General features: G+C 67.4%; 41 protein-coding genes and 1 pseudogene (2 of these 42 running past the window's edge). 19 read left to right on the top strand and 23 right to left on the bottom strand.

The genetic code is table 11. The annotated features are described in order from the left end of the window. The 3 genes from AB3M34_RS01025 to AB3M34_RS01015 form a co-directional block, all read right to left on the bottom strand. Positions 1-4,468, bottom strand: the 5' portion of a protein-coding gene (locus AB3M34_RS01025) for a choice-of-anchor D domain-containing protein (RefSeq protein ID WP_370617222.1). It extends 3,800 nt beyond the left edge of the window; only the first 4,468 of its 8,268 coding nucleotides appear in the window; the start codon lies at positions 4,466-4,468; the stop codon falls past the left edge of the window. Positions 4,469-4,788: 320 nt separating this feature from the next. Next, entirely contained in the window at positions 4,789-6,315 is a 1,527-nt protein-coding gene (locus AB3M34_RS01020; protein WP_370617221.1) for an MFS transporter, read from the bottom strand. Next, positions 6,312-7,196, bottom strand: a complete 885-nt coding sequence (locus AB3M34_RS01015) for an NAD(P)H-binding protein (RefSeq protein ID WP_370617220.1) — start codon at positions 7,194-7,196, stop codon at positions 6,312-6,314. Before AB3M34_RS01015 ends, AB3M34_RS01020 begins: the two co-directional genes overlap by 4 nt. 81 nt (positions 7,197-7,277) lie before the next feature. Between AB3M34_RS01015 and AB3M34_RS01010 the strand changes: the two genes are divergently transcribed. After that, a complete protein-coding gene (locus tag AB3M34_RS01010; protein WP_370617219.1) occupies positions 7,278-8,213 on the top strand; it encodes an AraC family transcriptional regulator in 936 nt (311 codons plus the stop codon). A 35-nt stretch (positions 8,214-8,248) separates the two neighbouring features. On the opposite strand, the gene AB3M34_RS01005 is transcribed toward AB3M34_RS01010, so the two are convergent. Next, positions 8,249-9,271, bottom strand: a complete 1,023-nt coding sequence (locus tag AB3M34_RS01005; protein ID WP_370617218.1) for an LLM class flavin-dependent oxidoreductase — start codon at positions 9,269-9,271, stop codon at positions 8,249-8,251. Between the two features lie 67 nt (positions 9,272-9,338). Here AB3M34_RS01005 and ygiD point away from each other — a divergent pair, with 67 nt between their 5' ends. Beyond that, complete coding sequence (gene ygiD, locus AB3M34_RS01000; RefSeq protein ID WP_370617217.1) at positions 9,339-10,211, top strand: 4,5-DOPA dioxygenase extradiol; 873 nt, start codon at positions 9,339-9,341, stop codon at positions 10,209-10,211. A 113-nt stretch (positions 10,212-10,324) separates the two neighbouring features. Here the strand turns inward: ygiD and AB3M34_RS00995 are convergent, their stop codons facing one another. Next, entirely contained in the window at positions 10,325-11,767 is a 1,443-nt protein-coding gene (locus AB3M34_RS00995) for an MFS transporter (RefSeq protein ID WP_370617216.1), read from the bottom strand. Between the two features lie 292 nt (positions 11,768-12,059). Further along, positions 12,060-13,268, bottom strand: a complete 1,209-nt coding sequence (locus AB3M34_RS00990; RefSeq protein WP_370617215.1) for an arginine deiminase — start codon at positions 13,266-13,268, stop codon at positions 12,060-12,062. Between the two features lie 22 nt (positions 13,269-13,290). On the opposite strand from AB3M34_RS00990, the gene AB3M34_RS00985 reads away from it, so the two are divergent. Beyond that, a complete protein-coding gene (locus tag AB3M34_RS00985; protein ID WP_370617214.1) occupies positions 13,291-13,689 on the top strand; it encodes a DUF4446 family protein in 399 nt (132 codons plus the stop codon). Between the two features lie 9 nt (positions 13,690-13,698). Here the strand turns inward: AB3M34_RS00985 and AB3M34_RS00980 are convergent, their stop codons facing one another. Next, positions 13,699-14,814: a phosphatase PAP2 family protein gene (locus AB3M34_RS00980; RefSeq protein WP_370617213.1), complete on the bottom strand. Its 1,116-nt coding sequence runs from the start codon at positions 14,812-14,814 to the stop codon at positions 13,699-13,701. Between the two features lie 101 nt (positions 14,815-14,915). Here AB3M34_RS00980 and AB3M34_RS00975 point away from each other — a divergent pair, with 101 nt between their 5' ends. Further along, on the top strand, positions 14,916-15,575 hold the full coding sequence (locus AB3M34_RS00975) for a hypothetical protein (RefSeq protein WP_370617212.1): 660 nt from the start codon (positions 14,916-14,918) through the stop codon (positions 15,573-15,575). Here the strand turns inward: AB3M34_RS00975 and AB3M34_RS00970 are convergent. Next, a complete protein-coding gene (locus tag AB3M34_RS00970) occupies positions 15,541-16,179 on the bottom strand; it encodes a LysE family translocator (protein WP_370617211.1) in 639 nt (212 codons plus the stop codon). The two genes, AB3M34_RS00975 and AB3M34_RS00970, sit on opposite strands and share 35 nt — an antisense overlap. Before the next feature lie 191 nt (positions 16,180-16,370). Between AB3M34_RS00970 and AB3M34_RS00965 the strand changes: the two genes are divergently transcribed. Further along, the gene (locus tag AB3M34_RS00965) at positions 16,371-16,718 is read left to right on the top strand and encodes an iron chaperone (RefSeq protein ID WP_370617210.1); all 348 of its coding nucleotides are present in this window, start codon (positions 16,371-16,373) and stop codon (positions 16,716-16,718) included. Between the two features lie 21 nt (positions 16,719-16,739). Next, positions 16,740-17,360: a hypothetical protein gene (locus AB3M34_RS00960; RefSeq protein WP_370617209.1), complete on the top strand. Its 621-nt coding sequence runs from the start codon at positions 16,740-16,742 to the stop codon at positions 17,358-17,360. Positions 17,361-17,364: 4 nt separating this feature from the next. On the opposite strand, the gene AB3M34_RS00955 is transcribed toward AB3M34_RS00960, so the two are convergent. Next, positions 17,365-19,341 carry an AAA family ATPase gene (locus tag AB3M34_RS00955; RefSeq protein WP_370617208.1) on the bottom strand — a complete coding sequence of 659 codons (1,977 nt, stop codon included), beginning with the start codon at positions 19,339-19,341 and terminating at the stop codon, positions 17,365-17,367. 796 nt (positions 19,342-20,137) lie between these two features. Here AB3M34_RS00955 and AB3M34_RS00950 point away from each other — a divergent pair. The 4 genes from AB3M34_RS00950 (at position 20,138) to AB3M34_RS00935 (ending at position 24,904) form a co-directional block, all read left to right on the top strand. Then, positions 20,138-21,160 carry a DUF262 domain-containing protein gene (locus AB3M34_RS00950; protein ID WP_370617207.1) on the top strand — a complete coding sequence of 341 codons (1,023 nt, stop codon included), beginning with the start codon at positions 20,138-20,140 and terminating at the stop codon, positions 21,158-21,160. A gap of 12 nt (positions 21,161-21,172) precedes the next feature. Further along, positions 21,173-22,165, top strand: coding sequence for a GTP pyrophosphokinase (locus tag AB3M34_RS00945; RefSeq protein WP_370617206.1), 993 nt, complete (start codon positions 21,173-21,175; stop codon positions 22,163-22,165). Between the two features lie 520 nt (positions 22,166-22,685). Beyond that, positions 22,686-23,849: a DUF1611 domain-containing protein gene (locus AB3M34_RS00940; RefSeq protein ID WP_370617205.1), complete on the top strand. Its 1,164-nt coding sequence runs from the start codon at positions 22,686-22,688 to the stop codon at positions 23,847-23,849. After that, on the top strand, positions 23,846-24,904 hold the full coding sequence (locus tag AB3M34_RS00935; RefSeq protein ID WP_370617204.1) for an alanine/ornithine racemase family PLP-dependent enzyme: 1,059 nt from the start codon (positions 23,846-23,848) through the stop codon (positions 24,902-24,904). Before AB3M34_RS00940 ends, AB3M34_RS00935 begins: the two co-directional genes overlap by 4 nt. Here AB3M34_RS00935 and AB3M34_RS00930 read toward each other — a convergent pair. After that, on the bottom strand, positions 24,901-25,341 hold the full coding sequence (locus AB3M34_RS00930) for a VOC family protein (protein ID WP_370617203.1): 441 nt from the start codon (positions 25,339-25,341) through the stop codon (positions 24,901-24,903). The genes AB3M34_RS00935 and AB3M34_RS00930 overlap by 4 nt on opposite strands. Positions 25,342-25,503: 162 nt before the next feature. Here AB3M34_RS00930 and AB3M34_RS00925 point away from each other — a divergent pair, with 162 nt between their 5' ends. Further along, complete coding sequence (locus tag AB3M34_RS00925) at positions 25,504-25,800, top strand: GlsB/YeaQ/YmgE family stress response membrane protein (RefSeq protein WP_370617202.1); 297 nt, start codon at positions 25,504-25,506, stop codon at positions 25,798-25,800. A gap of 37 nt (positions 25,801-25,837) precedes the next feature. On the opposite strand, the gene AB3M34_RS00920 is transcribed toward AB3M34_RS00925, so the two are convergent. Further along, the gene (locus AB3M34_RS00920; RefSeq protein WP_370617201.1) at positions 25,838-26,776 is read right to left on the bottom strand and encodes an arginase family protein; all 939 of its coding nucleotides are present in this window, start codon (positions 26,774-26,776) and stop codon (positions 25,838-25,840) included. 29 nt (positions 26,777-26,805) lie between these two features. Here AB3M34_RS00920 and AB3M34_RS00915 point away from each other — a divergent pair, with 29 nt between their 5' ends. Continuing rightward, positions 26,806-27,189 carry a nuclear transport factor 2 family protein gene (locus AB3M34_RS00915; RefSeq protein ID WP_370617199.1) on the top strand — a complete coding sequence of 128 codons (384 nt, stop codon included), beginning with the start codon at positions 26,806-26,808 and terminating at the stop codon, positions 27,187-27,189. A gap of 8 nt (positions 27,190-27,197) precedes the next feature. On the opposite strand, the gene AB3M34_RS00910 is transcribed toward AB3M34_RS00915, so the two are convergent. Then, positions 27,198-28,976: a serine hydrolase domain-containing protein gene (locus AB3M34_RS00910; RefSeq protein ID WP_370617198.1), complete on the bottom strand. Its 1,779-nt coding sequence runs from the start codon at positions 28,974-28,976 to the stop codon at positions 27,198-27,200. A gap of 14 nt (positions 28,977-28,990) precedes the next feature. Beyond that, on the bottom strand, positions 28,991-30,307 hold the full coding sequence (locus AB3M34_RS00905) for an exo-beta-N-acetylmuramidase NamZ family protein (protein ID WP_370617197.1): 1,317 nt from the start codon (positions 30,305-30,307) through the stop codon (positions 28,991-28,993). Positions 30,308-30,505: 198 nt separating this feature from the next. On the opposite strand from AB3M34_RS00905, the gene AB3M34_RS00900 reads away from it, so the two are divergent. The 4 genes from AB3M34_RS00900 (at position 30,506) to AB3M34_RS00885 (ending at position 32,796) form a co-directional block, all read left to right on the top strand. Then, positions 30,506-30,709 (top strand): (2Fe-2S)-binding protein, encoded by a 204-nt coding sequence (locus tag AB3M34_RS00900; protein WP_370617196.1) that lies wholly within the window; start codon positions 30,506-30,508, stop codon positions 30,707-30,709. Between the two features lie 87 nt (positions 30,710-30,796). Next, a complete protein-coding gene (gene bfr / locus AB3M34_RS00895; RefSeq protein WP_370617195.1) occupies positions 30,797-31,285 on the top strand; it encodes a bacterioferritin in 489 nt (162 codons plus the stop codon). 78 nt (positions 31,286-31,363) lie between these two features. Next, positions 31,364-32,065, top strand: coding sequence for a helix-turn-helix domain-containing protein (locus tag AB3M34_RS00890; protein WP_370617194.1), 702 nt, complete (start codon positions 31,364-31,366; stop codon positions 32,063-32,065). Further along, a complete protein-coding gene (locus AB3M34_RS00885; protein ID WP_370617193.1) occupies positions 32,062-32,796 on the top strand; it encodes a hypothetical protein in 735 nt (244 codons plus the stop codon). The genes AB3M34_RS00890 and AB3M34_RS00885 overlap by 4 nt, the downstream gene beginning before the upstream one ends. An 11-nt stretch (positions 32,797-32,807) precedes the next feature. Here AB3M34_RS00885 and AB3M34_RS00880 read toward each other — a convergent pair whose 3' ends face one another. From AB3M34_RS00880 to recC, 7 genes are all read right to left on the bottom strand, one after another. After that, a complete protein-coding gene (locus AB3M34_RS00880; RefSeq protein WP_370617192.1) occupies positions 32,808-39,023 on the bottom strand; it encodes a right-handed parallel beta-helix repeat-containing protein in 6,216 nt (2,071 codons plus the stop codon). 276 nt (positions 39,024-39,299) lie between these two features. After that, positions 39,300-40,673: a CBS domain-containing protein gene (locus tag AB3M34_RS00875; RefSeq protein WP_370617191.1), complete on the bottom strand. Its 1,374-nt coding sequence runs from the start codon at positions 40,671-40,673 to the stop codon at positions 39,300-39,302. 258 nt (positions 40,674-40,931) lie between these two features. Next, positions 40,932-41,348, bottom strand: coding sequence for a hypothetical protein (locus tag AB3M34_RS00870; RefSeq protein WP_370617190.1), 417 nt, complete (start codon positions 41,346-41,348; stop codon positions 40,932-40,934). 6 nt (positions 41,349-41,354) lie between these two features. Further along, positions 41,355-41,660 (bottom strand): DUF2510 domain-containing protein, encoded by a 306-nt coding sequence (locus AB3M34_RS00865; protein WP_370617189.1) that lies wholly within the window; start codon positions 41,658-41,660, stop codon positions 41,355-41,357. Between the two features lie 87 nt (positions 41,661-41,747). Then, the gene (recD, locus tag AB3M34_RS00860; RefSeq protein WP_370617188.1) at positions 41,748-43,493 is read right to left on the bottom strand and encodes an exodeoxyribonuclease V subunit alpha; all 1,746 of its coding nucleotides are present in this window, start codon (positions 43,491-43,493) and stop codon (positions 41,748-41,750) included. Further along, on the bottom strand, positions 43,490-46,846 hold the full coding sequence (locus AB3M34_RS00855; protein WP_370617187.1) for a UvrD-helicase domain-containing protein: 3,357 nt from the start codon (positions 46,844-46,846) through the stop codon (positions 43,490-43,492). The genes recD and AB3M34_RS00855 overlap by 4 nt, the downstream gene beginning before the upstream one ends. Beyond that, entirely contained in the window at positions 46,843-50,208 is a 3,366-nt protein-coding gene (gene recC / locus AB3M34_RS00850; RefSeq protein ID WP_370617186.1) for an exodeoxyribonuclease V subunit gamma, read from the bottom strand. Before recC ends, AB3M34_RS00855 begins: the two co-directional genes overlap by 4 nt. Positions 50,209-50,982: 774 nt before the next feature. On the opposite strand from recC, the gene AB3M34_RS00845 reads away from it, so the two are divergent. The 3 genes from AB3M34_RS00845 (at position 50,983) to AB3M34_RS00835 (ending at position 54,859) form a co-directional block, all read left to right on the top strand. Continuing rightward, positions 50,983-52,851 (top strand): DUF262 domain-containing protein, encoded by a 1,869-nt coding sequence (locus AB3M34_RS00845; protein WP_370617185.1) that lies wholly within the window; start codon positions 50,983-50,985, stop codon positions 52,849-52,851. Positions 52,852-53,103: 252 nt separating this feature from the next. Further along, the gene (locus AB3M34_RS00840) at positions 53,104-54,066 is read left to right on the top strand and encodes a hypothetical protein (protein WP_370617184.1); all 963 of its coding nucleotides are present in this window, start codon (positions 53,104-53,106) and stop codon (positions 54,064-54,066) included. 31 nt (positions 54,067-54,097) lie between these two features. After that, positions 54,098-54,859 carry an HIRAN domain-containing protein gene (locus AB3M34_RS00835; RefSeq protein ID WP_370617183.1) on the top strand — a complete coding sequence of 254 codons (762 nt, stop codon included), beginning with the start codon at positions 54,098-54,100 and terminating at the stop codon, positions 54,857-54,859. Here AB3M34_RS00835 and AB3M34_RS00830 read toward each other — a convergent pair. From AB3M34_RS00830 to AB3M34_RS00820, 3 genes and pseudogenes are all read right to left on the bottom strand, one after another. After that, positions 54,856-55,476 carry a ribonuclease D gene (locus tag AB3M34_RS00830; protein ID WP_370617182.1) on the bottom strand — a complete coding sequence of 207 codons (621 nt, stop codon included), beginning with the start codon at positions 55,474-55,476 and terminating at the stop codon, positions 54,856-54,858. The two genes, AB3M34_RS00835 and AB3M34_RS00830, sit on opposite strands and share 4 nt — an antisense overlap. A 412-nt stretch (positions 55,477-55,888) precedes the next feature. After that, positions 55,889-56,143 (bottom strand): hypothetical protein, encoded by a 255-nt coding sequence (locus tag AB3M34_RS00825; RefSeq protein ID WP_370620107.1) that lies wholly within the window; start codon positions 56,141-56,143, stop codon positions 55,889-55,891. An 880-nt stretch (positions 56,144-57,023) separates the two neighbouring features. Then, positions 57,024-57,671 (bottom strand): annotated as a pseudogene (locus AB3M34_RS00820) (iron chelate uptake ABC transporter family permease subunit) (it continues 110 nt past the right edge of the window).

The following is a 57,671-nucleotide window of genomic DNA, read 5'->3' as shown; positions in this document are numbered from 1 at the left end:
CCGGGTCGAACGCGAGGCCGATGACCGTGCGCGTGCCCTTGTTGTAGGTGTCGCCGCTGGCTGCGCCGTTCGAGTAGTTCTTGACGCTGTTGATCGTCTGCCGGTTGGCGAGCGTGCCGTCGGCCTGGATGTCGAAGCGATAGATCTCACCGGTGATGGAGCCGGCGTACATCTTGCCGTCCGGTCCCTTGACGACCGACGTGTACATCCCGCCGGCCGGTGCACCGGAGTCGCTCTTGGCGAACGCGATCGGACCAGCAGGCGTCGTGCCCGTGCCGGTGGTGAAGACCATCGAGTACGGGAGGAACGCGCGACCGTCGACGTCCTTCACGCCGTCGGTGATCTCGAGCCGGTACGCCGTGCTGTCGGCGAGCGACGCGGTGGGCGAGAAGTTGATCGTGTCCGCGCCGCCACTCGTCAGAGCGCTGCCGTCGACCGCGCTGCCGTCGGAGACCTTCACCAGACGAACGGTGCCGCCGTGCAGCGACGCCGGTGCGACACCGCCGCCGACGAGGTTCAGGTCGCTGACGACGCTGCCGGTCGGCGAGACGCCGGTGGCGAGGTTGGCCGGTGTCGACTTGCGCACCGACGGCCGCAGCGACGCACCAGCGACGCTGTCGAGCGTCACCCAGTTGATCTTGGTGTTCGTGCCGCCCGTCGGGGTGATGGTGAGCCGGCCGTCGGTGACGTTGACCGTACGGGTCGCAGTCGCGTGCTTCGTCGCAGATCCTGCAGCGCCCGTCGGGACGTACCCGGCGATCGCGTTCTGGTCCTCGAGGTTCAGCCAGTGCACGGAGTCGATCGCGGTACCGGCGTCGCCGACGGAGACCTCGACACGGTACGACCCGCTGGGCACCGCCATCTCCCAGTAGGCCGGGATCTTCACGCCCTGGCTCGCGTTGTCCGGCAGCTGCATGTGGATCGTGCCGGCTCGCAGCAGGGGTGTCCCGGCGGGTGCCGAGCCCGCGCTGCCGTCGAGGCGGTTGCGTCCGTTGCCGACGATGCTCAGCGGGTCGACCGTGCCGAGGCGCAGCCACCCGTACGCGAGCCCGGTGCCCTGGCCGGCCCCGGTCCGCAGACCGTACGCCTCACCGAAGTCCTTGAGGTAGCCGGCCGGCGGGGCGCTGGCCTCGTCGGCGAAGCGGACCGCACGGTGCACGTCGGGCTCGCTCGGCGCTTCGGTGGTGACGATCGACAGGTGGTTCATCTTGGTGTTCGTGCCGCCGATGGCATCGATGGTGAGGCGACCGTCGGTCACGTGGACCACACCGGTCGCGACCTCGTACTCCTTGGCCGCGGTCGCCTGGAAGCCGCCGACGATCGTGACGCCCTCGGCGCGGATCGTGTGCAGGCTGTCGTACGCGGTGGCGCCCATCTGGTCGCCGACGCTGACGGTGACCGAGTACCAGCCGTCCGGCACCGCCCGCTCGAAGGCGCCCGCAGTCTTGTTGCCGTTGGCGTCCGTCCCGTTGGGCACGTCCCCGTACTGCATGTGGATAAGCCGGTTCTGGAGTGCCGTGACGGGAGCCGTACGGGCCCGGGCGCGGGTGTTCTTCGTGAGGTCGACCGGCTCGTGCGTCGCCGTCGCAAGGCTCGCCTGGGTCACCCAGCCGATGCCCGACCCGCTCGTCCACGCGGACCCGTCGTTCTTGGTCCAGCCGGTCGGGACCGCGTTGTCCGCAGCCGTGGTGAAGACGTACTTCTCGTCCACGTCGACCGGCGGCTCGGGCTCGTCGGTGCTGTCGACCTCGACGTAGTTGATCTTGGTGTTGGTGCCGCCGAGCGCGTCGACGGTGAGCCGTCCGTCGATGACCTCGACGGTCGCCGTACCCGTCTCGTACTCCTTCGCCGCCGAGCTCTTGAAGGCGTCGATCGCCTTCTCACCCTCGACGTTCACGACGTGGGTGCTGTCCCAGCCGTTGGCCCCGCCCTGGTCGCCGACCGAGACCTTCACGGCGTACCAGCCGTCGGGGACGGCGATCTCGAAGGCGCCCGGCACGGTGTTCTGTCCAGCGGTGAGGGGCGGGGTGGCGTCGGCGTACTGCAGGTGGACGAGGCTGTTCTGCAGCGCAGTGACGGGCGACGGCCGCGTGCGGAAACGCGTGTTGGTCGTCATGTCGAGCGGCACGTGCGTGGCAGCACTCAGGCTGTCCTGGCGGACGAAGCCGTTGCCTGCCGCGTCGCTCCAGGCGGTGCCGGTCTGCTTCGTGTAGCCCGAGACTCCCGGGCCGGACGCGGACTGGAACACGAACTTCTGGTGGACCGGCTCGGGCGCGGGCTCGACGCTCGTGACGTCGACCGTCTCGGACGCAGCAGACGGGTTGCCGGCAGCGTCGACGGCGACCACCCAGTACGCGTACGCCGTGCCGGGCTCGACGGTCGTGTCGACGTACTCGGAGTCGTCCACCTCAGCGATCGGCGTGTCCTCGGCGGCGAGACCCGCGGCGCCGCCGGAGCGGTAGACCGCGTAGTGGTCGAGGTCGGGCGCCGTGCTGTCAGCCCAGTCGAGCGCGATCTGGCGCTCGGTCGCCGCGGCGGTGAGTCCCGTCGGCGCGGCCGGCGGCGTGGTGTCGACCGGCGTGGCCGAGGCGCTGCCCGAAGCCGCCGACCGGTTGCCGTGGGTGTCCACCGCGACGACGACGTAGTAGTACGTCGTGCCGTTCGTGACCGACTCGTCGGCGAAACTCGCCGTCGGGACCACACCCGCGATGCCGTCACCGGTCGTCGGCACATTTGCCGTCTCGGAGCGGTACACGCGGTAGCCGCCGAGATCGCTCTCGGTGTTCGCGGTCCACGTCAGGGCGACCTGCTCGTCACCGGCGACCGCCGTGGGGGTCGCCGGCGTGGCCGGCGGGGAGGTGTCGGTGGGTGTGGCCGTGGCCTCGTTGCTGAACTCCGAGGTGTTGCCGCTCTCGTCGAACGCGGCGACCGCGTACGTGTAGAGCGTGTCGTTCTCGGCGTCCTCGTCGGTGTACGCGGCGGTGCCGCCGGCGACCTCGCCGATCGCGATGTAGCTCCCGGCGCCGCTCTTGCGGTAGACCGTGTAGCCGTCGAGATCGGGCTCACCGTTCGCGTCCCAGCTCAGCGCGACCTCGCCGTCGCCGGCCTCGGCGGCAAGACCCTTCGGAGCTGCGGGTGGGGTCGTGTCGTCCGGGACGTCGGCCTTCGGTGTCGCCGGGACGGGCATGGAGTCAGCCGAGGCGTTGCCGCGTCCGTCGACCGCACGGATCGTGTAGAGGTAGGCGACGTCATTCTCCGCGCTCGTGTCGGTGAGCGTGGTGGCGTCCACGCCGGCCTCGATCTCCACCACCACGCCCGTGCCGTCCGCGCGCGTCCGGGTGATGACGTAGCCGTCGAGGTCGGGCTCGGTGTTCTTCGTCCAGCTCAGTGCGACCTCGCCGTCGCCACCGAAGGCTGTCAGACCCGTCGGCGTGGCCGGCGCGCTCTTGTCGATCGGCGTCGCGCCCTGCAGCGCCGGCGACGAGGAGTTGCCCGACGTGTCGCGGGCCACGAGGGAGTACACGTACGTCGTGCCGTTGACCGCGCTCGAGTCGGTCGATGTCGTCGTGGTCTTGGCGAGGCTCCAGCTCTTTGCGGTGCCGCCGCCGGTGCGGCGCAGCACGTAGCCGGCGAGGTCAGACTCGGCGTTCTTCTTCCACGTCAGCGTGACCTTGCCGTCACCGGCGTCGGCGACGAACCCGGCGGGGGTCCTGGGGGCGACCCGGTCGCGGGGGATGGCGCGCACCGCACCGCTGAGGCGCGAGGCGTTGCCGCGGTGGTCGACCGCGCTGATCGCATACGTGTAGGCCGTGCCGTTGGTCAGTCGGGTGTCGGTGAAGCGCGGCGTGCTGACCTCGCGGATCAGGCGGCCGTTGCGGTAGACCCGGTAGCCCCGTAGGTCGAGGGACGAGGAAGCCCTCCAGGTCAGGGCCACGGCACGATCGCCGGCCACCGGTCGTACGGAGGTCGGCGTGGCGGGCGCCTTGCGGTCGGGAGCCTTCACGTACTCGGCAGCGACGGAACCGGCGCCGGACCTCTTGACGTAGCGAACCTCGATCGTGTGCTTGCCCTTGCGGAGCTTGCGCACGCCGGCGGCGTACCGGCCGTTCGTCGTCGTGGCAACCGTGCGGCCGTCGATCCGCAAGGTGGCCTTGCCGACGGCGCGGGCGCGAACCTCGTACGAGCCCTTCAGCGTGCGCGTCGTGGACCAGCGCACGGAGAACGGCTTGCGCTTGGCCGGGTACGAGGCGGCGACACGCTTCTCGCAGCGGGTGACGACGGGGCGGCCCTTGAAGGCGGTGCCCTTGTAGTACTGCGCGAGCCAGCGGCCGGACTTGGCGCACTTGGTCGCGGTCGGCGCTGCGGAGGCCGGGTCGGCCAGTCCGGGGGCGAGTGCGAGCGTGCTGGCGATGAGCACGAAGGCGACGAGGAGGGCAAGCGGGCGGGGCGAACGAACGACGTTGTTCAAGACTGCTCCCGAGACTGGGCCGGAGGGATGACGCGAGACTATGAAGCGCTTCCATCCCGTGTCTCAGGAACGTGAATATTCATCTACCGTTGCCCGGTCGAGGCGCGCAGCACTCGCTGCTCGAGTCGCCCCACCCTCTGGTCGAGCCGTTCTTCCCCCGCTGGTCGAGCCGTTCTTCCCCCGCTGGTCGAGCCGTTTCCCCCGCTGGTCGAGCCGTTCTTCCCCCGCTGGTCGAGGCGCGAAGCGATCGAGACCACTGAGCGACGTTGACGACCACGGAGCGCAGCTTCTCACCGTCGCTTCGTGGTTGCAGACGTCGCTCACTGCCGTACGACCGTGGCCCGGCGCGGTGCCGAGGACCGGGCTCTGGCCGGCAGCACGACCCAAGCGACGACCGCACCGAGGCCCGTGACGACAGCGCCAGCGAGCAGCGCGTCGCCGAGAGCGCCGACGAACGCGGTGTTCGCTGCCGACACCAGCTGCCCTGCTGCAGGGGTCGCGCCGAAGTCGGCGGCGACGGTGTGCGCCACCCCGACCGAGTCCTGGGCAGCGGGTGTGACGCCTTCGGGGAGACCGCCGCGGTACGACGTCGTGAGCATGCTGCCGAGGACGGCGATCCCGAGCGACCCGCCGATCTGCATCGCCGTGTCGGTGACGGCGGCCGCGGCGCCGGACCTCCCGATGGGTGCGACGGCGAGCATCGCGTTCGCGGCGGAAGGCATCGCGAGCCCCATGCCGAAGCCGAGGAGAGCGACGCCGCCGAGGACCGGCAGCCCCGAGGCGGCGGTCGCACCGGCCGTGACGACCAGAGCGGTCGTGATCACCACGAGCCCGGCGGACACCGTCGCGCGGAGCCCGACTCGCTCCACCAGCCTCGCACCGAGCGGCGCCGCGACGACCAGGGTGGCGATCGGGAGCAGCTGCAGCCCGGCGTCGACCGGCTCGCGGCCCTGGACCACCTGCAGGAGCTGGGTCAGTACGAACAGCGTGCCGTACAAGCCGAAGGCGACCGCGACGACGACCACGGCCGCCCCGCTGAACTGCCTCTCGCGCACCAGCTCGGGCGGCAGCAACGGATGGGTCGTACGGCGTTCCCAGGCGACGAACGCGACGAGCACGGCGACGGCTGCAGCGATCGATCCGAGGGTGATCGGATCGGTCCACCCGTGGCGGGACGCCTCGACGATCCCGAACACGAGGCCACCGAAGCCCACCGCCGCGAGCGCTGCGCCGGGTGCGTCGAACGGTGTCGGTCGGGGACTCTTCGACTCGGGGACGAGGAAGAGCCCGGCCACGACAGCGACGACGACGATCGGCACGTTGACGAGGAAGACCGATCCCCACCAGAACCGCTCGAGCAGCACGCCTCCGAGGATCGGGCCGAGCGGGATGCCGAGAGCGGCCGTCCCCGCCCAGATGCCGATCGCCCGGGCCTGCTCGCCGGGCGGGAACGTGTGCTTGATGATGGCGAGGGTCGACGGCATGATCAGCGCCGCGCCTACGCCCATCGCGCCCCGCGCGGCGATGAGGGTGCCAGCGTCGCTCGCGTACGCTGCCGCGATCGAGAAGGCCAGGAAGACCAGCATCCCGACGATCAGCATCCGCTTGCGTCCGTAGCGGTCGGCGAGGTTGCCGGCCGGGAGCAGCAGCGCCCCGAACGTGACCGCGTACGCGTCGACGATCCACTGCAGCTCGGTGCTCGTGGCTGCGAGATCGGTCTGGATCATCGGGAGGGCGAGGTTGAGGACGAGGGTGTCGAGCGCGATCAGCAGCAGGCTCGCGCACAGCACGAGCAGGATGACCCACCGCCGCGGATGCCCGTCGGCGGGCCGGCCCGGGGTGGTCATGGCGTCGCCGGTTCTGAGATCGGCGGGGCGACCGGCGCAGCGACATCCCACACGCCCTCGCGCGCCGTACGGCGTACGTAGTCGGTGAAGTCCCGCGGCGCCCGGCCCAGGGCGCGCTCCACTCCGTCGGTCGTCGCGGCGTTGCGACCGTCGAAGAGGGTCGTGAAGAGCGCGGCCAGGAAGCCGGCCTCCTCTGACGGCAACCCGGCCTCCTCGACGAGGGCCGCCGCGTACGCGTCGGGTGGGACGGGGACATAGCGGAGCGACCGATGGGTGGCAGCTCCGATCGCGGCTACGGCCTCCGCGAACGTCAGCGATCGCGGACCGGTGACCTCGTACGTCTGGCCGGCGTGCCCCGCCTCGGTGAGCGCCGCGACCGCCACGTCCGCGACGTCGTCGGCATCGACGAACGGTTCGGCGACCCGGCCGGCGGGGAACGCGACGACACCGCTGAGCACCGGTTCGTAGAGGAATGCCTCGCTGAAGTCCTGGCTGAAGACCGCCGAACGCACGATCGTCCAGTCCCACGGACGACTCCGTACGACCTCCTCGCAGCGTTGCGCCTGCTGCTCGCCGCGACCGGACAGCAGGACCGCTCGGCGTACGCCCATCGACGTCGCGAGGTCGGCGAAGGCGCCGATGTCGGCGGGCGCGCTCGGAGCGCCGATGTCGGGCAGGTAAGCGAGGTAGACCGCGTCGACGTCGGCGAGCGCGGGTTCCCACGTCGCCCGGTCGGACCAGTCGAACGGTGGGTGAGCCGACCGTGAGCCGACACGGACGGCGTGCCGTGCGGCGGTGAGTCGGGAGGCGACGCGGCGACCGGTCTTGCCGGTGCCGCACGTGACGAGGGTCAGGTCTGGGTGGTGAGCTGTGGTGTCCATGACTCCAGTCGACTGCAGCACGCGTGGATGCTCCATGGCTTCAGGGCTCAAAAACATGTGCGAGCGTCTAGAATGCGACCCATGGACGCCCTGGCTCGTCTGCTCGACGGTCCTCGTGGCCGCGGCGCCTACCTGCTGCGCGTGCAGATGGAACCGCCGTGGGCCGTGCGCGTGCAGGACCGCGCGCCGGTGGGTGTCGTCGCGATGCTGGAGGGGTCGGCGTGGCTCGCGTCGGACTCGGGCGAGTCGGTGACGCTCGGTCCGGGCGGCGTCGCCATCCTGCGCGGACCGGAGCCGTTCACCTTCGCGGACGGTGCGAGCACCGAGCCGCAGGTGGTCCTCCACCCCGGGCTGTTGTGCACCAGCCCCGACGGCGAGGACCTCTCCGAGCGGATGGATCTCGGGCGGCGTACGTGGGGCAACAGCGCCGACGGGTCGACCGTCATGCTGATCGGCTGCTACCAGCTGCGGGGCGAGGTCAGCAGGCGACTCCTGGCCGCGCTGCCGACGATGCTCAGCCTCGACGCCGACGAGCTCGAGTCCCCGGTCGTCGCGCTGCTCGCGGACGAGATCGCCAAGGACGGGCCGGGACAGGACGCCGTGCTCGACCGGCTCTTCGACCTGGTCCTCGTGTCGGTGCTGCGGGCGTGGTTCGCGCGGAGCGCGGGCGCGGGGCAACCCGCGTGGTACCGGGCGTACGGCGACCCGGTCGTCGGCAGCGCACTGCGGATGCTGCACGAGGACCCGGCCCGCCCCTGGACGGTCGAGAACCTCGCGACGAGCGCGGGCGTCTCGCGCGCCGGGCTCGCGCGGCGCTTCGCGGAGCTGGTGGGCGAGCCGCCGATGACGTACCTGACCGGCTGGCGGCTCGCGCTCGCCGCCGACCGCCTGCTCGACCCGGACGCGACGCTCGAGACGGTGGCGCGCGAGGTCGGCTACGGGAGCGGGTTCGCCCTGAGCACGGCGTTCAAGCGTGAGCGCGGCATCAGTCCCAAGGAGCACCGCGTCCGCGCGTGAGGTCCGCTGGTCGCGACGCTTCGCTCAAGGGCAGCTCAGGCCGTACGCGGCTCCCACCCGATCGCCGGCAGGACCTCCTCGGTCAGCGCGGCAAGGTGCTCGACGTTGTAGGCGACGCCGAGCATGTTCGGCACCGTGATCAGCAACGTGTCGGCATCCCGTACGGCGGCGTCCGCGGCGAGCTCCTCGGCGAGCGCGGCCGGCTCACCGACGTACGACTTCCCGAACCGCGACACGAGCCCGTCGATGACGCCCACCTGGTCGGAGTCGGAGCGCTCACCGAAGTAGGCGCGATCGGTGTCGTCGAGGAGCGGGACGATGCTGCGGCTGACGGAGACGCGTGGCTCGCGCTCCCAGCCCTGCTCGGCCCAGGTCTCGCGGTAGCGCGTGATCTGCTCGGCCTGCAGCTGGTCGAACGGGACGCCGGTGTCCTCGGTGAGCAGCGTCGACGACATCAGGTTCATCTGCTGCTTCGCGACCCACTCGCCGGTCGCGCGCGTCCCGGAACCCCACCAGATGCGCTCGCGCAGGCCGTCCGACTGCGGCTGGATCGCGAGCGGGACCTGCTGGCCGGTCATCTTCGGGTCAGACAGCGCCACGCCGGCGCCCTCGATCGCTGCCAGGAACAGCTCGTTGTGGGTCCGCGCCATGTCGGCGTCGGTGGTGCCCTCCGTCGGGACGAACCCGAACGACTCGTAGCCGCGCTGGGCGTTCTCCGGTGATCCGCGGCTGACGCCGAGCTGGAGCCGGCCCGCGCTGATCAGGTCCGCGGCGGCCGCCTGCTCCGCCATCGCGAACGGGTTCTCGTAGCGCATGTCGATCACACCGGTGCCGATCTCGATCCGCGAGGTGCGAGCGGCGATGGCGGCGAGCAGCGGGAACGGGCTCGCGAGCTGGCGCGCGAAGTGGTGCACCCGCACATACGCGCCGTCGAGCCCGAGCCTCTCGACCTCGACCGCGAGCTCGATGCTCTGCAGCAGCGCGTCCTGCGCCGTACGGACCTGGGAACCGGGGACGGCCTGCCAGTGGCCGAAGGACAGGAATCCGACATTCTTCACACCGCTCATGATGGGTGAAGCGTCAACTACCTGCGCGGTATTCCGACCCGTACGGGAGGATGGAGGCATGGCCGACGCCGCAACGCCCTCCCTCATGCCCGCCGCGTTCATCGGTCACGGCAACCCGATGAACGCCCTCGAGCGCAACCGCTACACCGAGGCGTGGCGCACGCTCGGCGAGTCGCTGCCGAGGCCGCGCGCGATCCTCGTCGTGTCGGCCCACTGGTACATCAACGCCACCGCCGTCACCGCGATGCGCAGCCCGCGGACGATCCACGACTTCTACGGGTTCCCGAGGGAGCTGTTCGACGTCGAGTACCCGGCACCCGGGATGCCGGAGCTGTACGAGGAGGTCTCCGACGCCGTGCACCCGACGTGGTGCGGTGAGGACAAGGACTCGTGGGGCATCGACCACGGCACCTGGTCCGTCCTGACGCACGTCTTCCCCGACGCCGACATCCCCGTCGTGCAGCTCAGCATCAACGCCGACAAGCCGCTCGACTACCACCTGGACCTCGGCCAGAAGCTCAACGCGCTGCGGGCCGACGGCGTCCTCGTCCTCGGCAGCGGCAACGTCGTCCACAACCTCGGCGGCATGGACTGGTCGCTCGCGGACGAGGGGTACGACTGGGCGCACCGCTTCGACGAGTCGGCCAAGCAGCTGATGGCTGACGACCCGACGAACATCCCGACGCTGGACGCGCACGCCGACTACCGCCACGCGGTGCCGACGCCCGACCACTTCCTGCCGCTGCTCTACCTCGCGGGCATGGCCGACGAGACCGGGCGCGGGGCGGAGGTGCTGGTCGACGGCTACACGTACGGGTCGCTCTCGATGACCGCGTACACGCTTGACCTCGACTGCCCGGACGCCGGCGCGGGAGCTCCCACCGGCGACCCCGCCACCCCCGACGCACCCCCGGACGGGTCCAACATCTGACCCTTCCGCCCCGTCCGCCCCGTCCGCGATTTGTGCAGCTGGTCAAGGAATCGGGGCTGCAACTCCTTGATCAAGTGCACAAATCGCGGACGGTACGGAGGGGGTGGCCGCGGTCAGTCCGCCAAGACGTGCTCTGGCTCGGGCTCGACCTCGAGCGCGTCCTCCATCTCGCGTCCCGACATGCCCGGGATGAGGAGGGCGACCAGCGCTGCCACGAGCATCGCCGCACCGAGGAAGAGGAACCCGGCGACGTACGCAGACTCGCGTGGCTCGCCGCCGCGACCGAGGTGGCCCGTGACGATCGTGGCCATCACTGCCGAGCCGACGGCGCCGCCGATCGTACGGATGTTGGCGTTCATGCCGCTCGCGACGCCGGTCTGCTCCGGCGGGACCGCTGCGACGACAAGGCTTGCGAGGCTCGCGAACACCGCGCCGAGCCCGAGCCCGAACAGGCCGCTCGCGACAGCCGTCTGCCACGGCTGCTCGTGGACCAGCCCGGTGGACGTCAGGCCGATCGCGGCGACGACACAGCCGATCACGACGACCGGCTTCGGGCCGCGGATGCGCGCGAGACGCGCCGAGACGAGTCCCATGATGAACGTGCCCACCGACGCCGGGAGCATCAGCAGCCCCGCCTCCGTGACGGTGGCTCCGAAGCCGTACCCGGCGACGTCCACGTCCGTCTGCAACAGCCGCGGCGTGAACGCGAAAGACGCATACATGCCGACGCCGACCAGGAATGCCACGAGGTTCGCGGTCCACACCGCCGGCATGCGCATCATCCGCAGGTCGATGAACGGGACGGTGGCGTGCTGCTCCACCATCACCCAGCCGACGAACAGGACGACCGCGGCGACGACGAGCCCGACCACGAGGACGGAGCCCCAGCCTGCGCGGGAGCCTTCGCTGATGCCGATGAGCAGTGCGGTGAGCCATCCGGCGAACAGCAGGGTGGGGAGGAGAGGGATACGCCCGGGGGTGCGTACGGGTGACTCGGGCACGAGCAGCCAGGCGGCGATCGCGGCGAGACCGGTGACGATCGCCGGCAGCCAGAAGAGCCAGGCGTAGCCGAAGGTGTTCACCATCGGTCCCGCGACCACCGTGCCGAGTCCGCCGCCCGCGCCGAGGAGAGCCGAGGTGAAGCTGATGGCGCCGGCGATCTTCGGCTCGGGGAACTCGTCGCGGATGATGCCGAACGACAGCGGGATCACGCCGCCGCCGATGCCCTGGATGACGCGGGCAAAGATCATCACGCCGATGCTCGGGGCGAGCGCAGCGACGACACAGCCGATCGAGAGCGCGGCGAGCGCGAAGACGAGGACGCGCTCCTTGCCGATCGCGTCACCGAGGCGGCCGGCGACGGGGGTGAAGATGGAGGCGGAGACGAGGTACGCGGTCACGACCCACGTCACCGTCGTCGGGTCGGTGTTGAGCTCGTCCTGGATCCGCGGGAGGACCGGGATCGTCAGCGACTGGACCAGCGCGAACGACGCCACACCGATGCTGAGCACCGCGAGGGTGACGAGATAGTTCGACCGTCGCGCGGACGAGATCATCGATGGCCCCCTTGCGAGTGGAGGCCGCGGCGCGACCTAGTTCCGTATGGCAACTAACCACAGGGTGTCAGAGTTCATTCCCGGACCCCCCGATTGTGCTCCGGGTGATTGGTCTCGATCGCTTCGCGCCTCGACCAGCGGGCCCACACTTCGCTGGTCGAGGAGGGCGAGGAACGAGCCCGTCTCGAGACCATGGTCTCGATCGCTTCGCGCCTCGACCAGCGGAAGGGTGCGGCCCCGACCAGCGGGAGGGGTGGCCTCGACCAGCGGGAGGGGTGGCCTCGACCAGCGGTTAGCTCACCGCGTCTCGCGCGATCGGACACGACATGCAGCGCGGCCCGCCACGGCCCGTACCGAGCTCCGACCCCGGGATCCGGATCACCTCGACCCCCGCGGACTCCAACCGGGCGTTGGTCTCGACGTTCCGCTCGTACGCGACGGCGAGGCGCGGCGCGATCGCAAGCGTGTTGTTGCCGTCGTCCCACTGCTCGCGCTCGGCGGTGACGGCGTCGAGGCCGGTGTCGATGACGCGCATGCGGTCGATCTGCAGCGCCTTCGCGGCGGCCTCGAGGAACGGCATCGGTTCGTCGACGTGCAGGGCCGTGTCGCCGCCGGGCGTGACGGCGTACGCGCGAAGGGTGTCGGCGACAGCCGGGTACATGACGACCGCGTCCACGTCGACCATCGTGACGACGGTGTCGAGGTGCATGGTGGCGCGGTCCTGGGCGATGGGGACGGCGAGGACGGTCGACGCGAGCCCGTGCTCGAAGCACTGCCGAGCGAGACGCTCGAACCCGGCCGGAGTCGTACGCTCCCCGACGCCGACCGCGATGACGCCCTCGCCGAGCACGAGGATGTCGCCGCCCTCGAGGTGCTCGAGCTGCGGCCCGTGGATGCGAGGCACGTGGGCGAACCGCGGGTGGTGCTCGTAGACGATCTGCGTCAGGTGCGACTCCCGCGCACGGGCCGGCATCGCAAAGCTGGTGAGGGCGACCGCGCTGCGCAGCCACGCCGACGAGTCGCGGGTGAAGAGCAGGTTGGGCAGCGGATCGATGAGGAAGTCGTCGGGCTGCAGCAGGGCGGTCACCACGCTGCGTACGCCGTCGAGCTCGTCGTTGCGGAGCCCGGCCGTGAGGATGTGGGCGAGGCGCTCGGGTTCGTACGTGGTGAGGGCGCCGATAAGGTACTCGGCGACGGTGTCTCCGAGCCGCAGGTCGGCGGTGACCTCGGCGACCGCGGTCGCGTGCGCGGCGGGCTGCTCGAGGGTCTCGACGAGCAGGTCGCGGAGGTACAGCACCTCCACCCCGTGGTCGGACAGCGCGTTCGCGAACACGTCGTGCTCGTCCTGCGCCTTCCCCACCCACGGCAGCCCGTCGAAGAGCAGCGAGTCGTTGTTGCGAGGGGTGAGACGCTTCAGCTCGGGGCCGGGGCGGTGCAGCATGACCGTCCGCAGGCGACCGACCTCGCTCGCGACGTCCGGCGGGTTGACGCTGTGATCCATCTCTTCACCCTAGGCTGACCGCGTGACTCTCGTGATCTCGGTCGTCGCCCTCGTGGTGGCCCTCGGCGCGTTCGGCGTCACCCTCGCGGCGGCGCGGGGCGTACGGTCGCGCAACCGGCCGGTCGACTACCTCCCGCGTGACACGGCCGCGCTGCGACGCGAGGTCGCCGCGTTGGCGCAGGCGCAGCAGCACGCCCTGCGGAATCTCGCGGTGGTCCGGTACGACGCGTTCGGCGACTCCGGTGGCGCGCTGTCGTGGAGCATCGCGCTGGTCGACGACGGCGGCTCCGGCGTGGTGCTGACGTCGATCCACGGGCGCAACGAGACGCGGACGTACGCGAAGAGCGTCGCGGCGTGGGCCAGCGAGCAGACGCTGACGCCCGAGGAGGAGCGGGCGCTGGCGGAGGCGCGGCGCCCCTAGCCGTACTAGTCAGGTGCTCGACTTCTCCTGCGTGGGCGCCGGCGGCTGCGATGCGTGCGGCGTGTGCGTGTGGCGCCGGCGGCGTACGGAGCGAGCCTCCTGGCCGCGCCATCGCTCCCACGCGTTGCAACCGAGCAGCACCGCACCCGCGAGCGCGAACCCGGCGAGGATGTCGATCACGTAGTGCTCGGCGTAGTAGACGAGTGCGAACGACATGACCAGCGGATACAGCAGCAGGAGCCAGCGCCAGCTCGAGCGGAGCCGCTGCACCCCGTAGAACGCGATCAACGCCGCGAGTCCAGCGTGCAGCGACGGCATCGCCGCGACGGGGTTCCCGACGTTCGCCAGCGCGAGGTGGAACCCGCCGAGACCGAACGTGGACCACCCGCGCCCGGTGAGGCGTACGACCTCCTCGTTGAGGTAGCCGTCCTGCGAGGCCATCCACGGCGGCGCCATCGGATAGAGGATGTAGATCACCAGCGCACCGAAGCTGATCGCGAGGTAGCGGCGCATCCACATGACCCACTCGCGCCGGCTGACCATCCAGAGGATCACGGCGATCGTGAGCCCGGCGACGAAGTGCGTGAAGTAGACGGTGGTGAGTATCGCGTCGTACCAGTGCGGCGCCGACCCGCCCGCGGAGCACGGCTGGTCGCACAGCCACTCCTGGAGGTGGCGCGTCGGGGTCGTGCCGCCGCCGATCCACTCGTCGAACCGGATCGGCTCGGTGAAGTGCACCGGCATCGCGAACAGCTCGTCGGCGAGGCCGCGGCTGTAGAGGTAGACGAGCAGGAACGCGACCGGCCCCCACCAGTCACGGAGGAACGTCAGGTGCGAGCGCCAGCCGGCGCCGATGTTCCAGGCGATCGTGAGCACCCAGAGCCAGGCGACGATCTGGACGACGTCGGTCGGCAGCCCGATGAACGTGATCCACAGGGCGAAACCGCCCGCGAAGGCGACCATCGCCGCGGCACGGCCCCGGCGCGAGGTCAGCGGGTTGTCTTCGGGCGCGGCGTCGGCAGGCATGACGTCGGCCGGCACGGCACTGTCCGGCGTCGCGTCGGCCGGAGCGTCCACCGCGTCAGTCGCATCGGGGTGCGCAGAGCCCCGAGTCGTGTCGTCCACCAACGCCTCCTGATCCGCACTTCTGTACTACGTTATGCGCCACGGGTGTCAGAAGCGACGCGATAAGCATCGCTGGTCGGGCATCCCGGATACTGAGCCGGGTGCCGAAGCGACGCCGTACCCCCTGGGTGTACCGCCAGTGGTCGCTCCTGGTCGAAGCCCCGACCCCGCGCCCGATCGGGCCGCGCGTCGGGCTGTTCGTGATCGCCGGAGTCATCGGTGTGCTCGGCGCGCTGTACCTCGTCGCCGCCGGCACGGCACTGATCGCCGACGGCGCGTCCGCGCAGACGGGTGGCCGGTACGGACCTCGGTCGGCGTGGATCACGCTCGGCGGCGGAGTCGGCATCACCGCACTCGCCGTGACGATGCTCGTCCTCGACCACCGGAAGACGCGACAGGTGCAGGCGATCCTGCGACTCCGCGCGGATGGACTGTCCGTACTGCCGTCCGGTCGGCGCGCCACCCGCCCGACGGTGGAGGTCACCGTCCCGTGGGACGACGTGGTCGGTGTGACGCTCGAGGAGATCGACGGGCGCGAGCGGGTCGCCGTACGGGCGGTGGTCGACGGCGCGGAGACGACGCTGCTGGCGGTCGACCTGGTGGATGCACGTACGGCGGTGGCCGTGGTCGATCATTTCGTGCGCCAGCCGGCGGACCGCGAGGCGATCGGACGTCGTCGCGGCGAGCGCCGCGTCGTCGACATCGTCGAGGCGCTGCAGGCCGAGGTCAGGCCGGCTTCGGAGCGTCCACCGCAAGCTTGACTCCGACGAGTCCGAGGAGGCTGCCGCTGACCCGGCGTTGCCACGCCATCCACGCGGGGCGGCGTACGAGGAACGCGGCGATGGCACCGGCGACCACGATCAGCGTCGCGTTGACGACCGCGCTCACGGTGATCTGGATGCTGCCGAGCACGAAGCCCTGGAGCACCACGTCGCCCCGCGAGAGGTCGACGAACTGCGGGATCAGCGAGACGTACATGATCGCGGCCTTGGGGTTGAGCAGGTTCGTCGTCAGCCCCATCGTGAACAGCCTTCGGTGCGAGTCACGCGGCAGGTTGCGCGCCTCGAAGGCGGACAGGCCGCCTGGGCGCAGGGTCTTGTAGGCGAGCCAGAAGAGGTACGCGGCGCCGGCGATCTTGAGCGCGACGTACAGCCACGGCACCACGACGAACACCGCCGCGAGGCCGACGTTCGCCATCACCATGTAGACCGCGAACCCGACCATCGTGCCGAGCAGCGACACGAGCCCGGCCGCGGGGCCTTGGCTGATGCTCCGCGAGACGAGGTAGATCATGTTCGGCCCCGGTGTGAGCACCATGCCGAGCGCGACGAGGGTGATGCCGACGGCGGCAGCGGTGTCGATCATGCTCCAAGCCTTCCAGGACAAACCGGGATGGAGCACCCCGTTTAGCGCCAGCAAGCACAAAGATCCGCACTCACGCTGGTCGAGGCGCTCCCTTCCGCTGGTCGAGGCGCTCCCTTCCGCTGCTCGCGGTCCTCCCCATCCGCTGGTCGAGGCGCAAAGCGATCGAGACCACTCGCTGCTTGACTACACCCATGACCGCCGTCGACGACTACATCGCGAGCCTCCCCGACGACATCCGCGAGCCGGTCACCCTCGCCGCCGACGCGATCCGCGGCGGTCTCCCCGGCGCACCTGAGAAGGTCCGCTACGGCATGGCCGCGATCATCATGGGCGGCCGGTACGCGATACACCTTGCCGGTTGGAAGAAGCACCTCGGCATCTATCCCGTCGCGGAGCTCGAGCCCGACCTCGAAGCCCAGGTCGCGCGTTACCGGTCCGGCAAGGACAGCCTGCGGTTTCCGTACCGCGACACCATCCCGTACGACCTCATCGAGAAGGTCGCTTTCGCGCTCGGGCGGCAGCACGCAGAGACGACCTGACGGTCGGCGATACTTGTCGCCGTGTCCCGACCCCGGCCCGCCACCTGGCGCACACAGTACGGCGCCCTGCTGGCTGAGACGCCTGCCCCGCGCCGCGTACGAGACGTCGCCCTGTACGCCGTCGCGGCGCTGGCGTTCGGCACCTTGACGGTCTTCGTTCTGCAGTACGCAGGGCCGACGTTCTTCAACGAAGGCCCGACCGCGCCGATCCAGTCCAGGCGCGGAACAGTTCCCGTGTGGCTCCCGTTCTCCGTCGGCGTCCTGATGGCCATCGTGTTCGGGGGTGGCGTGCTCGCGTCACTGTTCTCGTCGCGTCCGAAGGTCGTCCTTGCGCGGCTCACCCCCGACACCGTCGCGATCCTCACCGGCGACACGCTGAGCTCGCTGCCATGGAGTGACGTGGTCGACGTCCGTGCCGAGCTCGTCGACGGACGAGAACTCCTGGCGATCACCGTGCCGGTCGAAGGCGAGCCCACGACGTTGCACCTCGTCGGCCCCGTGGAGACCTACCCGTTGATGGCGGTCGTGCACCACTTCTGGCGCAACCCCAGCGACCGCGCCACTCTCGGCCGCCGCGCAGGCGACCGTACGGCGCAACGTGTCCTCACCGCCGTCGCCGCCGCCATTACGATCGCCGGCTAAACGGTCACGGTGCCAACTGCTCGGAACCATGAATCCTGGGCTCCGAATGCTCCGTCAGATCTGGCGACAGTATCTGTTCGATGACTCGAAGCATGCCCGGAGGTTGATAATTGTCGTCGGCCATCTTATCAAGAACGACCCCCATAAACGCCGAGTATTCCGCCTTGCCATCAAGGTATCTGTCGACAAACCTCTTCAGGATTGATCGGCCCGGCATATCGACGGACCACGATTGCTTCTCAAACGAGACCTCGAGAGACTCCCGGTAGTTCGCAATTCTTTCACGGAGCTGTTCGGTGTCCAACGCCGTCCGAATGTCAGCCAAGCGTTGCCAAGTTCCAGCCAACGCTGGTTCAATCGCTGTCACGGGGTCGACGTCGCCAGGACGTCCACCAAGGTTGATCGCGCGCCGAATCTCGGCGTTTAGATCCTGCCGCAAGATTTCCATGACGAGAGTATCGACAACTTCGCGCGCGGTATCTTCCAAAGCAGAGGCGACTGCCGCGTCATCCGCGAAATGCCCTGCGGAGCCCAGCGTTACCAGAGCGCGCCGAAGGTAAGTCGGAGAAAGAAAGTAATTCTCGATGTGATAGGCGTCCCATTCGAGGGCGTGCCCTTCCTCCAATCCGCTGCGCTCATGGTCCGAGTCCCGGTCGACAATCGCGTAAAATTTGTCCGCGAGCCCGGCGCCCTTCGCCGTTTCCGCAAGCACTCCGTATAGATCGCGTACTCGCCGTTTGCTACCACCGCTGACACAATTCACACGTTGGGCGAACTTTGGGAATAGTCGAGTCACAACAGTGACATCGAAGTCACTCCCCCCTCCGCCTTCAAAGATGGCCACCTTGGCATTCGGACGATACATTGCAAGGTCACCGACAAGAGAGACGATTGCGGTGTCCAGCTGGTCATCAGCCAAGATCTCGGCAGCTTGGTTTTCGGCTACATCGCCAACGGCCGTCGCTGGCGTCATGTGAAAGAGGTTATAGTTCGCGTTCCCCACGGCCTGCCGCAACAGAGTGTCTGAATGTGTCACCAGCCATAGCTGATTGTCGCGAGCACGACCAATATTTCGATGATAGAAGTCAGGAAACCCGCGCAACAGAGCCGGATTCAAATGCAATTCCGGCTCGTCGATCAAAATCATCGAGTGACGAGGCGTTGTGCTGCGAAGTCTAAGGTAGCCGTATAAAACCTCCTTCTCGCCAGAGCTGAGGTCATTGATATCGTGACTAGCGCCATCGACGGTGCGTACTGAGAATCGTAGGCCTCCTGAGCTTTCAGGTCGTACTCCCAGATACTCTTTGTCGGGGAAGAATGTGCGAAAGAGTTCTTGAAGCGTAGAGTCAAGGCCAGAATCACCCTCTGGTACAGTCCCGGCATCTCTAGCGATCAGGTCCCTAATATACGCGCCCGCCAACTCAGTCTTTATGTTCGAATACTTACCCTGAAGGTTATAGAGAGACATCTCACGGCGACTGTCCGAAGAATCATGGAGGTTTACGTTCACGCCCCCGAGAGTCTCGCGAGCGTAGTTTCTACTTGCGCCATGAAAATCAATGATCCCCAACTTCTCAGGACTATACGTCTGAAACAGCACCTCCGCCACCAGCGAGTGTCCGGGGCCGAGCCTCCCATCCGGGGCGATCGATAGTGACAGATTGTGCACGGTCTGTTGCAGACCTTCTCGAAGGAGAGCTGATTTGGTCGCAATCTCCTGATTGGCACGTTCCCCGTGTTGCCGGTACAGCGTTGCGAGCGCAGTCTGGTGATTCCGATACTCATCGAATTGAGGGCCTAACAACCCACGCCACACCACCGGCTCGATCAATGCTTCGGCTTCCTCATCGAGATACTGCCGTTCCTCAGCAGCCAACGACATCGAAGCAGAGATCTCGATGCTTCTTGAGGGATCGCGAAATAGCGACCTAACGTTGGAGCGGTCCCGGAGGTCGATTTGGAACTCGCCGAACCACTGCATGACTTCGTTCGCACTGTACCCACCGTACGCCGACTTGAGGAGCCGCGCCGCGTCCAAGACGCAGGACTTGCCACATCCATTTGGCCCAGCAATTACGACGAAGTCCCCAAGCTTCGACGCTTCGAAGGAGCGGATCGCTCGAAAGTTCCTTACTGAAAGGGAATTGAATCTCATAATGCTCCATCAGGGCGAAAACGTTCAACCACCATACCGCTCCTCGGTGGCCCCGTGGTAGAACTCATGCCTCGTGGGCTGAGGTTGCGGATTGATCCATACCGGGCGGGCAAGACGCAGCGGCACTCAATAGTTGGGGCGCGGTCATCCGCTCAAAGGACCACTCGGACGGTTTCCGATCCGCATCAAGGCGGACCGACGGCAACCGCCCGCCAAATCCGATCGCTATCCCTGACGGGTTACGGGCATCGACTCTGCCGGATGGCGTCGTCAGCCTCGTACCGCACTCTGACGGTGCGGTCGACACGAATCGAGCCGATCCTGAGGTCAACGACGGGTGCCGTGGGAGTGCGCTGACCGCCCCTCCCGCGGAGCAGGAGAACGGCGGATGGCGTTTGGCTAGGCGCGCAATGCGGGCACCGCAGCGGGCATCAAGCTCGGCGTAGGACGCGGATGGCGGCAGCGCCGCATCCATGGGACAACGCAGGTATGACTTCATCCCCCGCAGGCCCTGCCTTCGGTTCAGGTCTCGCATCGATCGCGCAACGCGTCGCGAGAAGCTCGGCATTCAGACCCCAGCGCGGTACATTCGTGGCCGTAGTGGCTAGGGAAGGGCGTTGAGGTGGCCGGGAAGTACGTGACGACGACAAAAGATGTGGGCCTACTTCGCCAACTGTACGAGGCGGGACAACTGAGCATCTCACCCGAGTTCCAAAGGAACGCCGTGTGGTCGCGCCCCGCGAAAGCGTATCTGATCGATACTATTCTTGCCGGTATCCCCATTCCGGTCCTCTATTTCCAACGCAGCGTCAGTGCGCAAACCAGCCGCGTTGAATATGCTGTTGTTGACGGACAACAGCGTCTCAACGCCGTCTTTCTATTCATGGAGAACCGCTTCTCACTCACAGAGTCACCTGAAGACGCTCCGTGGCACCGGAAGCGGTGGAAGACTCTGTCATCGGACGAACGCGAACGCATTCTCTCGTACGATTTTGTTGTGCAAGAGTTAAGTGGGTATGATCCCCGCCGGATTCGTGACATGTTTCAACGAATGAATAGATACGTTGTAGCGCTCAATCCTCAGGAACTTCGCCACGCCTCGCACGAAGGTGCATTCAAGATCCTCGTCGAGGCGATAGGATCCTGGCCTTTCTGGGTCGATCAAGGAATAGTGACTCGTCAGGCCAAGGACCGCATGAGAGCTGATGAGTTGGTAGCCGAACTACTCATCCTGCTAAACGAGGGCCCGCAGGACAAGAAGGAGTCAGTCGACCTCTATTACAACTCGTTCCGCGAAAGTTTCGAAGCAGGCCCGGCACTGCAAGGGGAATTGAAGGCGATTCTTGACGCAATCGGAACCGCCATACCCAACCTGCGCCAGTATCCACTTCTCAAGAGGCCAGTCAACCTGTATGCCTTAGTTGGCGCACTCAGTGAACTGCGCGCCGAGGACGAACCGCTCCCGAAACCTGACCTAATGCGCGAACGGCTGGACGCATTCAACTTGGGTCTCAATGCGTCGGAAGACGCCCGCAGGCCTGAGCACACACGATACATCATCGCCCAGAGTCGCCAGACTGACAACGTCAAACCTAGACGGACTCGGATCGACATTCTAAAGAACGTCATCCTCGGCAAGGTTTGACCGATGGGAGTTATGGCCGACGCCTGGCTGGAGAATTATCGGCGGAATTATTCGGTATTTCGAGACGCCGCGAAAGAGGTTAGGAAGCAGATCGAGGAGTCGATATCTGGTCGTCCCTTCTCCGTTCAGGTCATTGAGGCCCGCGCCAAAGACCCCGGATCCGCGGCCGAGAAGGTAGGTCGAAAGAAGTACGGCCGCCCTGGTCAGCAAATGGACGATATCTTGGGCGTACGGATCATCACGCTGTATGAGCACAACGTGGTCGAGGTCGCCGATCGTCTGCGCGCGGCCTTCGAAGTTGATGAGTCGCGCTCCGGCGACAAGACCAAGCAGCTTGGGATGGGCCAGGTGGGATATCGCAGCAGCCACCTCGTGCTCAAGCCGAGGAAATCGGGCTTGGGTCGAACCTCCCGTATTCTCGAGTCGACCCGCGTAGAGGTCCAAATTCGGAGCGTCGTCGCCCATGCATGGGCCGAGATCGAACACTCATTGAGGTACAAGATTGGCACTGGCGTTCCAAACGAACTGTTACGCAGATTCGATGCGCTGGCGGGCGCGCTCGAACTAATCGATCGCGAGTTCTCGGGCATCGAGAAGGCTATCGTAGACGAAATCTCTGAACTGTGTCGGCACTACTCCAGCGGACGAATGCTCTCCGACCCAATCTCCACCATCCAGTTGCTCGGCGTCATGGCGGCCGCTCGGCGCCATGCGGCGCCATTGGGTCCACACGGACTCGCGCTCGAGATAGAAGATGCGTTTCTTCTATCGAAATTGCTTCGCGCTTCAGGAATACTGACCGTTGATGATCTCATGTCTGCCCTTGCTTCGCCCGATTCGCAGGCGGTAATCCGCAGATACGCGGAGTCGGACCCGGCAGGTTATTTGCCAGAGAATGCCTCTGCGTTCGTAACCATTGGCGCCATTATCGGTCTGCGACGGCCCGAGCTGTTAGGGTCTACATCAATCGGAGGCGATCCTCGACTGATTTCTGCCTTTGAGTGACGAGGCGTGAGGGCTACTACGCGGTCTTCCCAGCCGGGTTTGGGTGCAATTATTGAAGATTTCGGACGTCCGAGAGAGTAGGCGCAAAAGCACGCCCACGTGCGCGCGGCCACTGAATGGATGACAATTGTCGGAAGACGGGCCGTTGCTAACCTCCTAGTTGATGCTGTACATCCGATTGCCCTGGCTCAGCAGAAGCCACCCTCGCGGAGCGCATCAACTCACGCCATATCCGATACGCGCATGGCACATTTCGAAGGCCGCGTCATTTCCGCAACACTTCGTCAAGGACCCGTTGAGATGCTCCAGACAGTCAGAACGTCTGGTCTGCAATGCGTCGAGGCATTCGAATGGCGAGCGGCTCGAGCTCGACCAGAACCGCCCCCCGCGCGCACCTCCCTGCTACGTTGGCCACAGCGGGCAGCTTGCCGGCTATCAGGGAAGACTTCTTGTCGACCGTCCGGCCTTCCACGGCCTCTTTCGTTTCTGACGCCTCCTCTGAATGACCTCGAGGAGACTCATGTCCCCCACCATTCCCTGCTCTGACGCCGCCGACTCCTACCCCGAGACGATGCCCGGAACGCCCGTCGCGCCGCCGACCGGCACCTCGGCCATCGTGTACTGCGAGGGGCAGTTCGGTGAGCAGGACGGCAAGACGGCGAACGGCCTCGTACGTCACTCGGAGCGGTACGAGATCCTCAGCGTCATCGACAGCATGCAGGCCGGCGTGGACGCCGGGTCGTTCCTCGACGGCACCCCCGCGGGCATCCCGGTGCTCGCCGACCTCAGCGAGGCCATCGCGCACGCGGGCTACGTCCCCGACTACCTCATCTGCGGCGTGGCTCCGGCCGACGGGCTGCTCTCGTCCGCCCAGCGCGTGGTCCTTCTCGACGGCATCGCTCGCGGCATGCACATCATCAACGGGCTCCACGAGTTCTTGAACGACGACGCCGAGTTCGTCGCCGCCAGCCTCGTCGCCGGCGTGACGATCACGGACATCCGCCGCCCGAAGGAGAAGAAGGACCTCCACCTCTTCTCCGGGCGGATCTTCGACGTGACCTGTCCCCGCATCGCCGTCCTCGGCACCGACGGGGCGATCGGCAAGCGCACGACGGCGACCCTGCTGGTCCAGGCACTGAACGCCCGCGGCATCCACGCGGTGATGGTCGGCACCGGCCAGACGACGCTGATCCAGGGCGGCAAGTACGGCGTCGCGCTCGACGCGCTGGTCCCTCAGTTCTGCTCGGGCGAGGTCGAGAACCAGGTCGTCGCCGCGTTCGAGGGCGAGAACCCCGACGTGATCGTCGTCGAGGGTCAGGGCGCACTCAGCCACCCCGCCTACCTGACCTCTGCCCACATCCTGCGCGGCAGCCGACCCGCGGGCGTCATCGTCCAGCACGCACCGAAGCGTGACGTCCTCGGCGACTTCCCGATGGTCCCGATGCCCTCGGTCGCCAGCGAGGTCGAGCTGATCGAGGCGTTCGCCGACACCCGGGTCATCGGCGTCACGGTCAACCACGAGCAGATGGACGACCGCGAGATCGGTGATGCGATCGACGCGATCGAGCTCGAGCTCGGCGTACCGGCGACCGATCCGCTGACCCGCCCGCTCGACCAGCTCGTCGACATGGTGCTGCTGTCGTTCCCCGAGCTCGAGGCGACCTCAGCCTCGAGCGTCCGGTGACAGCACCCCGGCTGGACATCGACCTCGGCGCGGTCGCGCACAACACGCGCACGCTCGTCGAGCGCCTCGCGCCACGAGGTATTCGGGTCACCGGCGTCTCCAAGGCTTCGCTCGGTTCGCCGAGCGTCGCCGCGGCGATGCTGAGCGGAGGGGCCGGCGGCATCGGCGAGTCGCGGATGGAGAACGTCGCGCGACTGCGCGCCGGTGACGTCCACGCGGCGTTCATGCTGATCCGGTCCCCGATGCTGAGCCAGGTCGACCGCGTCGTCCGCGACACCGACCTCAGCCTCAACACCGAGGGCGTGGTGCTTGACGCGCTCTCGGCCGCTGCGGTCAGACAACGCACCACCCACGACGTCGTCCTGATGGTCGAGCTCGGTGACCTGCGTGAAGGGGTGCCCGTCGACGAGGTGGTCGACCTCGCCGCCACCGTCACGCGCCGGCCGGGCCTGCGGCTGGTCGGTCTCGGCACCAACCTGGCATGCCGAAGCGGCGTCGTACCCGACCAGAACAAGATGGACGAGCTGTCAGAGCTGGTCGAGAAGGTCGAGGCAGCCGTCGGCGAGCGACTGACCGTCGTGACCGGTGGCAACTCCGCCAACCTCGACTGGGCGTTGGCGACCAGCGACGTTGGCCGCATCGACGACCTGCGTCTGGGCGAGTCGATCCTCCTCGGTACGGAGCCGCTGCAGCGGCAGCCGATCGACGGCCTCCGTACGGATGCGTTCACGCTCGTCGCCGAGCTGATCGAGGTCAAGACGAAGCCGGCGCAGTCCTGGGGTGATCGTGGTCAGACCGCCTTCGGCCACGAGCCCGACCGCGGACGCCCGGGGCTCGTCCGACAGGCGATCGCAGCGATCGGCCGACAGGACATCGACCCGGACGGACTCGTCGCACCACCGGGCATGGCGGTGCTGGCGGCGAGCAGCGACCACCTCGTCATCGATGTCGGCGACCACGACGTCACGGTCGGCGAGGAGGTTTCGTTCGGACTCGGGTACGGCGCCCTCGTACGGGCGATGACGTCACCGTTCGTCACCAAGCACGAGCACTAGCCGATCTGTTCGGCGAGCGCGACGACGATCCCTTCGGGTCCGCGGACGTACGCCATGAGCCAGCTGTTCTCGTGCTGGCCGATCCCACCGACGAGTCCGTACCCGTCCGCGGCCAGTCTGTCGACCGTCGCGCGAAGCTCGGTGATCTCGAAACAGACGTTTCGCAGCCCCAGCTCGTTCGCCATCGCGGTGGGCGATCCGGGCACGTGGTTCGGCCTGATGAATCTCCCCAGCTCGAGCGCGGTTCCTCCGCCCGGCGGCCGCAGCATGACCACCTCTGTCCGCGAGTTCGGGATGCCGCAGACGGTGTCGAGGAACTCGCCTTCGATGAACGTGCGGCCCTCGACCTCGAGACCCAAACCGACGAAGAACGCCACGGCCGTGTCGAGGTCGTCGACGGTGATCCCTACGTGGTCGAACTGCTTGATGCGTGCCATGCCTTCATCCTCCAACGCTGGACTGTGGTCTTGCCCAGGGGACGCAGCCGCGACCGCGTTCTCGACATGCGCGCCGCAGCAACACGGCAGGTAGCCACCGCCGGTGTGATGATGGGCTGACGCTGAGCACGGCAAGGCCAGGGAAAGGTACGAGGGGGCGCGATGTTCAACTTCTGGACCGTGGTCTACCTGATCTTCATCGGCATCGTCGCGGGCTACCTCGCGCGGCTGCTGGTGAAGGGGTCCGATCCGATGACGTGGTGGCAGACCATGCTGCTCGGGATCGTCGGCTCGTTCATCGGCGGCTTCGGCGGATATCTCCTGTTCGGCTGGGACGAGGACGAAGGCTTCTTCCAGCCGAGCGGCCTGATCTTCTCGATCCTCGGCGCCGTCGTCGCGCTGCTGCTCTGGCGGCTCATCCGTGCACGCACGTCGCGAGCTGAGGGCAGTCGGGGCTGACGCGGGTCGTCGGCGAGGGTTCTCCGCGCTGTAGCGTTCACTCGGCCGGACCAGAGATGACCGACGCGACTTCGCTGACAAGCTTCACGATTCGTGCGGCGTCTGTTCGGGACGGATCTTGCTCCGGGTCGTAGATCGCCAGGCTCCAGCCGACGCAACCGCCCGCGCCGACCGCCGCGGTGAGCAGTCTCGTCAGACCGTCCCAGCTGAGGCCGTCGGGCTCGCCGGGCGCACCTGGCACTCCTTGTGCGCCGAACTCCTCAGGATCGAGCACGTCGAGGTCGACGTGAAGCCACCATCGCGCCGCCGTCGAACGGAGATGCTGTACGGCGTCGCGCGCGCTCTCTTCGGGAGCTGCGGACGTTTCCCTGCAGTCCCTGAACCACACGCCGTGGTCCCGCAGGGAGCCGACGTTGAAACGCTGACGCCAGGCTTCGTCTCGAGGACCCAGGACAGCAAGATCGTCTCGGACGAGCACCCCGCGCGAGCGTGACAGCGGACCCGTCAGGAGGCCACCTGTCAGACCGAGAAGGATCCCGATCTCGGTGTTGGCCGCCTCGCCGTCCTCGGACACGTCGAGCGGCATGGTGTCCTCGTGGCCGTCCACGAAGAGCAGACCAACCGGCCCGAGGCTGTCTCGCAGCGCAGGGACACTGCCGAGCAGTGTCGTGCAGTCTCCGCCGTGCACGAGCGGGAACCGGCCCTCGTCGATCGCCCGGCGTACGGGTTCCCCGAGGCGCTCGACCATCGCGACGAGGGCTGTCTCGTTGATCAACGACGTCGCTGCTCCCCGGCTCGGGTCCGGAGCAGGGAGCGCAAGGTCCCCGTGATCGACGACGTGATGCGTCCCGAATGCGTTCCCCAGGCCGGCTGCTCTCAGAGCTTCCGAGGCCGCTGCCTGGTTGCCAGGGCGTCCGTAGCCGTCGAACGGCACCCCGATGAGGTCGTACCCGTCCATCAGCGCATCGTCACCCACGACTCCCTTAATCGCCACTGGCAGGACAAATGTCGGCCGCGCACGAGCCCCTGCGGTGCGACCATCCCGCTGACTACACGCTGATGCCTCCGTACGGAGGCGAGACCCAGCGGGGCTTCGCGCCGACGGACGAGGAGATCGAGGAGACGAGCCGGTTCTTCGAGTCGGGAGAAGCGCGTCTCGACGTCGTCGAGTCGTACGTGTCGGGCAACCTGGCGGTGCTGGTCGCGGTGGAGCGACAGCACGGGGTTGTCGGCGGGTCCGAGGACCAGGACTGGTCGCTGCGCGTCACGCTCGTGTTCCGACGTGCGGGCGACCGGTGGGAGCTGGTCCATCGGCATGCGGACGCCTTGGTGCACGAGATCCCGTGGGACCTGTTCAGGCAGATCGCCGCCGGAGACGTACGCGGCTGACGTCCGCGTCAGTTGCGCGACTCCGCCCATCCCTCGGCCACGAAGCGCGTGGCGTCAGCCGGCCGCTGACCGTTGAACAACACGCCGACCGGATCGGCGGCGAGCACACCGTCCACGTACACACCCCTCCCACGAGACGGAGTGGCGCGGAGGCCGGTGTAGCTCCAGCGCAGGTGTGTCGCGCCGGTGGGCAGAGCTGCGTCCGCCTTCAGCCACTGGCGTCCTTCGAAGCCGGAGAACGTGCCGTCGGTAGACCAGCGGGTGTGGCCTGCCTTCAGATCGAGAGGCACCAGCTGCCACGTCGCCCCGCCGTCGGTGGAGGCCTCGAGTCGCCCGATGTCGTAGTCAGCCTCCGTGTCGTACCAGAGTCGGAACGCCAGCCGCGACCCGTCCTGTGCCGGACGGGTGAGCGGAGCGGTCAACGTGTGCGTCGTGGAATCCGGCCGCCCGGAGAACCACGCCGTACGACCCACGGCCGGCTTCACCGGGATGGCACGGCCGACGTTGCGGGCGATGGACTGCCGGGCACCGTTGTTCGAGCCCCAGGCGCGGTTGGGATGGACGCGGTTGGTGAGCAGGATGACGATCGACTTGGACAGCGGGTCGATGACGACCGAGGTCCCGGTGAACCCAGTGTGCCCGAACGTCACGGGTGAGTCGAGCGACGCCATGTAGAAGGGCTGGTTCAGCTCGAACCCGAGTCCTCGGCGGGACGTGATCGCGGGCGGAATGCCGACGTTCTGGTCGGTGATGGCCTGCCGCATGATGTCCTCGGAGAGGATCTTCTCCTTCCCGTACTCACCGCCGTTCAACAGCATCTGGCTGAAGACGGCCAGGTCGCTCGCGGTGGAGAACAGGCCGGCATGTCCCGCGACGCCGCCCAGAGACCAGGCATTCTCGTCATGCACCTCACCGTGCACCATCCCACGGCCGATCGACGACATGTCCTCGGTCGCCGCGACACGGTGGAGCAGCGACTCCGGTGGGTTGAACATGGTGTCGGTCATGCCCAGCGGCTCGGTGATGCGATCAGCCACGAGCTGGTCGAGGGTCTGGCCGGTGACGCGTTCAGCGAGCTTGCCCAGGGTGATCAGACCAAGGTCGGAATACACGTACGCCGTGCCCGGCGGGGTCAGGAGGGTCTGCGCATAGACGGCCGCGGTGCGCGCCTCCGGAGTCGGGTACGCCGAGTAGAGGTTGACCCAGCTCCGCAGGCCCGAGGTGTGGGTCAGCAGCTGCCGGATCGTGACTGCTTCCTTGCCGTTCTGGGCGAACTCCGGGATGTACTGCGCCGCGGGAGCGTCGAGGTCGACAACGCCCTGGTCCACCAGCTGGAGGATCACCACGACCGTGAACAGCTTCGTCACCGACGCGAGGTCGAAGAGCGTGTCCTCGGTCGCCGGGATCTGCTCGTCCTCGGGCAGCTCGGTGCCGTCGGCCCTCGCGTACCGCACCGCGTCGCCCACCGCGCCGTGCTCGACGACGACGCCGTCCTTGGCCACCAGCGCGACCGCCCCGGCGTACATGGGGAAGTTCGGGTTCTCCGGCGTGGTCTCCAGGTAGGTCGCCAGATCAGGCATGATCCGGGCGATGTGCTCCGGCAGGAGCCCCACATCCTCCGGATCACCCGCGCGGAGCTTGCGGTCGGGGGAGAACTTGACGTCCTCCCCGGTCACGGTCGGCGGTCCGGTCTGCGGGCCCTGCGGGTCGGCGGCTCCTGCCGGCATCCCGAGTGCTCCGATGACGACCGCCCCCGCCAGTGCTGCTCCCCAGCTCGTACGACGCATGAGTCTTCCCCGTCCTAGTGCCGGCCGCCGCGGATGTGGTGGTAGATGAGGTACTGCTTGCGCTTCTTGCGGAACTCGGCGAGATCGTCCTGCCAGCCGTCGACGATCTCGTCGACGTCCCCGCCGGCGTCGATGACGAGGCGGGCGCGGTCGGTTCCGGTGAGCTTGTCGAGCCAGAACGACGTGACGTCCTGGCTGCGCCAGCGGTACTGGGGGAACACCTCACGCTGCGTCACGATCATGGCGAGCCCTGTCTTGATGGCGTCGAAGGCGTCGCGGTCCTCGACGTACACCTGGACGCCGCCGCAGACCTTGTTGGCCTGCTTGGAGATCGTCGGCGTGAAGTACGCCTCTCGGAAGCGCACGCCTGGCAGCTCCCGGGCATTGAGCGCTTCCGCCCAGCGGTGGTCGATGCCCGGCGCGCCGATCAGCTCGAACGGCCTGGTGGTGCCGCGCCCCTCCGACAATGCGGTGGCTTCGAACAACGCCGTACCGGGGTAGACGGTCGCCGTGTCGACGGTGGGCATGTTGGGCGACGGCAGCACCCAGGGGAGACCGGTCTCGTCGAACCACATGTCGCGGAACCAGTTCCGCATGGGTACGACCGTGAGGTCGACCTGCTTGCCGATCGCGGGCGGCAGGAACTCGCCGTTGAAGTACTGGGCCAGCTCGCCGACCGTCATGCCGTGCTGCTGACTGATCGGCTTCAGCCCGACGAACGTGGAGTGCTCCGGGTGAAGCACCGGGCCTTCGGCCTGCACGCCGGTGATCGGGTTCGGGCGGTCGAGGACGACGAACCTCAGGCCGAGCTCCGCGGCCGCCTCCATGGCGAGGTACATCGTCCAGATGTAGGTGTAGAAGCGAGCACCGACGTCCTGGATGTCGAAGACCACGGTGTCGATGCCGGCCTCGGCGAACTGCTCGGACATCCGGGCGGCGTCGTTGTACGCGTTGTAGACCGGCAGGCCTGTCTTGGCGTCGATGAAGAACGCCTGCCCCTCCCCGGCCTGGGAGACACCACGGAACCCGTGCTCGGGCCCGAAGACCGCGACAAGGTCGACGTCCGGGCTGGCCGCGAGCACGTCGACCTCATGGGTCAGGTCGCGCAGGATGCCGGTCGGGTTGGAGATCATCCCGACGCGCTGTCCGCGCAGCTCTTGATAGCCCGAGGCGGCCAGTGTCTCGAAGCCGGTGCGGACCTTCGGGCCACCTCCGTTGCTCCCTGGGCCGCTGGTTCCTAGATTGGCCGCGGCTGCGGCAGCCGCCGGACCGCCGAGGACCGGCACGCTGGCCACCCCCAGCATGCCTGCGAGGACATTCCTACGTCGCATGGTTTCTCCCCTGCTTGGGTGATGAGAAAACGGTTTCCATAACGAGGTGCCAGGGTGGAACTAAATTTCACAACTGCCGCGAACCTAGTCCTGCGGCTGTGATCCGGTCAAGAGGTGACCCTGATACCTCTTCCCCAGGAGCGGCGAGTTAGGTTAACCTCAGCAAACTAAGGTTGGCCTTTCTTATCGGAGCGTGCCGTGATCGTCTGTCAGTGCAAGGTCGTCAGCGACCAAGCGGTGGATGCCGCCGTGGCCGCCGGCGCGCGCACCGTCGGCGCGGTCTGTCGGGCCACCGGGGCCGCGCAGGACTGCGGAGCCTGCATCTTCAGCGTGAAGGCGCTCGTCTGCCGGCACGAACGCGAGGAGTACGCGCTCCTGGAGGCCGACGGCGCGGCAAGCTGACCCGAGAACCTCGCACCATCCGGCTTTCCGGATGGGCTTTGGTGTGCCAGCATCGACGTCACAGTCGTCGCATACCGGAGGTGGACGGTGCAGCCCAAGAGCCCGCGGATCGTCGAGCTGCTCAATGACGCACTCACCTTCGAGCTGACGGTCACCAACACGTACTTCCTCCACGCCCGGATGCTCGACAACTGGGGCTTCGGCAAGCTGGGCAAGGTCTTCTACGACCTGTCCATCGACGAGATGAAGGATGCCGACGAGCTGATCAACCGCATCCTGATGTACGACGGCCACCCCAACGTCCAGCGGCTGAACGCGATCACCGTCGGCGAGACCGCCGAGGAGATGCTCCGGCTCGCCTACGACAGCGAGAAGGCTGCCGTCGCCCAGTTCAACGCCGGCGCTCAGGAGTGCCACGACCTCGGCGACCACGGCACCGCTGACGTCTTCGAGGACATGGTCCGCGACGAGGAGCAGCACGCCGACTGGTTCGAGAGCCAGCTCGACGCGATCGAACGGATCGGCATCCAGCAGTACCTCGCCCAGCAGGTGTCGTCCGGCGAGGGGCCTGGCTGATCTGCACGCCGCCCCACCGCCCCGCCACCTTCGGAAATCATCGCGCTTGCGTTAGTATTTCCTAAAGGTGGTGATCCGATGGAGATCGTTGTCTCCGAAGCGGCAGAGCGCCTCGACGTGAGCCCTGCCCGTGTGCGCCAGATGCTGCTCGCCGGCGACCTCGTGGGACGTCGGGTCGGTCGTGACTGGATGGTGTCGGCCGAGGACGTTGCACGCCTGCAGGGACATCGCCGTCGCCCAGGACGCCCGCTCGGTCCGCTGCGTTCGTGGGGTCTTCTCGATCTCCTCGAAGGCGGCGAGGCGTCGTGGCTGTCGTACTCGGCGCGCAGCCAGGTCCGCGGATACATGTCCCGACTGAGCGATGCAGACGCCGATCAGTGGCGAAGCATCCTGCGCGGTCGCAGCCGCATCGTCCGCGCCGTCGCCCACCCGGCCGCCGTGCCCCGACTCCTTGCCCGACCCGACGTCCATCCCGCGGGGCCGGACGTGGCGGCTCGCCGCGCCTTCGACCTCGTCGCACTGGAGAGCCAGGTCGAGGTCTACATCGCCGAGGAGGATTGGTCGGCCGTGCGCCGCGCACTGGCGCTCAGAGACGCCAGCGCGCTCGAACCCCCCAACCTGATCGTCCGCATCCCGCAGCGGGTGTGGCCGTTCGCATCGGATGCCGGCATCTCGGACGCGGCACTCGCGGCCGACCTGCTCGAGGCGCCCGAGCCGCGAGCGGTCCGGGCTGGCCAGCTGCGACTGGACGAGCTCTCTAGGGACTGGCAGAGCGCATGAGCATTGTCATCACGCTTCCCCCGATGCCGGCTCCGGTCGACGAGCTGTGGCGGGTGCTCCTCGATCTCCACGACCGGATTCGCGTCCCTTGGGCACTGGTCGGCGGGCAGATGGTGTTGCTTCATGCTCTTGAGCACGGTCAGGTCCCCCCGCAGATCAGCCAAGATGGCGACGTCGTGGCCGACATCCGCGCCGACCCCAACGCACTCGCTCGGGTCGTCGAGGCGCTTCAGAGCCTGCAGTTCCAGATGGATACCCCGAGCGCCGACGGTCTGGCCCATCGCTACATCCGGCCTGCCGAGCCTCGTCCGGTGGTGATCGACGTCCTCGCTCCCGAGGGCCTTGGGGCTCGGGCGAACCTGACGACGACACCTCCCGGCCGGACAGTCGAGATTCCCGGTGGCACGCAAGCACTGGCCCGCACCGAGATCGTGACGGTCGTCCACGATGGCCGAAGCGGCCGGGTGCCACGACCGACACTCCTTGCGGCGATCATCGGGAAAGCAGCAGCCGTGACGTTGCCGGACCCTCAACGTCACCACCGAGACCTGGCGCTCCTGTGCTCGCTGGTCGAAGACCCCTTCACGCTCGCCGACGAGCTGACCAAGAAGGATCGCCAACGACTTCTCCAAGCCAAGGCACTCCTCGACGACACACACGCCGCCTGGGCCCTCGTGCCGGTCGCGGTGAGGACACAGGGGCAGATTGCGCTCGGCATCCTGACCGGTTGATCCGCGCCTCCCTACGGCAAGAGGGCCAGTCCGTCGATGCGTACCGGCTTCCCCTTCGTCACCGCCTTGATCGTGATCGCCCCCGAGAACGCACGCCGCGGGAGCACGACCACCTGGCGGTGACGGGTCGCGCGCCCACTCAGCGTGACGCGCGCGACCCGGCGCTTGCCGACGAGCACGTCGACGGTGCCGCAACCCCTGCACCGCGTGACGACCAGCGCGACCGCCCCTCCGCGAGTTCGTCCGGTCTTGAGCGTCGCGCCCTTGCGGGTGGTCGTCGAGATCGTGCGCTGCAGGTACGCCGCACCCTTCGTACGCTTCCACCCGGTTGATGCCTTGAGCGCACGATCGTCGTACGGCGCGCTCATGCACACTTGCGTGCTCCACGCGGACACGTTGCCCGCCCGGTCACGCGACCGCGTCGAGAAGCACGCCGTCGTTCCGGCCGCCACGGTGCGGGCCAGCGATGTCGTCCGCGACGCCTGCCAGCCCTTCGGCACGGACCAGCCCGACGTCGCTCCCGAGCGGGCGACTGTACGGACGCGCGTGTCGTAAGAGGCGACGCCGGAGCCGACGTCGGTCCCGGCGAGCCGAACGACGGCTTTGCCGTCGAGCGTCACCGGGGTGGTGCGGGTGGCCTTCGCGGACGGCGCCCGCTTGTCGATGCGCAGACCGCGTACGGGTCCGGCCGTCGCGCAGTTGCCGACCTTGTCACAGACGCGCCGCGTGCCGGTCGAAGCGTTCGCTGTCGCCGTGCCGGCCGCGACCGAGGTCCGCAGGACGAACGCGCGGTCGGCGGCGTTCGCGAGCCCGCTGCCGCTGTCGGTCGCGGAGCACGAGATCGAGGCGTCGGTGCGCGACCAGGCTGCCGACGGTCTCGCGCACGTGATGCTCGGAGCCGTGTCATCGGCGGCCACGCCCTCGCCCCGCAGCGGGACGGTCACGTCTCCGCTCGCCGCGGGCACGACGAGCGACGCCGTACGCGTGCCTGTCACCGTCGGCGTGAACTCGACCGACACCTCGACCGACTCGCCGGCCGCGAGCGTACGAGGCAGCGTCCCGGCGTCGACCGCGAAGTTCGCCGCGGCCGCACCCTCGATGCGCGGCGACTCGACCTCCACGGCAGCGGACGACTCGTTCGTGAGCGTCACCTCCTCGGGACCGGAGCTGCTGCCCACCTCGACCACACCGACGTCCAGGCTGCTCGGTGAGGCCACGACGCCGGCCGTCCGTGCGGCTGCCCCGGGATGCGCGATGAAGTATCGGAGCTCACTGCCGTACTCGCCGACGCCCAGGATCGACCCGTCGTCAGCAATATCGAGGGCGCCGTGAAGCTGGAACCAATCCTGACCGGGTGCGAGCAGCGCCTCAAGCCGCCAAGCCTTTCCCGACGTGTGGACGAATGCCCGCAGGTCCTGCGTGCGCCCGACGAAGTCACCGACCGCATTCACCGACGCGGCGCTACCCGGTCCCTCCTCGATGACGGTCCGCTTCCCGTCCACGACCCGCAGCGGGCGGCTCATCAGCTCACCCGCGATCGCGCCGCTGTCCGCGACGTCGAGAGCCATCGACACGTCGCCGGGGTCCATGCCGAGCGAGTCGATCCCGCCCGTGTCCCAGCGGACGGCGTTCTCGCGGCCGAACCGAGAGAGCGAGTAGCCGACGATCAGTCCGTCGTCGTTGATCGCGGTCGCCGTGCCGCCTGCCGCCGGGTGGGTCGGATCGAGGTCAGGCAGGAGCGTGACCGTGCCGTCGATCCAGGTCGCCGCTTTGTTGTACGACCGGCCGACGACGGTGCCGGCGTCGTTGAGCGCCGAAGCCACGAAGTTGTCCGGCAGGCGTACGGACGCGCCGTCACGCCACAGGTACGACACTCGGTCCAGCCAGTAGACGATCTCGCCGTGGGCATTGACGCCGAGGAGGTCGAGGTTGTCCGACGCCACCGGCAGAGTCGTCGTACGTCCTGCGTGCTCGAGCGTGATGCGGCGCGTGTCCGTGCTGTCACGGCTCAACATCGCGATCGTCTCGCCGTCGCGGACCGCGAGAACGACATCCTTCGGCAGCGGCTCGAGCGTGTAGACGAGCTTTGCCCGCACCGCCACCGACGCGAGGTCGTCCTCGAGCGGGTCGCCGTTGTCGGGCACAGAGTCGCGGTCGTCCTCACCGGCCGCGACGACCTCGGCCTCGACGTCCAGATCGGTCTCGGCACGCGTCACGCGTACGGCGAGGTCGAGCGTGGCGGAGGATCGCTTCGCCAGCGAGGGGATCGTCCACGTGCCCGAGCCCGCGCCGTACGAGCCGTGGCTGGGCGTCGCGGAGACGGGGACGAGGCCCTCGGGCAGCCGTACCTCGATCTCGAGGTCGGTCGCCGGGAGCGGGAAGGAGTTCGAGGCGGTCACCCGGACCGTCGTCGTCGACCCGACCGGCGGCTGCTCGGTCGGCGCGGTCACGCCCACGGACACGTCGCGGTCGGTGATGTCGTCGACGCAGGCGTCGCCGATGCCGTCGGCGTCCTGGTCGTGCTGGGCAGGGTCGGCCTTCAGAACGCACACGTCGGCCGCGTTCGGGACGCCGTCGCCGTCGCTGTCGGAGGCGGCTGCGAGCGCCGCTGCGTCCTCGACGTCCTGCCCCGACCGAGCAGCTCCGGCACGCGCGGCGACCGTGGCGGGCACGCCCTCGGTCCGGTACCAGCCCGAGCTGCGCATGTCGTACCGGAGGTTCGCCCAGTCGTCGTGACCGGCGAGCGGGATCGATCGGATGGTCTGGCAGTCCGTGCCGCCGCGTCCGTCGGCGGCGATACCCGCAGCCACACCGGTCTGCGCGGCACCGCCGACCTGGTTCCAGTCGATGGCCCAGATCGGCGACCCGCTGCGCCAGACGCACTCGCCCTTCGCGGCGTCGTACCAGCTGAAGGCGGTGGCCGACCAGCGCCGGGAGATCTCGGCCTTCGTCGCGGCCGACTCGTTCGCCGCGATGCCGGCGGCCTCGTCGAGGTTGTTCTCGAACAAGGTCGGGAGCTTCCACCGCGAGTAGTCGAGCGGACGGTCGGGCGTCGAGCCGAGGAGCTGGAAGGTGTAGTTCATGACGCTGAGGTAGTTGGGCTTGTTCTGGACGTCGTCACCGCCGCCGTGGTCGAGTCCCAGGGCGTGGCCGAGCTCGTGCATGAAGGTGCCGGCCTCGACCTCGCTCTTGCACCACTCGAGCGTGACGCAACGGCTGAGCGTCCCGCCGACGCGGATGACGTCGTCGTCGTCCCAGCTGCCGATGCTGACGAGGACGTCCTGTCCGCCGAGGTCCGAGACGCCGGAGGTCCGCGGGGACTCGTCGAACCGGTGGGTGAACAGCGCATAGCGATAGATCAGCCGCTTCGCCCCGAGCACCGCGTGGCAGCGCGGGCCCGTGCGGTCGGCCTTCGTCCCGAACGCGCCGTCGCAGAGGTCGCCCGGCGTGCCGTCCTTGAGGTCCCAGTAGTCGTCGTCGTCGCCTGACCCACGCCCCATCACCAAGATGTCGCCGCTGTGCTCCACGGCGTCGTCCGCGCGCCCGGCGGCACCCGGTGAGAGGTGTAGCGCGATGCCGTTGTTCGGCGCGAACTCGTACGCCTTGACGACCCGTCCGAGCGCGTGCGTGGACGGGCGGTCCCTGTGCAGCGCGCCCTCCATGTAGTCGACGTCCACGAACACGTCGGGCTTGGTCGGGTCGGCGTTGTACGGCGCGGCGTTGAGCGGGAGATCGACCACCCGGTCGCCGTCGTAGTCGATGCCGCTCGTCTCCCAGCTGTCGCAGATCGCGTCACCGTCGTCGTCGAGCGTGCCGTCGCCGTCGGTGTCGAGGCAGACCATCGAGACCTCGGAGGTGGAGCCGTCGGAGGTGGTCGCCGTCGCGGAGTACGTGGCGTTCGCGGTCTGGTCGCCGGCCAGCTCGAGCACGAAGTGCGCGCCGGCCGCGGTCGGGTAGGAGGTCGCCTTGCCGACCCACTCCTTTGCCGTCCCGAACCCGCTGACCGGTCCTGGGCCCGCCGCCTTGTAGACGTCGACGACGGCGCCCTTCGGGTCGGGGGTGGTGAGCACGCCGGTGACGAACGTCTTCGCCTTGACCTTGTCGTACGACGCGGAGACGCCGACCGGGAAGTTGAGCAGTCCGTTGGGGCCGGTGTCGGCGTCGGCGGCGTCGTTCGGGGTCGGGCCGGCGGTACCGAGGTCGATCGGGATGCCGCCGTTCTTGTCGGTGACGTTGCCGCGGACCGTGACGGCGGTCGTGGCGTCGTCGCCCTCGATCGCGACGCCGGCTCCGGTGTTGTCGGTGATCATGTTGCACGCCGCGGCGCAGCTGCCGGGGGTGATCGCATCGGTCGACTTGGAGCCGATCGTCACCTTGGTCGCACCGCCGTCGACCTTGACGCCCTGGCTGCGGTTGGGTGCGCTGGCCCCGCTGGGGAGGACGCCGACGGTGTTGGCGGCGACGGACACGTGGGACGAACCCCGTACGAGGATGCCGACGCTGTTGGCGACCACCAGGTTGCCGTGGCCCGGCGTGCCGACGTCGTGGCCGCTGCCCTTCTCGACCCAGATGCCGACGCCCTGGTTGCGCAGGGTGCCGGTCTTCGCGAGGTTGGCGCCGACGGTGTTGTCGGTGATCGTGCTGGCCGACATGCCGTGCGCGACCACGATGCCGTCGCCGTCGTTGCCGGAGACGAGGTTGCTGCGGACGTCGCCGTACGCGCCTGCGGTCGGCGCCGCGGCTTCGGCGGTGAGCTTGATGCCGGCGTTCTTGTTCGGTGCGGTCGATCCGCCGGTCCCGTCGGTGCCGACCCTGTTGTTGAGGATCTCGAGCGGGTTGCCCGTGTGGCCCCCGACGGCGAAGATGCCGCCGCCGTCGTTCCCGGAGACGACGTTCGTACGCACCGACGAGCGGCGGTCGCGGACGAGAAGGACGCCGACGCCCTTGTTGGGCACCCGCGTCGTCGTTGCCCCCTTGGCGAGGCCGATGGTGTTGTCGCTGATGTCGTTGTAGCCGCTGTCGGCCGTACGGATGCCGTCACGCCCGTTGCCGGAGATCGTGTTTCCGGTGACCTTCGCGTACGCGGTGGGGACGCTGGGGTCGCCGGTCGCCGAGAGGCGGATCCCGTCGGAGACGTTGTCGAGGGCTGCGGTGCCGGCCGCGTTCGTACCGACGAGGTTGTCGGCGATCAGATGGGGGTCGGAGCCCGCGAGGCCGGAGGCCCAGACCCCGGTCTCGCCGTTGCCGGAGATCAGGTTGGACTGGATCGTCACCTTGGCGGCGGTGATGGCGGCGATGCCCTGGCTTCGGTTCGGCAGCTTGGCGGTGCCCGCGGCGTTGGTGCCGACGCGGTTGCGCGAGATCACCGTCCCCTTGGCGGCACCCGCGACCTCGATGCCGTGGGAGACATTGCCCGACACGAGGTTGCCGTCGGCGTCGGTGGTGCCGCCGATGCGGGTGTCGAGGGCGCCGCTGAGGAGGCTGATGCCGAGAAGGTTGGCGACGGCCGCGGTCCCTGTGGCGTTGGTGCCGATGCGGTTGCCGGCGATGTCGTTGCCCTGCGCGGCGGCGCCGTTGACCGTGATGCCGGACTTTGCGTTGCCGGAGATCACGTTGGCGCTGGCGGAGGTGCCGATGACATTGTCGGGGGACTTGTCGATGACGATCCCGAACGTGTTGCCGCGCGCGGTTGTGCCGTCGGGGGCGATCCCGACGTAGTTGCCGGTGACGAGGTTGCCACCAGGACCGGAGACGAAGATCGCGACGTCGAAGTGGGTGAGGACGAGCCCGGAGACCGAGCTCGTGCCGGCGGCGAGGCGCAAGCCGTCACCGTTCGTGCCGACGGTGTCACCGGCGAGGTGGACGATCGGCGTGGTGCCCGCGCCGGGCTGGCTGAACCCGTCGATCGTCACCGGGTCGATGATCTGCGGGAGCTCGGAGGTCGGCGAGATCGTGACCGGGCCGGAGCCGATGGCGAAGCGGATCGTGTCCGCGCCCGCGCTGGCGTTGGCTTCTTGGATGGCGGCGCGGAGGGTGCAGACAGCGCCGCTCGCCTGGCTCGTACGGCACTGGCCGTCGCCGGCGGTGGCGTCAGCGTGGTCGGCGGTGGAGGTGACGACGTACGGGTTTGCCGCGGCGGCTGGTGCGGTGGTGGCTGCGAAGGTGCCAACGACTAGCGCCGACGTGGTGGCGAGCATGAGCGCAGCCGTGCGCGCAGCGCGAAGCATCCTGGTGTTCCCCCGTGTGTGCGATCCGCCGAGTACGGATCGGAGCCCAGCCCTTCCCCCGAGGGGCTGGGTGTGGAATGACCGTACGAGGGCAGGGGTTCAGCGGAGGTTGAGTTTGTGGACGTTGGCGTTGAGCGGCGCTGGCGACCAAAGTCCCTGACGGCGCGGATCGCACCGTGTCGAAGCGAGCGGCGGCTCATTCTCGGCCCTCGGTTGAACAGGTGCGCGAACCGGGCACAGAGAGTCTGGCTCGGCCGCTCCACAAGCTGCTATTGGCTACGCTGACGCATACTTCTTGAGCACCTGAATCATGTATCGAATCTGAGTTACGGTGTGTTCCGGAAGAGGATCTGGATTGAAATGCACCAAGTCATTCCTGATTTCACGAAGTTCCGACAGCCGCGCAATAAAGGTCGCCCGGTCCAACGGCCAACCAAGGGTGGACCAATGAGTTCCATTCCGGAGCATGTATTCGTAATCTCCCATTGTAAGCTCATCATAGGTCTGCAAGTTACGGCCGCTATCACCGGCACACGTGGAGCGCACTTCGTCCATCGTGAAGTTGTCCGCAATAACCCGCCGCAGCAGTTGATCCAGTTCGCCAATAAGGAAGAAGGGGGTTGCAAGTTGACCATAGGCGCGCACAACGTCGGTGGTCGTAACGATTCCAGTCACCTTGTTTGTCATATCCTTCACGAACACGAAATCCTCCGACTCTAGTATGCGGAGTACATCGATGAGCTCGGTGTCGTACGACAAGGTTGTGGCGCTGACCACCGCACCCGCCAAACCGCCCTGCGGATGGACGTGACGTTCGCGAGCGATCGACTGCCAGGTGACAGCGTCGGGCACTGACCGGCGGCCCGTCATTACCGCAAGCTGCGAATAATCGTTAAGGAGCATCCGAGTGATCGCTTCTTCGTATGTCGCCTGCGGCGTTATGGCCTCCACTCCAAGGTTCGCGGAGGGGATGTTACCCAACGTGAGGCCCACGTCCGCATCATTCTCCGGAGACTCCGGGTCCGCTTCCTCACTCGCCCCAACGAAGGCTTCTTCGTTCTCGGTGGGTCGCTCAACCACCAATACGTATGAGTCAATCCCTATCTTCAAGAAGTGCGGTTCGGTCGTCAGTCCGTGGTTATCGAGATCTGCGGCGAGTTGCTCGCTGGCAGCCTGCGTTCTACCGCTTGCACCCCACAGAGACAAGAGATCGCGGACCCGAATTTCAATGGGAGAGCCATCCTCAGCTAGTCGGCGAGCGTTACGCAAGAAGTCGTAATGCGATTGCCACTTCGGCACATCTCCGTCACCAGATTCGTGTGATCTCGCGACCCCCGCAACGCGATCCAACAACCGCTGCCGGAGATCGTCCAAGAATTCTCCGTCAGGCGCGACCTGCCACGCGTGCCACCCGTCCAAGGACCCGCCAGCTGCAACGATTGCCGCACGGGATGGCGACGCGAACGCTCGGCCGTCCGGCAGTGCGAGTTTTCCATCCTCGGTGACGGTGGCGTGATAGGTCATTCCAAGACGCGGCCGTTTGAAGACCAGCCCCGTTCCGGGTTCGAGCAGGCTCGCGCTGATCAGGTCGGAGATCAGCACCCTGCGGCCCTTTAGGAGGTAAGCGTCTCGCGGTTCGTTCTCGTCCACGGAATTCTCCACTCGCCAAATTCAAGCGTGCCATGCAAGTTCGAACGTACCCGCCGAGAAACTGCGTGTCTCGTGTCGGATGCGATTTGGGCTCTCATTCCCGCAACGATGAGAGTCCTGGTAGCACCGAGAAAGTACCCCGACGCGTTTCGTGACCAGACAATTCGGGCAGCGTTCGACCCGGGCGAGGTCGGAACGAGAGCAGCTGGTCGCATCGACCGTGGCCTTGCCGCTGGCATGCGCAAAGCTCGGTAGGAATCACAGCTCGACTGCCTCCGGAATCAGAATGGTGACACGGGCGCGAACCACGCCGGACCCGTCGTCCTTGGCCCAGATGCGCGCAGTGCCTGTGACGAGGTAGCCGCCGCGTGCAACCACAGCGAGAGGTTCGGCATAGTCCGGGGCGAGCGTCGCGGGCAGGTGCCCAACCTGGTGTCCGTCGATTGCGACAGCGACGGCGTGGCGGTCGTGCGGGTTCCACGGCTCAGGGATCAGCACGCACATTGCGTCGTTGATTTCGATTCCCGCGCCGGGGATCGGAAGCCCACGTCCTCGGAACACCTTCTTGATGCCTGCAATGTGGTGGGTCTCTCCTGCGACCTCTACCTGTTCATCGAGCGGCTCGCGAAGTGATTCCAACTCGAGCTCGGCCAGCATCTGCGCGATCGACGGCATCACCCCTTAATGGCTCGCTCGCGGGGTGCGGGGCGATGGCTTGCTCCACTGTGCGCGGAGGAGCTCTTTGGCCTCGTCACGCGCTGCCAGCCGCTTGGCCTTCGCCGCGGCTCGCTCCTCCTTGTCGCCGACTAGTTCGCGCACGAACCGGCTGCGCTGCTTCGCGGGTAGTTCGACCGCTTGCGCAGTGGAATGCGACTCGCGTGGAGCGGTGGCATCGGTCCATTGAGTGCCGTCCCACCATCGCCACCGCATCGGGTCCTGTGGATCCGGGAACCATTGTGCGGGAGGTGGCTGGCCGTCAGTCGTCACATTCGTGAGCGTAGAGAAGTCTCAATGCTGGCGTCGAGCGAATCCGAAGTTCGCTGTCAATGGCACCAGGGAGTGGTCGATGTGGTCTCAGTCGGCGAGCCGCTCGGCGAGGCCGGAGGACCTTTGAGCGGTTGCGCGGACCGCGTGCCGTACGGCCTCGCGGCTACCGACGATTGTCAGATGCCGCTCCGCGCGAGTGACCGCGGTATAGAGCATCTCGCGGGTGAGCAGGCGTGAGCGGGGTGGCGGGACGATGATGACGACGTTCTCGGCCTGGCTCCCTTGAGCCTTGTGCACGGTCATCGCGTGCATCGTCTCGATGTCGGACAGGCGCCAGGGCGAGAGCGACAGGACGCCGGATGCTGACTCGAGGACAGCGAGCGGGCCGTCGTCCCCACGAATGATGACGCCGACATCGCCGTTGCGGACGCCGAGGCCGTAGTCGTTGCGCGTGACCAGGATCGGTCGACCGATGTACATCGACTGCAGCGACACCTCGGGAGCCCGCTCGGCGAGCGCCCGCTCGACGAGCTGGTTCCAACGCCGGGTCCCGAAGGGCCCCGTGCGGTGTGCGCAGAGGAGTCGGAGCTTGGCCAGGTGGTCGAGCGCAGCGTCGACGTCACCGTCCAGGGCGAGCTCGCGGAGGCGTACGGCATGCTCGACGACCTGCGGCAGCATGGCGAGGGACGGCTCGTCCGCCTCGATGAACTCGATGCCGTCGGTGGCGGTGTCGACGGCGTCGATCACAGCGTCCGCGTCACCGGTCCTGAAGGCGGTCGCAAGCCCGGCACGGTCGTCACGCAGCCGGTGGTTCTCCGTCAGTCGTACGACACTCCCGCCGGGCTCGAGGCCGCGTACGAGGTCGGCGAGAACTGAGCCGGCCTCGACGGACGCCAGCTGGTCGGGGTCGCCGACGAGGAGGAGCCGAGCCGACGGCGACAGCGCCTCGACCAGCCGCGCCATCATGCTCAGCGAGACCATCGAGGCCTCGTCCACGACGACCAGGTCGTGCGGCAGCGGGTTGCGGGCGTCGTGCCGGAATCGTTGGCTGTTGCCCGGCTTGCTGCCCAGCATGCGGTGCAGCGTCATCGCGGGGCTGATCGACGCGGCGTGGGCCAGCTCGTCCTGCAGTACCTCGTTCATCCTCGCCGCGGCCTTGCCCGTGGGAGCGGCGAGACCGATGCGGAGCGTCTGCCCGCTGCCATCGCCCAACGCACGGATGGCGGTCGCGATCGTGTAGGTCTTCCCCATGCCGGGCCCGCCCGTCAGGACGGTGGTGGCGCGTTCGGCGACGCTGCGTACGGCCGCCTTCTGTGCCTCGTCCAGCTCCCTGTCTCGTACGACGTTTTCGACCACAGAGGCGTCCACCGGCGGCACGGACGCTGTGTCACGCATGCGCAGAGCGTCGGCGATGAGCCGCTCGTCAGCGTGGTATCGGTCGAGATACACCAGGCCGAGATCGACGCGCAGCACCCCTTCGGCGACGAGAGGACTGGAGCGTACGGCGTCCAGCCATCGACCAGGCTCAGTCAGCGTGACTGTCTCACCCACGGTCGGTGGCTGAAGGTCGGCGTCGTCCTCGTCCTCGTCATCGAGATCCGCAGGCAGCGCGGCGACCGCGTCGAGCGAGAGCGCAGTCGAACCGTCACGGACAGCGCGAACCGCGAACGCCAGCGCGAGGGCAGCATCACCATCCACCTCCTCACCGATCTGGCGACAGATGCGGGTGGCGACGACGCAGTCGCTGCCGTCGAGGAAACCCGCGTCGTTGAGGGTCTTCAGCCGACCTTCGGTAGTGACGCTGACGGCTGGGTCGCCGATCGTCGCGGTCATCGCGCCTCCTCGCGCGTACGACCGTCCAGCACGGCCGACAGGTCCTCGAGCAGCGCCGACGGTGGACGCCACGAGAAAACCCCGCAGGGATGGCCGTCCACCAGAGGAGTGTCGGGGCCGGCCATGCCGCGTAGGTACAGGTACATGACGCCGCCCAGGTGCTGGTCGGGGTCGTACGCCGGTAGCCGCCAGCGCAGGTAGCGGTGGAGCACGACCGAGTACAGGATCGCCTGCAGCGGATAGGTCGAGTGGGTCATCGCCTCGGCCAGCCGGGCGGGTGCGTAGTCGGCGAGGGCCAGCTCGGCGTCGGACGATCCGAGCCAGTTGGTCTTGTAGTCGACGACGTAGAACTTGCCCTGATGCCGGAAGGTCAGGTCGATCGAGCCCGTCAGATAGCCCCGCAGGGCCTGACCACCGAGCTCCTCTCCGTCGAGGGCGTCGGCGTACGCGCGCAGCGGATCGTCGGCCGGGAGATGGTCACGCAGGATCGGCGCCATCGATCGCAGGTGCGCGTTCGCGTGCGGGCGATCGCCACCGGCCAGGGGGAGCTCGAAGTCCATCTCCGCGAACCGGTCTGTCCGAGGCAGGCCGACCAAGCTCACGCCATCCGCGAGCGGCCCCATCGGCGTCGTACAGACGGCTTCGAGCGCCGTGGCCAGCGCGTCCGGGTCCACGTCGACCGGCCACCACGCCAGGTGCTCGTGGATCCGGTCGAGGAGGTCACGGTGCAGGTCGTCGGCCTGGAAGTCGGCGTCCTCCAGCACCGCGTGCACCAGGGATCCGAACGTGGTGCCGACCGGCAGGTGCGCCATCGGCGAGGGGATGTCGGCGCCGTCGACCTCGCCCGTGGCCACGACAGTGAGGGGCTCTTCGTCGTCTCGCCCGACCGCATCGGCCTCGGGCTCCGAGGTGGCCGAAACCGAGTCGTGAGAGGCCGCGGTCAGGGAGGAGTACGACGTACGCCGCCACACCCGATCGACCCAGGATCTGTCGAACGTCCGTACGGCCAGGGGTGTCGTCGCCTGCACGGCGGAGACCTCGGGGGCGCTCCGGTCGCCGTCGACGGTGGCGAGGCTGAACACGCCGTGAGCGGCCCAGGTCTGAAGAATCTCCTCGGAGACGGTCCCGTTCTTCACCGACACCCGCTCAGCGGGAGTCACCACGGCACCATCGCCGCCTTGAGCACGGCCCGTGAGCAGCGACGCGAGCTGGTCGGCAGAGTCGGCCTGCCCGAACAGCAGCCGGTGCAGGGCCGAGTTGGCGGTGTTCCAGGTGGGAGCCCACCAGACGACGACCTGCGACTGCGCCCGCGTCATCGCGACGTACGCCAGGCGCATGTTCTCCCCGAGCGCCTCGGACCGGTGCTCGGGCTGGTTCACCTCGGCCGAGTCGAAGGAGAGCACCCGGTGCCCGTCGCGGTGGATGATCGCGGGAGTGGGGTCGTCCGTCATCCAGTGGTCGAAGAGGAACGGCGCGTAGACGATCGGATACTGCAGGCCCTTGCTGCCATGAATCGTCGACAAGGTGACGGCCAGGGCATCGGAGTCGAGCCGCATGATCCGCGACGCCGCGGTGGCCGCAGTGTCGTCGGCGCTCTGCTGCCTCAGCCAGGTGACCAGACTCGGAAGCGCACCGGTGCCGTCGAGTACGTGCTCCTGCAGGAGCTGGGCACAGTGCTCGATGTCGGTCAGATCGCGTTCACCACCGACCTGCGACAGCACGCGCGCGTCGAGGCCCTGGCTGCGCGCGACGTCCAGTACCGCGGCGATCGCACCGCGGTGGAACGCCGCGACCAGGGAACGTACCTGCGCCGAGATCGACTCCGTCCCCTGGTCTCCCTGGGCATCCAGCTGCTCCACCGTCCACCCGAGGAATGGCGTGAGCGCTGCCAGGCGCAGGCGATCGGGACGATGCGGCTGCTCCAGCGCCATCATCAGGTGCAGCCACCACTCGGCGGCAGTCGTACGAAGGACTGACTCGCTCGAGACGAGGACGGAGGGGATCCCGTGTTTGCGCAGGGCGGCCCGCATGCCGTGCAGGTCGCGGTTGGTGTGCGCGAGGACCGCGATGTGCTGGGGCCGGACCGGCGAGCCGTCGAACGTGGCACCGGAAGTGAGCAGCCGTGCGATGTCGGCGGCGGCGTCAGCGCAGATGTTCTCTCGTACCGTCCCGATCGCGAGCTTCTTGCTGCTCAGCATCGCCCGCAGCCGGAGCGGGCTGTTGTCCGGCGCTCCCTGAAGTCGGTGCGCCGTCCTCTGGGCGGTGATGGGGTGGGCGACGATGCCAGGCGAGAGTTGTACGTTCGCCATCAGCCGTTGCAGCGCATCCACCAACGGCGCATCGCTGCGGTAGTTCGTCGGCAGCGACGTCCGCGTCGTCGCCGTCTGCGCGGCGAGCAGGTACGTGGCCACGTCGCCGCCGCGGAACGCGTAGATCGCCTGCTTCGGATCGCCGATCAGGACGAGCGTCTTACCCCCCGCTGGTTGAGCGAGCGAAGCGAGTCGAAACCCCTCGTCGTCGGTCGCGAACACCCTGGAGAACACCTGCCACTGCACCGGATCGGTGTCCTGGAACTCGTCGACCAGCACCACCGACCAGCGCTCGCGCATCCGCCGCCGTGCCGGGCTGCCGTCGGCCTCCAACGCGTCGGCGAGCTCGCTGAGGAGGTCGTCGTAGCCGAGCAGGGCCGCCCGGCGCTTGCGCCGCGTGACCTCGGCACGAACCTTCTCGACGAAGGCCAGCCGTGCTGCGAGGGGCCCAGTGGGGTTGGCGGGCGACAGCACCGCGCTGGGGTTGTCGAGTGCGATCTGCGCGTCGGTCTGGGCCTGCTTGTAGTCGAGCGTCGCGCCCGTCGCGTGCTCGGCGAGGTAGAGGTCGTCGACGACGTCTGCTTGCAGCTCGGTCAGGTCCTCCGCCAGCGTGGCGTACGAGTCAGAGTCGCCGGCGACGCCCAGGCCCTTGAGCACGTAGTGACAGAACTGGTGGATGGTCGCGATGGTCGCCGTGTCGAAGTCGGCCACGGCGGTGGCGAGGCGATCGATGCGCAGCGCGAGCTCATCGGCGGTGCAGTCGCGGAGGTGGTTGATCAGGACGTCCTCGGTGGCGTCGCCCCGTTGCAGGGTGGCGAGCGACTCCGCCATCCGAGCCCGGACACGTTCGCGCAGCTCCTGGCTGGCCGCGCGACTGAAGGTGACGATCAACAGCTCGGCGAGCGACCGGCCTTGCTCGGCCACGTACCGGACGACGAGCGCCGACAGCGTCCACGTCTTCCCTGTGCCCGCGCTCGCCTCGATGAGCGTCGTCCCCGACGGGAGTGGCGCGGTGATGTCGAAGCTGGTCATCGCGTCGGTCATGCCTCACCCCCGTGCTCGTGGATCGGGTTCCAGATGCGCGGCCCGAAGTGTTCGAGGCCGCGGAGCCGGTTGAGGTCCTCGACTCGCGACTGCGGTCCGAGGACGAATCGCCACCACGGGTCGTCGTTCTCGCCCGAGTACCTGCCGCCTTCCCAGACTTGACGGGCGCGGTCGAGCGCCTGCGCCACTCCGTACGGGTCGCCGGGCTGAGTCCTGCGATAGGCGAGGGCGAACGCGCTCGCGGTCTTCGGGGCGACGCCCATCGGGAATCGCATCCCGGATTGCCGGACCTGTACGAGGTCGGCGAGCCGCGCCTCGGCCTCTGCCGGATCGGGTGAGGTGAGTCGGAGGCCGCCCTTCTTGCCGAGCAGCTCGGCGCGGTGCTCGCGCTCGGGTTCGGTCGCGGCGAGCGCCAGGAGGCGTACCCACGCGGCCACGATGTGCTTCGCGCTGATGGTGGAGTACGTGCGTACCCACACCGTGTCGCCATGGATCGCGCTGACCACGCCGGTCAGCCGTACGGTGTCGCCGCCCCCGGCGGTCGGCAGGTCGAGCCGGATGTCCACCGACCGCGGCGGGTCGGTGTCACGGTCGGCGCCGATCGCCGTCACGTTGGCCGCGATGTCGTCGCGTACGGACTGGCCCAGCGCGCCTGGCGGGAAGCTTCCGCGTACGACCTCCCGGTCGAGGGCGTCCTCGAGCGCCGTGCCGTCGAGCACCTCTTGCAGCACCCGCTCCCCGATGTCCCACTGCTCCAACCCGTCGAGGGCGATCGGCAGCGAGTCGTGCGTCTCGTCCGCCTCGCGCGGCACCACGACGTCGAGGCGGTTCCGCAGGAACTCGCGTGCAGGGTTCTGCAGGAACGCCACCAGCTCATCGAGCGTGACATCGGAGGCGGTCTGCGGCGACAGGGGCTTGTCGAGGAACGCCTGCTTGGCAGGCGGGTCCGCGCGGAAGGCACGCAGCGCCTCAGCTCCCGCGAGGGCGGCGCTGTCAAACGTGCCCCCGGACACCGGTCCGTCGGGCCGGAAGTTGCGCTCGTCAAACGCCTGCAGTGGGTGGTGTCGTACGAAGCTCGGCTCGGTGGCATCGTCGTCGCCCGGTGCCGTCGCCGTACGGGCCGCGGCGGCGATCAGTTCTTGCAGGGGTACGGCCGACGGGCGGCGGGTGCCGTTGTGCTCGTCGAAGCCGGAGTAGATCGCCACGAAGTGCTCGCTGGCCGCCATCACGGCGTCGAGCAAGAGCTGACGATCCTCGCTGCGAGCGTCGCGTTCGCCGACCTGGGGACGGCGAGCAAGGACGTCGTCGCCGTCGACCACGGGCGAGCGCGGATAGACACCGTCGTCGACGCCGAGCACCACGACCGCCTTGTGCGGCACCGAGCGCATCGGCACCATCGTGCACACCGTGACGGCGCCGCTGCGGAAATTCGCTCGGGTAGGCCGTGCACCCCACCGCTGGTCGAGGAGCACCCGGATGTCGTTGAGACGGAGGGTCGTTTGGTCGCCGGCCGTCTCGCCGATCGCGTCGAGGTCGCGGGCGAGCTGAGCGAACTGCCACTGCTCATCGGGAGGGGTGTCGGCGAGCGCCTCGATGGTGTCGCGCAGCCATCGCATCCACGCAGCGGCCGAGAGGGTGCCGCGTACGGCGTCGGCGGCGCGCTTGAGCCGCTCCATCAGCTCCAAGAACCGGCCGACGATCTCGATGTCGCGGCTGCCGATGTCGTCGACGGGTACGCACGCCGCTGACGGGCCGTCGGTGTCGGCGGCGACCGCGACGCCGAGGGCGATCCGGTCCATGCCCCGCGTCCAGGTGTTCGCGTCGAGGCCGGCCAGCTGGTACTCGCCGCGGTGACCCGCGTCGTACCCCCATCGCACTCCCGCGTCCGTGACCCACCGGCCAATCCGCTCCAGGTCCTCCTCGTCGAACCCGAACCGCGCCCGTACGGCCTCGTGGCTCGCGAGGTCGAGCACCTCGGAGACGGTCATGCGCCCGGCGACGATGCTGACGACGCGATGGGCCAGGTCGATCAGCGGGTTGGTCGCGCCGAGTGCGCGGTCGGCGAGCTGCACGCGGAGCTGCTGGCCGGGATGGTGCGAGGTCGGGCTCGTGCCCGGCGTGGAGACGAGGCTGAGTCCGAACGTGGCCTGGATGAGTGGCGCGAACGTCTCGATGTCCGGGCACATGACGAGGATGTCGCGCGGCTGCAGCGCGCCCTCGCTGTCGGCGAGGAGGGCGGTGAGGACCTCACGGAGCACCTCGACCTGGCGGGCCGGCCCGTGGCAGGCGTGCACCTGGATCGAGAAGTCGTCGGCCGTAGTGGTCCGGGTCTCGTCGGGGGCGCGGTTGGCGCGGATGTCAGCTTGGAGCAGGGCGAGGCGGTCTGTGCTGGTCGTCGGCGTGGAGTCAAGCGGGTCGTGAACGGTGACGCCGTCGATGGTCAGGACCGCTTGAAGCTCGCGAACGTCGCGTCCGAGCGTGGCGAGCAGCGGGTGGTTGGCGTGTCGCGCCGTACGGTCGTCGGCGCGCGAACCCGCGGAGGTGTGGCCGTCGAGGTAGGCCCACAGCTGCGGCGAGGGGTGAGGCAGCCAGAGGTGGAGGTCGCGGCAGGCGCCCAGCGCGACGACCAGCTCGCGGGCGGAGGCGGCGAGGCGGGTGTAGCCGAAGAACGACAGCCGTTGCGGGAGGTCGAGGTCTTGTGACGCCGAGGAGAGCTCGTCGACGGTGCGCCGGTGGCGTTCGGTGACCGACTCGGTGAGGTCGTGCCGTTCGCGGACGAGCTCGACGGTGCGCCGCCACAGGATCGGCTGCCAGAGGAAGTCGTCGGGCAGCGTGCCGCCCACGCCGTCGGAGGGGACGTCGGCCTCCCAGTCCGCCAGCAGGCGGGGGCGCTCTCGCGCGTACGACGCGAACAGCCCGGCGATCCGGCGCGCCACGGCGTACCTGCGCGACTGACGAGCCTTGCGTTCCCACTCGGCCCGCGGGTTGTCGGTGATTTCGGGGCCCGCGCCGAGATGGTGGGTGAGTGCGTCGAATTGAGGGGAGCCGGCGAGCTCGTCGATCGCCTCGAGGGTGGGCCACACGAGTCGATCCGCCTGCCAAGGATCGTCGCGGTCGCGGCCGAGCAGCATGCTGATGAGCGACTGCGGAGCCATGATCTGCAGGCCCGCACAGACGCCGTCATCGCCTGCCGTTGTCCCGAGCGCGTGGGAGAGCTGTTGCGCCAGCCACCGCTCGACGCCGCGCGCCGGGACGACCACGACCTCGGGGGTGAAGACATCTGCCGGGTCCTCGCGCAGAATCGCAGCGAACTCGCGCACCAGCACCTCCGGCTGGTCGCCCCGGTGCACGTTGATCCCCACCGCAGAGACTCTAGTCAGCTGACGTCGTCCCGTGGCGCCTCGATGGTTATTCCTCGCTCACCGGACTCCACCAGCTGACCTCAGACGCCGCTGGAGCTCCGGGCTGCGCCGTGGCGGCTTCTCACGCCGGCGGGAACTCGCTTGACAGTCGTCGGGGTGGCAGTCGGCGCAAACAAGCAGAACACGAACCTACGGTTTCGGGCGACCCTGCGCTCGGCGAGCCGCGGCAATCGCCGACATCTCGTACCCAGCAGGTCGGCGGGTGGGACGAGACAGCACCGGGCACATCGAGAGTGTCGCCGCGTATGCCAGCACCAGCCGGAGGCGAGGATACGCGCGAAGTAGACGTCGCCAACGCGGGCGGGGCGAGGCAAAGCGGCTCTTCGCAGTGACGGCCCAAGTCCTATCGCCACATGTGATGGACCAGGGATCCGGGGGAGCAAGGTCATCTCGCCCGCGTCAGCAATGGCGTGACAGGTAGCGCACCGTTCGGCTTTCGGAGCGTGCCAGGCGGGCGACAACCAGCCGCGGCGCTCGACCCGCGGGCGGGCGATTCCGTCGGCAGCTGCCGCGACGTACGACCACCCGCGGATGCATCTTCGAGCGGAGCGGACGGGCAGCGGCCACTCCCGCCCGAGGCATGGCATCGTCCTCAACGGGCCGGACCCGAGTCAAGTCGAGGCCACACCTGCTTCGCGATTGCACTGCCACCCTAACGCCCCCAATGGTTAACTTCGGACGTCAGAGTGCACCCCCACGCGAGAGGTTGTTCCGGTGAGGCCAAACCAGGTTGAGGCTGGTCACTATCTGGATGGCGACGTTCAGCTCGTCGTTCCTGCCTACCAACGTCCATACGAGTGGAATGAGGAGCGATGGGTTGACCTCTGGCGCGATCTTTCACATCAGTACCAACTCACGGCGTCCAATCAGCCTTGTCCAGCTCACTACATGGGCGCAGTGATTCTCGAAACGCGTGATGCACCGACAGGATCGAACGTCCACTCCTTCTCGGCTATCGACGGCCAACAGCGGCTACTAACACTCTTCGTCTGCCTAGCCGCGTTCCGTGACCACGTCTCGAAGACGGACGGCACCGTGATCCCACCAGACAACGAGCTCACAACAATCACGCCCAAGTACGGGGCACCGTGTGCCCGACTCACAGTCCGACCGATGAACCAAGCGGCAATGGACGTCATTCTCCGAGGCGAGTGTCGGGACGAGATCCCGGACCTCCACTACGACTCACCGTTGCTCCAGGCGTACCGATTCTTTCGATGGCAGTTCTGGAACGGGGAGCCCACACTGCACGAGTCGCGAGTCTCAATCCCTCCCAAGCCGCGGCGGACGAAGACCGCACCGCCCCGCGGTTCATACGTGCCTTGGGGTCCGGGCGCACCAAAAACGCAACAGGTCCGACCGGACGTTTTCCATCTTGTGCTCACGCAAGGCCTCAAGCTTTTATCGATTGTCCTTGAAAATGACGACGAAGAGGCGAGCGTGATCTTCGAGACGATGAACTCTAAGAGCACGCCTCTCCGGCAGTTCGATTTATTGCGGAACTCAGCCTTCATCCGTATGCCGACGAAGCGCGACGCATACTACGCAGGAACTTGGCAGCCGATGGAGGATCTGCTCACAAAGGTTTCCTACTCAGCGCTCCGCACCGAGTCGGAGGAACAGTTCCTCTACGAATACATGATCTCGCTGGGCGAAGACAAAGTGAGCCGCGAATCGCTGCATCGGCGCTGGGTCAACAGAGTCATCGAAGACATCGGGTACGCCGTCACTGAAACGTCCGAGGCGGCCTTCGACAAGACATGGGGAAAGCAGATAGCGGATGCCGCAGCCGTCTATCCCATCGCCGTCGGGCAGAAGCAATCCGTGACGATCTTCGGCAAGGAGTACTCGGTCGACGACGATGTCTTCGCACTCATCCGCGAGACGATGGCTCTGTCGAGCGGGCCAGGTGTCCCGCTGGTGCTTCAAGCACTCATCGACGACGTCCCGCCAGCGGATCTACTCGCCATCGTGAACAAGATCGAGTCGTTCCTAGTCAGGACGATTTTGTCCGGAGAGAGCCTTAGTCCGCTCCGCGCAACCATGATGGGAGTTGCGGCAGCCATCGATCGTCCGATCACGCCTTCGAAGCTCGTCGCCGCACTGAAAGACGCTGGCTGGAAGAGCAACAAGCAGGTGCTGGACGCTGTGAAGACCGTCCAGCTCGACATCCCAGGCTCAGTCCTGATGCCCATCCTGCGCGGGGCCGAGCGACAGCTCGCTGGCGCCGGAGCACATCCAATGCCATTCGGGAACCGCTCGAACCAATACTCGCTGGAACACATCTATCCGCAGACGCAGAACATCGGCGCCCTGTGGGAAGCAGAGCTCCGCACGTGGCGCGTCAACCGCGACGACATGGATGAGCGCCGCTACGTACTCGGCAACTTCACAGCCGTCACCAACTACGACAACAAGCGCAATGGCAAGAAGCCGTTCGCAGAAAAGAAGAAGCTGATTGTCGCCTGCGCGCCGCTCCGATTGCACGACAGCGTGAAAAAGCCCAGCTGGCGGCCCAGCACTATCGATGCACGTACCGAGCTGCTGACGACCGCCGTACTCAAGCGGTGGCCGGATCGATAGAAGACTAGGTTCAGGTTCTGGGGACGGGCTTGTTGTAGTACGGGTCCGCACCTGATAGCGCTTTCCAGTTGCTCAAGGTTTGGCGTACTCCTGAACTGAACTCGTGCCACTCGATCAGTCACAAACCAACGAGTCAGGGTGGCGTCACAGGGGGGCCTATCCTCGGCGCGGCCGCAAGCGGGCACCAGACGTTCAACGACCAGGAAGGGCAAAGCCTCGTGTCACTGGTGTCGATCGTGCAGAATATCGCTCGTGTCAGTCAGCGAGTGGGAGCGGGTAGATGCTTCGGCCTGGATCGTGCGTCAAGTTGAGCCTGTGGGCTCTACACCCACGAACTGGGTTGAGGATCCTGTTGACTCGAGTCGATGGCTTCATAAAGACACCTTCATTCCCGCCAACGGCGTAGAGCAGGGTGAAGATTGGGCAGAAGTAGTTTCGACCCAGGTTGGCGCCTTGCTTGGCGCACCCTGCGCGAAGACACGGCTGTGCACACGCAACGGACGGCGCGGGTCCCTATCACTTTCAGTGCTACCCGAGGGCCACTCCCTTTGGGAAGGCCATGTTGCCCTCACGCGCGCCGGAATTCAAGATTACTTCCCACACATCGAAGGAAATGCCGGTGTTGATCCAAGTCGCCCACTGGTCAAGCGACCGGGACACACCCTTCCAAATATTCTGATTGCCCTGAGTGAAACCTCAGCGCCATCGACGTTCTCTGGTCCGACAACGTTGGACGGTTTCGATGTCTTTGTCGGATACTTGATTCTGGATGCGCTCGTTGCGAACCGGGATCGCCACGAGCAGAACTGGGCAGTTCTGACCCCCCAGCTCATCTCACAACCGGAGCAACTCGCCCCATCCTACGATCACGCAGGTAGCCTTGGATATAACCTGACCGACGAGAGGCGGATGAGATGCCTCGACGAACCCCTGTCGCTACACGCATGGGCGCTCAATGGCACGGCACATCGGTTCGAGCATCGTGACAGGCCAAGGACGCTTGTGGACCACGCGACCCACGGCCTCTCCTTGTGCAGCCACGACGGCGGCGCGTGGTGGATGTCCAGGATCATGGAGCTCGACCTTCGACCAGTGCTCGAGCCCGTGCGCCAGCTTGAGATCCCGGAAATGTCGGTAGCAGCCGCTACCTTCGCGTGTGAACTACTCGAACTGAACCTGAGGAGGCTACAAGATGCGATCAGCGGGAGTCCTTGACCGCCCAAGTCCGCCGCCTGGATCACCCCAGGTGCAGGACCTGCTCGTGCTCTGGCAGCATCCGGCCACGCGAGAGATCATCCCGATCGGCCGGTTTGCCCGCCTTGGCTCCACCTACAGGTTCGTTTACACGCGGGCTGCCGCAGCCATCGAGGGTTTCCGACCCCTCCCAGGCCTCAATGACCTGACGGTCGAATACGTAAGTGAGAACATTCCCCTGGCATTCGCTCAGCGAGTGATGGAGCCGGACCGTCCGGATTTTTCTTCCTACGCTCGGACACTCGGGCTCGACCCGGCACGGGCAACACCTTGGGAACAAATTGTGAGCTCGGGGGGGGCACGTGCGGGCGACACGCTGCAGTTCATGCAGGTTCCAGTGGTTTCAAGCGGTCGCGCGATTGCACGTTTTCTGGCCAACGGGGTGCGGCACATCCCTGAGGTCGAGCGAAACATCAGCGGGCGACTTGTGGCGGTATCGCTGGCGCAACAAGAATCCGCGTTGCGTCGGCTTAGGGCTGGGCACGTACTGACGCTCGAAGAAGAGCACAGCAACCCAACAGACAAGTTTGCCACGCTCGTGACATCAGACGGGGTGCCAGTGGGGTGGGTGCCGAGAGCGCTGTCGGCGAGCGTTCGAGAGCTCATCGAAGCGGGTCCTACGTTTGTCACCGTCGTACGAGTCGGTGAACCCGGTAGCCCTGCACATCTGCGCCTTGTGCTGGAGCTGGATATGACTGCCCCCGAGGGATTTGAGTTCGACCGCGCAGGCGCCTGGGAACCGATCGTTGGCTAGTAGGTCAATGGGTTCGGGATTTCGCAGACCTCCAGATGACAGTCGACCGGTATATATGCGCATACGTCGGCGAGGAGGCTCGTCAGTCCATCCTCCTCGATTCTCGTCGCGAGGATTGCGTTCAGATCGATGAGATGTGAGACATCATTCGAGGCGTACTCAATTTGTTCCGGCGACAGTGACTGTGCGCCCCAGTCGCTCGTGCGCACCCGCCCCTTTGGAAGGTTCAATTTGAGGTACCGAAGAGCAAGTGATTGAAGGCTGTGATCTCCAGGCGGCGCGCTCGGCGTAAGCAATTTTGAGGCCGCCTTAGTGCACGAGATTCCGCGAGCCCGAAGTCCCCAATGTGCCTCCAGAAATCGCAGGTCGAACGGCGCGAAGTGGAAGATCTTTAGAATCCCCGGGTCGTCTAGCAGCTGGCCAAGTCCTGTAGGAGTGTCCGTGACATTCCTGAGCAGTACAACGCCGGTGCTAGGTGCGAAGATCTGGCACAGCTGAAGCTGATCCGTGGACCAGTCCAAGCCGCTTGTCTCGGTATCGATTGCGACTTGGCCGTCGCTTCTAATTCGGCGCACGAGTTCCGCGGGTAGATCGCCGTCCAAAAGAGTCGCAGCCATGGTCCAACGCTACCGTGCGTGACGCGGCAGGTGTCAGGCTTCCGTGTCAGCCTGTGGAGTGATTTGCCGAGAGGCGGCGGTCCGTCACGAATGCTCAGCAGGCTCGCGTCCCGAGAACATACAGCCGAGTGGCGGCGACGGCGATGGCAGGCACCGAGTTCGTGCCCGAAACTCGGCGAATGCCTGCTCTTCTGGCCTGCGCCATGGGTGCGCGGCACGCCGGAGGCGGGTGAGACGCACGTGTCCTTCACTCCAGCTCGACCCGCCCAGAATGAGACCGCGCGGTTACCGTTCCCTTATGTTCAGGGAGGCGCGGGGCTTCCCCATGGGGCAGTCGCGCGTCTGCGTTCAGCACACCGTCTGGGGCATGGGGCATGGGGCATGGGGCGACCGGCGCCGGTTCCCATTGCCCTCAAGCTCCCTGCCTTCGTGGAGATACCCTCCGCATGGGAACCGAACGGGCTGCCCGACCAGCGAGGTTTCGAAGGGCCAACCAGCGGTGGGTCCGCTCAGCCGGCGGTGGTGCGGCGACTGCGGTGCAGCAGCCACAATATGTACGGCGCCCCACGGGCGCGGCCAGCAGGCCCGCCGGCAGCTGCGTCGGCGCGGCCACCGTCCGCCCCAGCGTGTCCGCCAGCACCAGCAGGATCGCGCCCAGCAGCGCCACCACCGGGATCACCCGCAGGTGCCGGCGCCCGACCAGCGACCGCCCGCGAACGGAGCAGCCGGCCCCACGAACGCCACCACACCGATCGCCACCACACCGTCGCCGTCAGCAGCACCGACGATGTGCAGCTTCGCGCCAGGGGCTCTGTCGCCCCAGTCCGTTTGCGCGGGCGACCCGGCGAATGTGTCGGCACCTGATGCGACGCTAGGTCCATGAGGCCGTACGCCAAGAACATTGTTACGTTCCACGTTCTACTTGATGGCTACGAGCAGGCTGTACGACGATTTAACGAACTCTCGCGAACGCGCGGTGCTCTTCCGGTCTTCGCCCCGCTTTTCGAGGCGCTGAACTGGGTTGTGGCTTTGGATGACCAGGCGCGCAATCACTACACGCCCGAAGGCACGCCACTGGACTGGGCGTGGCGAAGCCGAGTCGCCGGTGGAGAGCTTGTGCGCGCTGTGCGGTGTGCCCGAAATCGCGTACACCATCAATGGGCAGACGCCCTGACTCTCTCCGAGGGATTCAGCACCCCGCTCGTCGCGCCTCTAGTCGGGCACGAGTGGCGTTGGCGCCCTCTTGCTGACCTACCGCGCGCTGACCCCCCAAAGCGAGGCCGTGCACCCCGAGAATTCGAAAGGGCTGAGGCCGACTACGACCTGCTACTCGCGGGGCACCCTGCTCGCGTCGTCCTCGGCGATCTGATTGCACCGTTCACGCACCTCGCCGACCTCCTGGAGCCCCGGTACCAAGCCGCCGACTCCGACCGGCAATGATTCTGGGCCAACCGATCGTATGACTCCGGCGTGGAGTAAGCGCAGGTTTCGACAAGCTCAACCAGCGAGGGCGGAGGTCGCTTTGCCGTCGAGAGGCAAGGGCAGGCTCAACCGGCGCTGGTGCGGCGGCTGCGGTGCAGAAGCCAGAAGAAGTACGGGGCTCCCACCAGCGCGGCGAGCAGGCCGGCCGGCAGCTGCGTCGGTGCGGCGACCGTCCGCCCCAGCGTGTCCGCCAGCACCAGCAGGATCGCGCCCAGCAGCGCTGCCACCGGGATCACTCGCAGGTGTCGTCGCCCGACCAGCGACCGCGCCGCGTGCGGAGCCACCAGACCCACGAACGCCACCAGCCCGATCGCCGCGACCGCTGTCGCCGTCAGCAGCACCGCGCACGTCAGCAGGACGAACCGCGCCCGCCCCGGCCGTACGCCCAAGACACGAGGCGTGTCCTCGTCGATCGACAACAGATCGAGGTAGCGGTACCCGATCACCACCGCCGGCACGAGCACCACGATCGCGAGCATCATCGGCACGAGATGCTCGTACGACCGCCGTACGTCGACCCACCGAGCCACGTCAGCGCCTTCGACGCGTTCCACGGGTCCGTCGTCACGATCAGCAGCGACACGATCGCCTTCGCCGCGAACGACACGCCGACACCGATCAGCACCAGCCGGTCCGTCGCGAACCCACCACGCGCCGCCAACCCGAACACGATCGCCGCCGCCACGAGTGCACCGATACCCGACGCCCCGGCC

Origin of the sequence: Mumia sp. Pv4-285 (genome assembly GCF_041320275.1) — a bacterium.
Classification (GTDB): domain Bacteria; phylum Actinomycetota; class Actinomycetes; order Propionibacteriales; family Nocardioidaceae; genus Mumia; species Mumia qirimensis.
Note: the sequence above shows the minus strand (reverse complement) of the source record. Positions and strands in the feature narration are given on the sequence as shown.

What these genes read in the sequence shown, in the direction of transcription:
- AB3M34_RS01020 (WP_370617221.1), bottom strand. Translation starts at nt 6,315, where the DNA reads ATGACCACCCCGGGCCGGCCCGCCGACGGGCATCCGCGGCGGTGGGTC.
- AB3M34_RS01015 (WP_370617220.1), bottom strand. Translation starts at nt 7,196, where the DNA reads ATGGACACCACAGCTCACCACCCAGACCTGACCCTCGTCACGTGCGGC.
- AB3M34_RS01010 (WP_370617219.1), top strand. Translation starts at nt 7,278, where the DNA reads ATGGACGCCCTGGCTCGTCTGCTCGACGGTCCTCGTGGCCGCGGCGCC.
- ygiD (WP_370617217.1), top strand. Translation starts at nt 9,339, where the DNA reads ATGGCCGACGCCGCAACGCCCTCCCTCATGCCCGCCGCGTTCATCGGT.
- AB3M34_RS00995 (WP_370617216.1), bottom strand. Translation starts at nt 11,767, where the DNA reads ATGATCTCGTCCGCGCGACGGTCGAACTATCTCGTCACCCTCGCGGTG.
- AB3M34_RS00990 (WP_370617215.1), bottom strand. Translation starts at nt 13,268, where the DNA reads ATGGATCACAGCGTCAACCCGCCGGACGTCGCGAGCGAGGTCGGTCGC.
- AB3M34_RS00970 (WP_370617211.1), bottom strand. Translation starts at nt 16,179, where the DNA reads ATGATCGACACCGCTGCCGCCGTCGGCATCACCCTCGTCGCGCTCGGC.
- AB3M34_RS00965 (WP_370617210.1), top strand. Translation starts at nt 16,371, where the DNA reads ATGACCGCCGTCGACGACTACATCGCGAGCCTCCCCGACGACATCCGC.
- AB3M34_RS00955 (WP_370617208.1), bottom strand. Translation starts at nt 19,341, where the DNA reads ATGCAGTGGTTCGGCGAGTTCCAAATCGACCTCCGGGACCGCTCCAAC.
- AB3M34_RS00945 (WP_370617206.1), top strand. Translation starts at nt 21,173, where the DNA reads ATGGCCGACGCCTGGCTGGAGAATTATCGGCGGAATTATTCGGTATTT.
- AB3M34_RS00940 (WP_370617205.1), top strand. Translation starts at nt 22,686, where the DNA reads ATGTCCCCCACCATTCCCTGCTCTGACGCCGCCGACTCCTACCCCGAG.
- AB3M34_RS00930 (WP_370617203.1), bottom strand. Translation starts at nt 25,341, where the DNA reads ATGGCACGCATCAAGCAGTTCGACCACGTAGGGATCACCGTCGACGAC.
- AB3M34_RS00925 (WP_370617202.1), top strand. Translation starts at nt 25,504, where the DNA reads ATGTTCAACTTCTGGACCGTGGTCTACCTGATCTTCATCGGCATCGTC.
- AB3M34_RS00915 (WP_370617199.1), top strand. Translation starts at nt 26,806, where the DNA reads ATGTCGGCCGCGCACGAGCCCCTGCGGTGCGACCATCCCGCTGACTAC.
- AB3M34_RS00910 (WP_370617198.1), bottom strand. Translation starts at nt 28,976, where the DNA reads ATGCGTCGTACGAGCTGGGGAGCAGCACTGGCGGGGGCGGTCGTCATC.
- AB3M34_RS00905 (WP_370617197.1), bottom strand. Translation starts at nt 30,307, where the DNA reads ATGCGACGTAGGAATGTCCTCGCAGGCATGCTGGGGGTGGCCAGCGTG.
- AB3M34_RS00890 (WP_370617194.1), top strand. Translation starts at nt 31,364, where the DNA reads ATGGAGATCGTTGTCTCCGAAGCGGCAGAGCGCCTCGACGTGAGCCCT.
- AB3M34_RS00885 (WP_370617193.1), top strand. Translation starts at nt 32,062, where the DNA reads ATGAGCATTGTCATCACGCTTCCCCCGATGCCGGCTCCGGTCGACGAG.
- AB3M34_RS00880 (WP_370617192.1), bottom strand. Translation starts at nt 39,023, where the DNA reads ATGCTTCGCGCTGCGCGCACGGCTGCGCTCATGCTCGCCACCACGTCG.
- AB3M34_RS00870 (WP_370617190.1), bottom strand. Translation starts at nt 41,348, where the DNA reads ATGCCGTCGATCGCGCAGATGCTGGCCGAGCTCGAGTTGGAATCACTT.
- recD (WP_370617188.1), bottom strand. Translation starts at nt 43,493, where the DNA reads ATGACCGCGACGATCGGCGACCCAGCCGTCAGCGTCACTACCGAAGGT.
- AB3M34_RS00855 (WP_370617187.1), bottom strand. Translation starts at nt 46,846, where the DNA reads ATGACCGACGCGATGACCAGCTTCGACATCACCGCGCCACTCCCGTCG.
- AB3M34_RS00830 (WP_370617182.1), bottom strand. Translation starts at nt 55,476, where the DNA reads ATGGCTGCGACTCTTTTGGACGGCGATCTACCCGCGGAACTCGTGCGC.